Source organism: Draconibacterium sp. (assembly GCF_041583095.1).
Lineage (GTDB): Bacteria > Bacteroidota > Bacteroidia > Bacteroidales > Prolixibacteraceae > Draconibacterium.
This window is the reverse complement of record NZ_JBFHGM010000007.1, coordinates 1-45,325: the sequence shown is the minus strand read 5'-3', so window position 1 is coordinate 45,325 and position 45,325 is coordinate 1. Positions and strand designations below refer to the sequence as shown.

At 39.9% G+C, this 45,325-nt stretch carries 38 protein-coding genes; 27 read left to right on the top strand and 11 right to left on the bottom strand.

Going from position 1 to position 45,325, the window contains the following annotated elements; all coding sequences use genetic code 11:
* From ABZB17_RS01305 to ABZB17_RS01265, 9 genes are all read left to right on the top strand, one after another.
* Nucleotides 1–1,161, top strand: a 1,161-nt coding sequence (locus ABZB17_RS01305) for a glycoside hydrolase family 92 protein (RefSeq protein WP_372647567.1), incomplete at its 5' end; no start/stop codon positions are given.
* A gap of 455 nt (nt 1,162–1,616) precedes the next feature.
* Nucleotides 1,617–2,912: a Gfo/Idh/MocA family protein gene (locus tag ABZB17_RS01300; RefSeq protein ID WP_372647565.1), complete on the top strand. Its 1,296-nt coding sequence runs from the start codon at nt 1,617–1,619 to the stop codon at nt 2,910–2,912.
* Between the two features lie 286 nt (nt 2,913–3,198).
* Nucleotides 3,199–4,005 carry a ThuA domain-containing protein gene (locus tag ABZB17_RS01295; protein ID WP_372647564.1) on the top strand — a complete coding sequence of 269 codons (807 nt, stop codon included), beginning with the start codon at nt 3,199–3,201 and terminating at the stop codon, nt 4,003–4,005.
* Nucleotides 4,006–4,034: 29 nt separating this feature from the next.
* On the top strand, nt 4,035–5,408 hold the full coding sequence (locus tag ABZB17_RS01290; RefSeq protein WP_372647562.1) for a Gfo/Idh/MocA family oxidoreductase: 1,374 nt from the start codon (nt 4,035–4,037) through the stop codon (nt 5,406–5,408).
* Nucleotides 5,409–5,556: 148 nt separating this feature from the next.
* Nucleotides 5,557–6,594, top strand: coding sequence for a flagellar motor protein MotB (locus ABZB17_RS01285; RefSeq protein WP_372647560.1), 1,038 nt, complete (start codon nt 5,557–5,559; stop codon nt 6,592–6,594).
* A 91-nt stretch (nt 6,595–6,685) separates the two neighbouring features.
* A complete protein-coding gene (locus ABZB17_RS01280) occupies nt 6,686–7,366 on the top strand; it encodes a response regulator transcription factor (RefSeq protein ID WP_372647558.1) in 681 nt (226 codons plus the stop codon).
* Nucleotides 7,366–8,736, top strand: coding sequence for a sensor histidine kinase (locus ABZB17_RS01275; protein ID WP_372647556.1), 1,371 nt, complete (start codon nt 7,366–7,368; stop codon nt 8,734–8,736). Before ABZB17_RS01280 ends, ABZB17_RS01275 begins: the two co-directional genes overlap by 1 nt.
* Before the next feature lie 108 nt (nt 8,737–8,844).
* Entirely contained in the window at nt 8,845–9,711 is an 867-nt protein-coding gene (locus ABZB17_RS01270; protein ID WP_372647555.1) for a hypothetical protein, read from the top strand.
* Between the two features lie 209 nt (nt 9,712–9,920).
* Nucleotides 9,921–11,516, top strand: a complete 1,596-nt coding sequence (locus ABZB17_RS01265) for a murein L,D-transpeptidase (RefSeq protein WP_372647553.1) — start codon at nt 9,921–9,923, stop codon at nt 11,514–11,516.
* Here ABZB17_RS01265 and ABZB17_RS01260 read toward each other — a convergent pair.
* Nucleotides 11,489–12,154, bottom strand: coding sequence for a murein L,D-transpeptidase catalytic domain family protein (locus ABZB17_RS01260; RefSeq protein ID WP_372647551.1), 666 nt, complete (start codon nt 12,152–12,154; stop codon nt 11,489–11,491). The two genes, ABZB17_RS01265 and ABZB17_RS01260, sit on opposite strands and share 28 nt — an antisense overlap.
* Before the next feature lie 173 nt (nt 12,155–12,327).
* Here ABZB17_RS01260 and ABZB17_RS01255 point away from each other — a divergent pair, with 173 nt between their 5' ends.
* Nucleotides 12,328–12,906 (top strand): hypothetical protein, encoded by a 579-nt coding sequence (locus ABZB17_RS01255; protein ID WP_372647549.1) that lies wholly within the window; start codon nt 12,328–12,330, stop codon nt 12,904–12,906.
* Between the two features lie 158 nt (nt 12,907–13,064).
* Here ABZB17_RS01255 and nhaA read toward each other — a convergent pair whose 3' ends face one another.
* Nucleotides 13,065–14,372 carry a Na+/H+ antiporter NhaA gene (nhaA, locus tag ABZB17_RS01250; RefSeq protein ID WP_372647548.1) on the bottom strand — a complete coding sequence of 436 codons (1,308 nt, stop codon included), beginning with the start codon at nt 14,370–14,372 and terminating at the stop codon, nt 13,065–13,067.
* A gap of 226 nt (nt 14,373–14,598) precedes the next feature.
* Here nhaA and ABZB17_RS01245 point away from each other — a divergent pair, with 226 nt between their 5' ends.
* The 9 genes from ABZB17_RS01245 (at nt 14,599) to dat (ending at nt 23,173) form a co-directional block, all read left to right on the top strand.
* Nucleotides 14,599–15,159 carry a zinc ribbon domain-containing protein gene (locus ABZB17_RS01245; protein ID WP_372647546.1) on the top strand — a complete coding sequence of 187 codons (561 nt, stop codon included), beginning with the start codon at nt 14,599–14,601 and terminating at the stop codon, nt 15,157–15,159.
* Between the two features lie 335 nt (nt 15,160–15,494).
* Entirely contained in the window at nt 15,495–16,814 is a 1,320-nt protein-coding gene (locus ABZB17_RS01240; RefSeq protein WP_372647544.1) for a hypothetical protein, read from the top strand.
* 213 nt (nt 16,815–17,027) lie between these two features.
* Nucleotides 17,028–18,329, top strand: a complete 1,302-nt coding sequence (locus ABZB17_RS01235) for an O-acetylhomoserine aminocarboxypropyltransferase/cysteine synthase family protein (RefSeq protein WP_372647542.1) — start codon at nt 17,028–17,030, stop codon at nt 18,327–18,329.
* Nucleotides 18,330–18,483: 154 nt separating this feature from the next.
* Nucleotides 18,484–19,401, top strand: a complete 918-nt coding sequence (metA, locus tag ABZB17_RS01230; RefSeq protein WP_372647540.1) for a homoserine O-succinyltransferase — start codon at nt 18,484–18,486, stop codon at nt 19,399–19,401.
* A gap of 76 nt (nt 19,402–19,477) precedes the next feature.
* The gene (gene elbB / locus ABZB17_RS01225) at nt 19,478–20,125 is read left to right on the top strand and encodes an isoprenoid biosynthesis glyoxalase ElbB (protein WP_372647538.1); all 648 of its coding nucleotides are present in this window, start codon (nt 19,478–19,480) and stop codon (nt 20,123–20,125) included.
* Between the two features lie 31 nt (nt 20,126–20,156).
* Complete coding sequence (locus ABZB17_RS01220) at nt 20,157–20,846, top strand: TatD family hydrolase (protein ID WP_372647536.1); 690 nt, start codon at nt 20,157–20,159, stop codon at nt 20,844–20,846.
* A 47-nt stretch (nt 20,847–20,893) separates the two neighbouring features.
* Entirely contained in the window at nt 20,894–21,607 is a 714-nt protein-coding gene (locus ABZB17_RS01215; RefSeq protein ID WP_372647535.1) for a ThiF family adenylyltransferase, read from the top strand.
* Between the two features lie 285 nt (nt 21,608–21,892).
* Entirely contained in the window at nt 21,893–22,213 is a 321-nt protein-coding gene (locus ABZB17_RS01210) for an RNA-binding protein (protein ID WP_038562309.1), read from the top strand.
* Between the two features lie 126 nt (nt 22,214–22,339).
* Nucleotides 22,340–23,173, top strand: a complete 834-nt coding sequence (gene dat, locus ABZB17_RS01205) for a D-amino-acid transaminase (protein WP_372647533.1) — start codon at nt 22,340–22,342, stop codon at nt 23,171–23,173.
* A 578-nt stretch (nt 23,174–23,751) separates the two neighbouring features.
* On the opposite strand, the gene ABZB17_RS01200 is transcribed toward dat, so the two are convergent.
* Complete coding sequence (locus ABZB17_RS01200) at nt 23,752–24,747, bottom strand: aldo/keto reductase (RefSeq protein ID WP_372647531.1); 996 nt, start codon at nt 24,745–24,747, stop codon at nt 23,752–23,754.
* A gap of 49 nt (nt 24,748–24,796) precedes the next feature.
* On the bottom strand, nt 24,797–26,899 hold the full coding sequence (gene recG / locus ABZB17_RS01195) for an ATP-dependent DNA helicase RecG (RefSeq protein ID WP_372647529.1): 2,103 nt from the start codon (nt 26,897–26,899) through the stop codon (nt 24,797–24,799).
* A gap of 364 nt (nt 26,900–27,263) precedes the next feature.
* Here recG and ABZB17_RS01190 point away from each other — a divergent pair, with 364 nt between their 5' ends.
* The 3 genes from ABZB17_RS01190 to ABZB17_RS01180 all read left to right on the top strand — a co-directional run bounded on the left by ABZB17_RS01190 (nt 27,264) and on the right by ABZB17_RS01180 (nt 29,193).
* Nucleotides 27,264–27,965 (top strand): ABC transporter ATP-binding protein, encoded by a 702-nt coding sequence (locus ABZB17_RS01190; RefSeq protein WP_303922797.1) that lies wholly within the window; start codon nt 27,264–27,266, stop codon nt 27,963–27,965.
* Nucleotides 27,966–28,318: 353 nt separating this feature from the next.
* Entirely contained in the window at nt 28,319–28,876 is a 558-nt protein-coding gene (locus ABZB17_RS01185; protein WP_163325058.1) for a cob(I)yrinic acid a,c-diamide adenosyltransferase, read from the top strand.
* Nucleotides 28,877–28,971: 95 nt separating this feature from the next.
* On the top strand, nt 28,972–29,193 hold the full coding sequence (locus ABZB17_RS01180) for a DUF2795 domain-containing protein (RefSeq protein WP_038562297.1): 222 nt from the start codon (nt 28,972–28,974) through the stop codon (nt 29,191–29,193).
* 59 nt (nt 29,194–29,252) lie between these two features.
* Here the strand turns inward: ABZB17_RS01180 and ABZB17_RS01175 are convergent, their stop codons facing one another.
* Both ABZB17_RS01175 and ABZB17_RS01170 read right to left on the bottom strand, forming a co-directional pair.
* A complete protein-coding gene (locus tag ABZB17_RS01175) occupies nt 29,253–29,672 on the bottom strand; it encodes a DsrE family protein (RefSeq protein WP_372647526.1) in 420 nt (139 codons plus the stop codon).
* An 11-nt stretch (nt 29,673–29,683) separates the two neighbouring features.
* Nucleotides 29,684–30,196 carry a YkgJ family cysteine cluster protein gene (locus tag ABZB17_RS01170; RefSeq protein WP_372647524.1) on the bottom strand — a complete coding sequence of 171 codons (513 nt, stop codon included), beginning with the start codon at nt 30,194–30,196 and terminating at the stop codon, nt 29,684–29,686.
* Between the two features lie 268 nt (nt 30,197–30,464).
* On the opposite strand from ABZB17_RS01170, the gene ABZB17_RS01165 reads away from it, so the two are divergent.
* Both ABZB17_RS01165 and ABZB17_RS01160 read left to right on the top strand, forming a co-directional pair.
* Nucleotides 30,465–33,077: a glycoside hydrolase family 3 C-terminal domain-containing protein gene (locus ABZB17_RS01165; RefSeq protein ID WP_372647522.1), complete on the top strand. Its 2,613-nt coding sequence runs from the start codon at nt 30,465–30,467 to the stop codon at nt 33,075–33,077.
* Between the two features lie 253 nt (nt 33,078–33,330).
* Entirely contained in the window at nt 33,331–34,509 is a 1,179-nt protein-coding gene (locus ABZB17_RS01160) for a S8 family serine peptidase (RefSeq protein WP_372647520.1), read from the top strand.
* 88 nt (nt 34,510–34,597) lie between these two features.
* Here ABZB17_RS01160 and ABZB17_RS01155 read toward each other — a convergent pair whose 3' ends face one another.
* Together ABZB17_RS01155 and ABZB17_RS01150 are read right to left on the bottom strand one after the other, a co-directional pair.
* Entirely contained in the window at nt 34,598–37,219 is a 2,622-nt protein-coding gene (locus ABZB17_RS01155) for a DUF5916 domain-containing protein (RefSeq protein WP_372647518.1), read from the bottom strand.
* A 59-nt stretch (nt 37,220–37,278) separates the two neighbouring features.
* Nucleotides 37,279–37,962, bottom strand: a complete 684-nt coding sequence (locus ABZB17_RS01150) for a hypothetical protein (RefSeq protein WP_372647516.1) — start codon at nt 37,960–37,962, stop codon at nt 37,279–37,281.
* A gap of 141 nt (nt 37,963–38,103) precedes the next feature.
* Between ABZB17_RS01150 and ABZB17_RS01145 the strand changes: the two genes are divergently transcribed.
* Nucleotides 38,104–38,937 (top strand): hypothetical protein, encoded by an 834-nt coding sequence (locus ABZB17_RS01145; RefSeq protein ID WP_372647514.1) that lies wholly within the window; start codon nt 38,104–38,106, stop codon nt 38,935–38,937.
* Between the two features lie 197 nt (nt 38,938–39,134).
* On the top strand, nt 39,135–40,010 hold the full coding sequence (locus tag ABZB17_RS01140; RefSeq protein ID WP_372647512.1) for a tetratricopeptide repeat protein: 876 nt from the start codon (nt 39,135–39,137) through the stop codon (nt 40,008–40,010).
* 55 nt (nt 40,011–40,065) lie between these two features.
* Here the strand turns inward: ABZB17_RS01140 and ABZB17_RS01135 are convergent, their stop codons facing one another.
* The 3 genes from ABZB17_RS01135 to ABZB17_RS01125 form a co-directional block, all read right to left on the bottom strand.
* On the bottom strand, nt 40,066–42,270 hold the full coding sequence (locus ABZB17_RS01135) for a S9 family peptidase (protein WP_372647510.1): 2,205 nt from the start codon (nt 42,268–42,270) through the stop codon (nt 40,066–40,068).
* A gap of 231 nt (nt 42,271–42,501) precedes the next feature.
* Nucleotides 42,502–43,452 (bottom strand): aldolase catalytic domain-containing protein, encoded by a 951-nt coding sequence (locus ABZB17_RS01130; protein WP_372647508.1) that lies wholly within the window; start codon nt 43,450–43,452, stop codon nt 42,502–42,504.
* On the bottom strand, nt 43,445–43,759 hold the full coding sequence (locus ABZB17_RS01125; RefSeq protein ID WP_045033031.1) for a chorismate mutase: 315 nt from the start codon (nt 43,757–43,759) through the stop codon (nt 43,445–43,447). The genes ABZB17_RS01130 and ABZB17_RS01125 overlap by 8 nt, the downstream gene beginning before the upstream one ends.
* 429 nt (nt 43,760–44,188) lie before the next feature.
* Here ABZB17_RS01125 and ABZB17_RS01120 point away from each other — a divergent pair, with 429 nt between their 5' ends.
* Nucleotides 44,189–45,295, top strand: coding sequence for an aminoacyl--tRNA ligase-related protein (locus ABZB17_RS01120; protein WP_372647506.1), 1,107 nt, complete (start codon nt 44,189–44,191; stop codon nt 45,293–45,295).
* The last annotated feature ends 30 nt before the right edge of the window (nt 45,296–45,325 follow it).

The following is a 45,325-nucleotide window of genomic DNA, read 5'->3' as shown; positions in this document are numbered from 1 at the left end:
CAAAATGGCGGATTAATTCCGCGTGGTCCTTCAGGTGGGAACTATACTTTTGTAATGATTGGCGATCCGTCAACCTCGTTTTTTGTAACAGCCTATAATAAAGGAATCCGAAATTACGATGCTGAAAAAGCCTACGAAGGAGTACGAAAAAATGCCTTTGTGGGAGGTTCGCGCGATCATGCAGGTTACGAGCATAACTCACCCGCTTTTGGCGGCGGTATGCAATACTATGTTGAGCAGGGCTGGGTGCCCGAAGGGATCAAAGCGAAAGGCGGCCATAAGGACGGGGCATCGATGACCCTGGAATATGCCTACCAGGATTGGTGTTTGGCACAAATGGCAAAAGCCCTTGGAAAAGATAGCGATTATGAGTTGTTTATGAAACGATCGGAAAATTACAAGCACCTCTGGAATCCGGAAACACGAATGATGCATCCGCGCGAAATGGACGGTAGTTGGATCGAAGATTTTCAGGCGGTGGTTGAAGGTTTTAATGCACGGGGTTTTTGCGAAAGTAACTCGGCTATCTACACGCATTTTGTTCCACACGATATGGCCGGATTAATCGAACTTTTTGGTGGCAACGAAAAGTACACCGATTTTTTGGATTGGTGCTTTAACGAAGGTGAAAAGCTTGATTTTGTTGGAATTAACAAAAATCATGCGGCTAACTGGATTGACTATGGGAACCAACCCGGTACCGGAATGGCTCATTTATTTAACTACTCGGGAGCGCCATGGCTTACTCAAAAGTGGGTGCGAAAAGTAAAAGAGGCCTATGGCGATATTACGCCTTACGATGGCTATAAAGGCGACGAAGACCAGGGACAAATGGGGGCTTTGGGTGTATTAATGGCAATCGGATTATTTCAGGTTGATGGAGGGGCTGCGGTAAAACCTTATTATGAAATTACAAGTCCGCTGTTTAGCGAAATTAGTATTCGGCTAAATCCCGATTATTATCCGGGTGAAAAGTTTGTGATTAAAACCAATCAGCCGGAACATACTTATATTCAGGCGGCCAAATTAAATGGTAAGCCTTGGGAAAAGTGTTGGTTTTATCACTCCGATTTCGAAAAAGGCGGGACGCTGGAACTGGAAATGGGAACGGAGCCGAATAAAAAATGGGGGATGAAAGATCCCTTGCCCATAAAGAAATAAAAGAGCAACGAATAATAGACAAAACCACATGATTTAAAAAAATACGCCAGAGCGAATGAGAGATTCTATAAACTTTCACAAAATATGTCCCCATTAACAGATTGCTTGCTACATTTTTTAGTTTTTAAAAAAAATAGAAATAGATACAAAATTAATAAAATTGAATATTTTGGATATCATTGTTTTTGGAGATCTTTAAACATCATCTAGATTAATGAACTGTAGAATTTCTATATGATCTTTTGAAATAAAAAGTTAGAAGTAAATATATAAATGATCAAGTTGATTGAAAATTCTTCAAATCAGAGACAATATGTGATACTGATTCTAAAGGAATGAATTGACTGAAATACGAAGATCGTGCAAAATATGGATTACTAAACTGTTTTTCTCCAACTGTTTTTTCAACAGTGACAAATTTGAATCAAATACAACTAAACAATACAATTAAAAATATGACAAATTTTTCCAGAAGAAGATTTATTCAAACCAGCTCAATTGGTGCTGCCGGTTTAACAGTTATGCCTTGGTCTAAATTATTAGCAGCAGGTGCAAACGACACTATCCGTATTGGTTTTATTGGACTGGGGCAGCAAGCTATGAACCTGTTAAATGGTTTTAGCCAAATTAAAGGAGTTGAAATAGTAGCAGGTGCCGATTGTTATGGTGTTAAGCGCGAGCGTTTCGAGCTTAAGGTAAATGAGTTTTACAGAGCCCGGAAACAAAAAGTAGATGTAAAAACCTACAAAGATTACCGCGAAATTATCGATCGTAAAGACATTGACGCGGTTGTTATTGCAACACCCGATCATTGGCATGCAATTATAGCCATCGATGCTTGCGAGGCCGGGAAAGACATCTACCAGGAAAAACCAATTACTTTCACGATTAAGGAAGGTATAATGGTTGCAGCCGCAGTTCGCAAACACAATGTAATTTTTGCAACGGGTAGTCAGCAACGTTCCGACAGCAATTACCAGCACGCCGTTAATATGGTTCACCGCGAAGCATTTGGTAAACTTACCAAAGTAAATGCTTTTGTAGGGCCAGGACCTGATCCGTACAACTTGCCAAAAGAGGAAGTTCCTGCAGATCTTGACTGGAAGCAATGGTTGGGCCCAATGCCTTACGTCCATTACAACAATGCCTTAAATCCACCAATTACTTTAAATCCTGAAACTAAAGAAACGTTCTGGGCACGCTGGCGTTACTTCAAAGAAACCGGTGGTGGTTTTACCTGCGACTGGGGGGCACACAATTTCGATATTGGTCAGTGGGGATTGAAAAAAGACCACAGCGGACCTATTGAAGTTATTCCTCCGGGTTATAAAGGCACTAAATTTTTAACCTACGTTTATGATAATGGGGTTACAATGACCAACGAAGCCTACGACGATAAAAATTCGCGTGGTGTAAAATTCTGGGGCGATGATGGTTGGATTGAAGTTAGTCGTCAGGGAATCTGGGCTTCCGATCCTGCACTGTTGCCTGAAATAGAAGCTATAGAAGCTGGATTGTATGAAAAAAGTTCAGGACACCTCGAGAACTTTATTAATGCTGTTCGTATGCGTATCGATCCGATTGTGCCGGTAGAAATCGGTCAACGTACAGCAACTTGCAGTATTTTGGGTAATGTGGCCTACGAACTGAAGCGTCCTGTAGCCTGGTCGCCTGAAAAACAATATTTTATTAACGATTCGGAGGCAGAGAAATTCTATCACCGCGAATATGAGAATGGATACAAACTGTAACAGGTTTTCAAAATGAAGTTTTGACTTTGATAATCGTTAACGAATTTCATGAAAAATCCTGGTGAATTAACAATTCATCGGGATTTTATACCAGATTGACCATAAAATGCCGCATTCAAACTAATTCTTTTTTCAATTCATCTTTCATTGAAGAACTATAACGTAGCGAAGGCTATGCTAAGAATTTTATCCTGATAAAAAGAAAAATGTATCCAATACGGTAATTTATGATCCAATTGGTGTTTTTTATTTTTATAGCAATCAAAACAACTAAAATTAATAAATCATGTCGGTTTCAAGAAGAAAATTTGTAAAAGCAACAGTGGTGGCCGGAGCCGGAGCCATTGTGGTACCCGGTATATCGATGGCAGCAAATAAAGAAAAGCTGGTGCCAAGCCTGAAAGGGAAAAAAGTGCTTTATGTTTATGGAGGATGGAAAGGCCATGAGCCGAAAGAATCAGTAGATATTTTTGTTCCGTGGATGCGTTCTGAAGGCGCAGAAGTTACTGTTTCTGATACCCTTGATTCATACCTCGATGACGATTTGATGAATTCACTTGACCTGATTGTTCAGATTTGGACTATGGGAGAGATCTCTAAAGAACAGGAAAAAGCACTGCTAGCGGCAGTTAAACGTGGAGTTGGACTTGCCGGTTGGCACGGAGGAATTGGTGATTCGTTTCGTAATAACGTAGCCTACCAGTTTATGGTTGGCGGGCAATGGGTTGCTCACCCCGGTGGAGTAATCGATTATTCGGTTAAAATTACCAATAAATCAGATCCTGTAACAAAGGGCTTGAAAGATTTTGATATGCACTCAGAACAATATTATATGCATGTTGATCCTAACGTTAAAGTATTGGCTACAACTGAATTTTCAGCGGAACATGCCTCATGGATTGGCGGGTGCATTATGCCTGTTGTATGGAAAAAATACTATGGAAAAGGCCGTGTGCTTTATTCATCGCTGGGCCATGTGATGGCAGATTTTGAAGTGCCCGAAGCACTTGAAATCATGAAACGAGGAATACGATGGGCCAGCGAAAGTAAATATCATCCCAAAGAAAGTTGGGTAAGTCCTGCCTACTCGTAGTTGAATAAGTACTGATAAAAATGTAAAAAATGAGAAATATTGATAGAAGAAAATTTCTTCGATCTGCCTCTGCTATAGGTGTTGGTGCGGCATTAATTCCAAATTTATTGAGCTGTTCGCCTTCGCAAAAAGTTAATATCGCCATCATCGGAGTTGGTGGGCGAGGTCGTGAAAACTGGAGTAAAAGCAAGAATGAAAATATTGTTGCGATGTGCGATGTAAACGACGAAAGTGCAGCTGAAGGTTATAATACTTTCCCAAAAGCCAAACGATATAGAGATTACCGGATAATGTTCGACGAAATGGCTAATGAAATTGATGCGGTTATGGTATCAACGCCCGATCATAGTCATTTCCCGGCTGCAATGGCTGCCATGCAATTGGGAAAACATGTTTTTGTTGAAAAACCACTGGCTCATAATGTCTGGCAGCTACGAACACTAAAAAAAGCCGCTGAGTATTACAATGTAATTACCCAGATGGGTAATCAAGGCCATACAACTGATGGTATCAGGAAAGTGAAAGAATGGTACGATGCAGGAGTAACAGGAGAGGTAAAAGAAATAATAGCCTGGTTTAACGGACCTGAATTTGGAGAACGAAAATATTTCACCAAACCGGGGCAGTTCCCTCCTGCAGAACAACCTGTACCGGAAAGTCTGGACTGGGACTTGTGGCTGGGGCCCGCTGCTGATCGACCCTACAACAAAGTTTATGTTCCCCGCTCGTGGAGAGGCTTTTATGATTTTGGGAATGGTGAATTAGGCGATTGGGCCTGCCATACACTGGATGCTCCGTTCTGGACATTAGACTTGGGAATGCCCAATGTTGTTGAGCCTGAATTTCATTCAGGTTCTCCTAAGGGGTTTGTACCTGATAAATCGATAATTCGTTTTGAGTTTCCGGAAAGAGGAAATAAACCACCGGCAGTTTTAAAATGGTACGAAGGTGGATTAAAACCGGAAAACAGACCTGAATGGGGAATCAATGAATTGCCACCTTCGGGAATGATTATGGTTGGCGAAAAGCAAAATATAATTACTGGTGGCAGGCCAGATAATGCAATGCTAATAATGTCTGATGAAGAATGGGAAGATTGGGTTGCCAACAAAATGCCCGAACCTTCAATTCCGAGAATTGAGGGAGGACCTGTTAAAGAATTTTTGGATGCCATTAAAGGTGATGGCCCAATGCCCGGTTCGAACTTCAACTATGCAACCGACCTGACAGAAATGGCTCTGATAGGTGTACTTGCACAGCGATTTAATACACGTATTGAATACGATGCAATAAATATGAAAGTAACTAACCATCCTGAGTTGGATGAATATATTAAAGAACCAGTTCGTAAAGGATGGGAATACGGTCATCAGGGCATAAAAAAGGTAATGTTGTGGTTATAGTAGATCCCGATGTATAGTGTTTTAATAATTTTTTGAGAATCATTTTTTAATGCCATTTTAATTTCCTTTTCATTTCCACTTAATTCACTTGCTATACTTTCGATTTGTGAAAATTAAAAATTGAATTAATAAAAAAACAATGACAACAATGACAAAATCAATTAAAACCAATTATTCGGATATAAAAACCAAATCAGGTACAATAAAAGCCGAATCTCGCTCGTCAAGAAAAAATGAAATTCAAAAAGTATGGCAATTAGAAATCGATGAAAATACATCTGATAGTTTAAACAGCATGAAATATGGATTCATTTTTTTTATTGGCGCATTACTTTTTACTTCATGTGTAAGCAAAAAAGTATTGGTTGAAGAGCAAGTTCGTTCCAGCAAATTCGCGAAAAGTTTAAAAATCTGTGAAGACGAAAACCTATCTCTTTTAAATGCAAATAGAGAATTATCGGGTAAGACTATGCTTCTTGAAAACCAGGTAGCGAACGAACAAAGTAAAACCAATATTCTGGATCAGCAGATGAACTATTACCAAAGTACCAATACAAATTTACTCGACCGGTTGACCGATCTTTCAGTTGTTAGTAAAACCGGTGCAGAAAGTATTCGTAAATCACTGGATGCTATTAACGACCAGAACAAGTACATTAAAGATTTAACATCGGCAATGCGCGCAAAGGATTCTCTAAACCTTGCATTGGTAATGAAACTGAAACGTTCGTTAGTGGATGTTAATGATGAAGATGTTACTGTTGAAGTAAAGAAAGGTGTTGTTTATATCTCACTTTCAGATAAAATGTTGTTCAAATCAGGACGTTACGAGATCAACAAAGATGCTGAAGTTGTTCTTTCAAAAATTGCCCGGGTTTTAAACGATCATAAACAACTGGAAATATTGGTTGAAGGACACACTGATAATGTACCTATATCAACAGAAGTACTTGCTGATAACTGGGATCTAAGTGTAAAAAGAGCAACAAGTGTAGTGCGCCTGTTACAAACAAAATATGGAATTGCACCTGAACGAATGACAGCCGGTGGACGTTCGGAGTATATACCAAAAACAGCCAATTCAACAGTTGAAGGGAAAGCGCTAAACCGTCGTACCGAAATAATAATACTTCCGAAACTTGATGAATTTTTCGAGCTTCTGGAACCAACAACTGCTAATAATTAATCAATTGGGGTTAGAGCCCCGGGAATAACTCCCGGGGTTTTTGTTTTGAAAGCTTTTAGCTATCTTGTTAAAAAATAAACCTTATTACTTAATGAAAATACTGGTTGTTGAAGATGAAGCAAAAGTGGCTGAATTTCTGAAGAAGGGTCTTGAAGAACAAGGCAATTTTGTAGAAGTCGCCTACGACGGATTTATGGGAGAAAAACTGGCGTTAAGAAATGAATACGACATCATGATCCTGGATGTAATATTGCCATCGATTAATGGGTATGAATTGTGCCGCAGAATAAGGGAGAAAAATACATCGGTTCCAATTTTAATGCTAACTGCTTTAGGAACCACAGAAGATAAAATAACCGGATTTGATTCGGGTGCCGATGATTACCTGGTAAAACCATTTGAATTTGAAGAACTACTTGCTCGTATCAGGGCTTTGGTAAAAAGATCAACCGGTGTAGTTCATACTTCAGCTGTTATTAAGGTAGCTGACCTGGAGTTGAACATCGATAAAAAAACAGCTAAACGTGGGGATAAAACGATTGAACTGACCGCAAAAGAATTTGCCCTGCTTGAGTTTTTAATGAAGAATAAAGGCCGGGTATTGTCCAGGGCTGACATTGCTGAAAAAGTATGGGATATAACATTTGATACAGGAACTAATGTAGTTGATGTTTACATTAACATACTTCGAAAAAAGCTTGATAAGGACTTTGAAAAAAAACTGATACATACACGAATTGGAATGGGTTATACTGTAGACGACAATAATTAATGGAAATCAGAAAAAAATTAACGTACCAATTCATTGGTATTGTTGCCATTATACTTCTGTTTTCAATGGTAGCAATTTATATTTCGTTTTCAAAAACACGTCAGGAAGAATTTTTCGACCGGCTAAGTAGTAAAGCTAAACTGGTAGCTCAAATGCTAATTGATATCGATGAAATTGATTCCGAACTTTTAAAACGTATTGAACTAAATAACCCATTAAGTTTACCCAATGAAAAAATTATTATTTATGATTATCAGGATGAAGTAATTTATACAACCGACGACGAAAACATTCTATCCATAACAAATGAAATAATTGACGATGTTCGATTAGAAGAAGAGACTCAATTTAAGCAAGGGATGTATGAAATCTTTGGTCAGTTCTACACCGGGCAGTACGATCGAATTGTTGTATTTGCCGCAGCCACTGATATTTTTGGAATGAATAAAATAAAGCGGTTAAGAATAATTCTTGTAATCGTTTTTGTATTGAGCCTCATCATCGTATATTTTTCAGGAAGGCTGTTCGCCGTTCGTGCACTGGCACCAATCTCGCAAATGGTAAACCAGGTAAACAAAATTGAATTAGCGAACCTGGGAACGCGAATTGATGAAGGAAACGGGCAGGACGAAATTGCCCATCTCGCAAAAACTTTTAATAAAATGCTTGAGCGACTGGAGGCAGCATTCAAAATTCAGAAGAACTTTATTGCCAATGCTTCGCATGAATTGAGAACTCCGCTTACTGTGATAACTGGTCAATTGGAAGTGATATTAATGAAGGCCCGTACCAATGAAGAATATAAAAATGCTCTGTTGCTGGTATTAAACGATGTTAAGGATTTGAATGCATTATCAAACAAACTGTTAATGCTTGCCCAAACCAGTACTGACAGGCCTCAAATGAATTTTGTAAAAATCAGAATTGATGATGCTCTTTGGAAGGCGCAACAGGAAATTAACAGCAGAAACAAAAACTACTCTATTAATATCAATTTTGGAGAAGGCATTGATGACGAAAATAAACTTTCGGTTAGTGGAAATGATATCCTGATTAAAACCGTTTTTATAAATTTAATTGATAATGCCTGCAAGTATTCTTTGAATCATCATGTTGATGTTACTCTTGATTCAAAAGATGATCAACTAGTAATTCATTTTACTGACAAAGGAATTGGGATTATTGAAGAAGAACTAAAAATGATCTTTAATCCATTTTACCGATCCAAAAATACGATTTCATATTCCGGTCATGGAATAGGATTATCGCTGGTTGAAAATATTGTCAAACTGCATAAAGGTACAATCCAAGTGGTTTCAGCGCTGGACAAAGGAACTAAATTTACCATAAAACTACCCATATGTACCTAGTTATCTGTTATTTAAATATTTTAATGCGCTTTTAATCTTGTTTTCATTTCAGGTTAATTTGGCTACTGCAAATTTGTATCATTGATTAACGATTTAAAAATGAATAAAATGAAAACAAAATTAATGAACCAAAAAATTATTGCAGCTGGAGTTTTAGTTATTGCAATTGTTGTAACATCTTTTCTAGTATATGCAAATAAAAATCTGAACAAGAAATTAGCTGAAGAAAAATTGAAATCGGAAATGCTCCTTTCTGAAAAATTGAGTAAGGATAAACAGATATCAAAATATCAGGACGATATTCATTTGTTAAATACAGATGCAAAAAAGCTGAATAAACGAATTGCAGATACCAATGCACAAATACAAACAAAAAACAGTGAAATCGCAAAATTCAGGGCAGAATCGAAATCAGCAAAAGAACTGCAAAAGAAAATGGACGAATTGGAAGCACAACACCAAAAACTTGTAAATGAGCTTGCAACTCTTAATAATACATTGACTTTTACCACAGCCGAGAATTCAAAACTAAGCAAACAGCTCGACCAGGTTAATGCAAATTATACAGCTTTGTTTAGCGACAATTTGATACTAAAGGCAATGATTTCTGATAATTATCGTACAGAAGCTCTTCGTGGCAAAAATGAAAAATTAACGGTAAACGCGAACCGTACAAATAAATTAATGGTAAGCTTTGATTTACCGGCCAACAGTTCTGATAACATTTATTTCATGGTTACAACACCTAAAGGTGAAGAGCTATCAAGTAAAGATGATTTAGCTGCCGCAATTAACATTACAAATATTGGTGACGGTTTATTAGCCAGCAACTCTGAAACAATAATGGGTAGTGGCGGTACAAAAAGAGTTGAAATGTCATACAAACCAAAACAAAAATTGGCAAAAGGTATTTACCAGTTCACAATTTATAACAACGAACGCCAACTTGGAACAACACAATTGAGACTTAAATAGCGGTTTTTTCTGAGAAATTGTTTACACTGTTTTGAGCTGTCTGAATTATCAGGCAGCTTTTTTTATAAATTAAATCCAGATATCTTTCACCTGAGTTATCAAAATCATAAATGCTAATATTTTGCAATTTCTGATAGGAAAATCTAGCGTTAAATTGTTTATCTTTAAAATGAATGACACATAAAGAAATAACCACAAATTCATTAATTATGAAACTCAAAATCATAAATCTCCTGGGGCTTATTATCTTAATAAATTGCTTCATGGTTCATGCCCAGGAAAACGATATTATTCGAAGAAAAATAGAAAACCGAAATACAATACCATTATCAGCATTTGGTGTTCCCGTTTATTGCAAACAGTCTGTTCCCGTATTTTATCAAAACGCTTTTTTTGAAACAGTTTGGAATCCGGAACTGGCAAAGAAACTGGTAAGCACCATTTCAAACGCCACTTTAGAGGGATTAAATCCGGAAGACTATCATTACAGTAAACTTGTTGAAGTGTTGAAACGAAACAACCTAACCGAATATGAAAAGGCTGAATTTGACATTCTTTTAACCGATGCTTTTATGCTTTATGTTTCGCATCTGGTTTCGGGTAAAGTAAATCCTGTTACTGTTGATGCAGAGTGGTATGTACGGAAAAACGACATTGAGTTTAACAAAATATTTAATAAAGGCTCGGTATCAAATATTGACGCGACAATAAGAAGTGTGTTGCCAAAACATGAAACATATAATAGCTTAAAATTTGCATTGCAAAAATATTTGGCACTTGATTCTGACGAATGGCTAACATTAACTGCTGAAAAAACGATTAAGTTAGGTGATGAACATCCTGCAATACCGATGATTAGGGAAAGGTTATATCTTTTAGGAGACTTAAAAGATGCATCATTCGAAACACAAAATTTATATGACGAAAAACTACATAATGCCGTAAGAATATTTCAGGCACGCCATGGTATTGCAGTTGATGGAGATATTGGGCCGAAAACGATGCGAACATTAAATGTTTCAATCGACCAACGCATTGATCAGATTAGGACCAATATGGAACGCTGGCGATGGTTGCCGCAGGAATTTGGAAATTTTTACATCATTGTAAATATTGCCAATTTTGATTTAGGGATTTATAAAAACAAAAAACTGGAAAAACAATATAAAGTCATAGTTGGGAAACCCTATCGACAAACACCGGTTTTCCATGCAGGAATGCAATATTTAGTATTAAATCCAACCTGGACTGTGCCTCCGGGAATTTTAAACAACGATATTATACCAAGTGTAAAAAAAGACCCGAACTACCTGACAACTAAAAAAATTGATGTTATTGACAAACAGGGAAACATATTGAATACGTCAAATATTGATTGGAATAATTCGGTTGTAAAGGGTTATACTTACCGCCAATCTCCCGGACCTGACAACTCATTAGGCAGTGTAAAATTTATGTTTCCTAACGGTTTCCATGTGTACCTGCACGATACGCCGGCAAAAGAACTGTTTGAAAAAGGTGAACGTGCTTTTAGTTCCGGTTGTATCAGGGTGCAGGAACCACTAAAACTGGCCGAATACCTGCTGAATGATAGTGTTAATTATAACCTGGCTAAAATTGAAGATATTGTACAAACCAGAAAAACACAAACGATTAAATTAACCGAGCAACCCAATGTATATTTATTGTACTGGACCGCATGGACAGATAATGAAGGTCGGGTTCAATTTAGGGAAGACATTTACGAACGGGATAAAAACCTGATTCAAGCGTTAGCTCAATCTCCAATTGAGGTAATATACTGAGAATTATTCAAGTAATATTTATCAGGGAAATAAATAAACAAACAACTGCCGTTTTTTATCCTGTCTATAATCGTCTTATGTTTTGAAACAGGCACTGCCGGGCATCCGAAACTCCTGCCAAGTCGACCATATTCGTCAATAAATTCCTGCGATACATAAGGAGCTCCATGAATAACAATTGCTCTTTCTTTCGCTTTGTCGTTTATCGCTGTTTCAACGCCATTTAAATATAAACTCAGGCCATGTTTCCCGTAATATGTTTTTCCTGTAATATAAAAACCAAGGCTCGATTGGTAGGAACCAATAGTATTTGAAAAAAATTTGGCATTCAATTGTCCTGAGTTTTTACCGTGGGCAACCAATGAATTTTCCACAACCTTTTTTTGTTTCAGATCGATAATCCACAGTCTTCTTTTGGTAGATGGTAAACTTAGATCAATAATCGTAATAATATCAGTATTGCCAATTCTGTTTTCACTCTTCAGTTTTTCAAAACCAATCATCGCTTTCCCAAAAATATCAACAGAAGGTTTATTATTTTTTGGCGATAATTCTGCATAAATCGCAGAATACTCAATTGCCAAAGATATATTGTGTATTGTGCTTATTATCAGAAAGAAAATTAAAACTTTCTTCATCTCTTTTTTGTGCAATTATAGTCATTATATTAATTCGTTGTACATACTTTGAAACAACAATTTATTGTAACAAATAATTATATTGTGCCGAATAAGAAAAGAAGAGATTCAATTATATTAATGCAAAAAAGAACATCCGATTTTTCAAGAGTTAACGACTAAAAATTTGAAATATGAAAGCACAAAGAATTATTAAAACAATTATTATACTTGCTTTTGTTTTTAATATTACTCAAGCAAATGCACAGCAAAAAACTGCATACAGAATGCCTGCCAGTGAAAAAGCTGTCCCCAAAGTTGTTTTGGAAGGATTTAAAAGCCAACACCCGTTAGTTCAGGTTAAAGGCTGGTATGTTACTCACCTTGTTTACTGGGAAAACGATTATAGCTCAGATTGGTATACCGGATGGTATCCGCAGCGAACACTGGTTGTTTATACCTACGAAAAACCCAATTATTATGAAGTTGAGTTTGAAGTATACCCGGGAGAATTAAGTAGGGCTATATATAACAAATATGGTTATTGGTACGAAACCCGCACGCAGCTAAGAGGCATGCCAATGCCCGTTTACGATGCTTTGCAGACATCGAAATATAGTAACTGGAAAATTTCGGTTTTAAAGGAAAAAATTGAATCGCCAGCATGGCCGTTACCAATTTACCGTTTTAACGTGACAAAAGGAATGCGATCGCATATTTTAAGAATGGATGAAAAGGGAAGTATTGTTCAGGCAAAATATTTGAGCGAATAAATTGGACAAAATCTATTGATTTGGTTTTGTATCGATTTTACTGACAATTAATAAGTTCCTTGTTGATGAGTTTCGAATTCCACTAGAGGTCTAATTAATGTTAAAAGCATTGAAATTATTGGTTTCGGTGCTTTTTTTATTGGTTCAAAGAATCTAATTCACCGGCTATTTCCTGGTAATGTACTTTTCTTTAAAGAATACCGAATAACCAAATACCCGCTAACACCTGCAACCAGAGAGCCGATAAGTATTCCCAATTTCGCTGAGTCTTGCAAATGAACAGACTCGTAGGAGAGGTTGGAGATAAAAATCGACATCGTAAAACCAAAACCACCAAGGCAGGATAATCCAAAAATCTGCCGGAAGTCGACATTTTTGGGGAGTACAGCTATTTTAAGTTTTATGGCCAGCCACGAAAATAAGCTTATGCCTATTATTTTACCAAAAACCAAACTCACGGCAATGCTTACGGAAAGCGGAGTAAAAGCACCTTCGTCGCCAATAAAGTTTATACCCGAGTTGGCAAATGCAAATAGCGGAATAATTAGAAAAGAAACCATTGTGCCAAGCTTGTTCTGCAAATGTTGCAATGGGGATTGAATTTCGGAGGTTATATTATCGAGAATGTTAATGGCGGTTTTATGATGTTTAAATTCAACTACTTTTTGCCCGATTAGCTGCGATAATTCGTTAAGGGCATTTTTACCCTTTCCAATAACTTCGATAAGCCTTTTCCTGCGATGCGAAGGAATGGTAAACGCAAAAAGCACACCGGCAATAGTGGGGTGTATGCCCGACTCTAAAAACAGCAGCCAGATTACCAGCCCGACAGGAATATAGATATACCTGGAATAGAAATTTTTTACCGATAAAAGCGACAACCCAATTAACAGAACAAAAGCAATAGCAACCAGGTGCCAGTATATTAGCGAACTGTAGAAAACTGCAATAACCAATACTGCACCCAAATCGTCGATAATGGCAAAGGCCGCCAGGAATATGGTAAGGCCAAAAGGAACTTTTTTCCCCAGAATGCCCAGTATTCCTAACGAAAAAGCAATATCGGTAGCCATGGTTATTCCCCAACCATGTGTACCTTCTTTCCCCGAGTTCATCAAAAAAAAGATGGCAATGGGGAAGATCATTCCGCCAATAGCCGCAAAAATGGGCAGTATGGCTTTTCGCGCCGAACTGAGTTCTCCAATCAGAAATTCGCGTTTTATTTCCAGCCCGATAACAAAGAAGAAAATGGTCATTAAGCCGTCGTTAATCCAGTGCAGTACCGATTTTGATAAGTGGAACCGGGAGAAACCGATTAAAAATTCCAGCTCTAAGAATTGTTCATAGTAAGTGTGCAGGTTGGTGTTGGAGACTACAAGCGCCGCAATGGCAGCCACAACCATACAAATGCTGCTCAGTGATTTAATTTTTATAAACCGGCGTAAGGGATCGAATTTAATCTCCATAATTCCTCCAGTTTTCTGTTCCTGTTTCGCCCTTAATAAATTCAGAAACACCAATTCTTCTTGTATTTACGCGTATGTGCTTTAAAGAGTTTCTAATATATCGGGAGTGGAGAAATTAACGTTCTAAATCATTTTTATGGTCCTTAAACATAAAACCATTTATCGAAAATATTACTACTTTGGTATCCGAAGAAATCAAATTCAAACCGAGCAAAAAAACACCAAAATGGAACTAGTTAAGTGTACGCATTGTAACGAAGACAATAAAACCAATGCCAAATACTGTCGCTATTGTGGTTACGAACTGCCAAAAGTTGAGCCCAAAGAAACCATAGAACAACCGATGGCAAAACAAACACAAGGTTCAACCAAACAGAAGCTGATCGTTACGCTTGTAAGTGTAGTATCCTTTGTAGTTGCCTTTTTTGTGGTGCAACAACTGGTGCAGCGTGTTTTTTCTTTCGATAAGGTGTTAATGAAAACCGCCAGCGAATTAAATGAAGCCTGCCCTTTAATGGTAGATGCCGAAACCCGCCTCGATAATACTGTGGCAATGGCCAACAATACTTTTCAGTACAACTATTCGCTAATAACATTGGTAAAAGACTCGATCGATATCAGCAGTTTTGAAGCCTACCTGATTCCGCAAATAACCAACAATATAAAAACCAACCCCGATATGGAATTATTTCGTGTGAACCAGGTAACCATGAACTATAAGTATGTGGATAAAAACGGGGTGTTCATAACCAAAATTTCTGTCGGGCCTGAGCAATATAACGAGTAGGCGGTAAACCCAAAAGAGGAGATCCGATTCGTAGAATCTGCAATAAATACGGATCGGATCCTTTGTTTCCCAATGTAAACTTTATCTAAAATCAATACAGATAAGCTTGCATTTATCAAAAATCAATTTATATTTGCGTCAAACAAATTCGGCAAGAATGAACATTGACCAAAGAAATACTACTTCTTCTTTCGCAGTAATCCGTTGCGGAGCAATGTTTATGTCGACTATGTTTATGTCTATGCGATAGCCTTCATTCGATGGTTATTCGTTGTTTGAAGGCATCCCGTACAAGCGTTTATTAAGCAAACAAAAATTTCAAAAAAAATATTTTTATGTCGGATAATGTTATTCGATTTGGTGGAAGCCATATTGGCAACCAAATAGCATTACAAAATTTAAAAGCCTGGTTAGCGGGCAGCAAAAGTCGCAATTATGTGGTGGTTTCGGCTATTCCGCAATTGCTCGATCTTGTTCAGTTTAATCTGCAACAGGTATTTCTGCAAGAATTGGACGAGGAGGAAATCCTGAACGAGATATACGGATTTTATATCGGTAAAGTTGATGAGCAACCCTCTGAAGTGTATTCAAAATTAGCCAAACAGTTGGTTGGATTACTAAAGGGGATCGGGCTTATCGGCGATTATTCGCGGGCTTTAAAAGACCAGGTACTGAGTTTTTCTGAAAAACTGTCGGTCGAGATTCTGTCGTCGCTCTGGAACGAGGCAAGTATAATTCACCCCGAAGATATTGATTTACTGGTGTCATCCGATTTTGGAAATGCAACTTTTCTTTCGGTAGATACAGATAAACTCAATAAACTGGAGGAAGGTGTTTACCTGATTCCCGGTACTTACGGCATCGACGAGAACAATAAACTGGCTCGAACCGGTAAAACAGCAGCCGATTATACAGCAGCTTTTTTGACCAAAGAATTGGGTGTTGATACGCTAAAACTTTGGGGCCTCGATAACGATTTTCAGCGGGCCAAACCTGCAATTATCAAAAATCCCGAGATCATTCAACGCCTAACGTATTCCGAGGCCAGTGAGCTGGCTTATTTCGAGCACTACTCGTTTCACCCGCGAACCGTGGAACCGCTGGAACATGCACATATCCCAATTCAGGTACTGAGCGCTGATACAGCAGATGGCGAAGTTCAAACCGTTATCAACACCGAAACCTACATCGAGGAGCAGATTGTAAAAAGTGTAGCCTGCACCGACGATATTTCGCTGCTAAAGTTGGATGGGCCTGGCGTTGGTTTAAAACCGGGTATTCTGGCAAAAGTTACAAACCAATTGAACGATGCCGGGTTGAACATTAAGTCGGTAATTACCTCGCAAACGTCCATCAATTTTATCTTAAGCAAAGAAAATGGTGCAAAAGCATTAAAACTCGCGCACAAATTGGGCTTTTCGGCTGTTACTGATATCAAAGTGGTGAACGACGTGGCACTGATTGGTATTGTCGGACACGGAATGCAACAGGCTTATGGCGTGTCGGCAAAGATATTTGCTGCGGTGGCTAACAACAAAATTAATGTAATACTAAGCGGCTCCGGCGCATCCGACCTTGTAAGCTATTTGGTGGTACAGGAATCCGATAAAGAAAAAAGTGTAAGAGAAATTTATAACGCTTTTTTCTTGCGATAAATGAATTTGTAACAATTAGTATAGAATGATTTTACCCTTTTGGCTGTCGCCATTTTCCCTTAAAAAGGGAAGAAAGGAAATGCAAAGTAACTGCAAAACTTCATTTGCACAGGCTTTCATTTAAACGTTCTCCCCTTGCAAGGGGAGATGCTTACAAGCAGAGGGGTAAAGAAAAATTCATAACAAGTTTCTAACTCAAAAAATTATAACAACATGACTACACAAAAATTAAATTTCGAAACACTGCAGCTACATGCAGGACAACAACCCGATGCAACTACTAACTCACGCGCAGTGCCAATTTATCAAACATCGTCGTACGTGTTTAACGATGCCGATCATGCGGCTAATTTGTTTGCCTTAAAAGAGTTTGGCAACATTTACACTCGTATCATGAATCCAACTTCGGATGTGTTTGAGCAGCGTATTGCAGCGCTCGAAGGGGGAGCGGCAGCACTTTCTGTGGCTTCGGGGCACGCAGCACAGTTTATCGCATTAAATAATATTCTGGATATTGGCGATAACATCGTTTCATCGCCTTATTTGTACGGTGGAACTTACAACCAGTTTAAAGTAACTTTTAAACGACTGGTAATTGAAGCTCGTTTAACGGAAGATCTGGAAGCTGCATCGTTCGAAAAACTGATTGACGAAAATACGAAGGCCATTTACCTCGAAACAATCGGTAATCCGGGATTTGTTATTCCAGATTTTGATGCAATTGCAGCTGTGGCCAAAAAACACGATATCCCGTTTATTGTTGACAACACTTTTGCCGGCGGTGGTTATTTGTTCCGTCCGATCGAGCATGGTGCTGACATTGTTGTGGAATCGGCTACCAAATGGATTGGTGGTCACGGAACCAGCATTGGCGGTGTAATTGTTGACGCCGGAACCTACAACTGGGGCAATGGGAAATTCCCTGGTTTCACCGAGCCTTCTGAAGGTTATCACGGTTTGAAATACTGGGATGTGTTTAATTTCGACGGGCCATTCGGAAACATTGCATTTATAATTAAAGCACGTGTTGAAGGCTTGCGCGATTTTGGATCAGCAATCAGTCCGTTTAACTCGTTCATGCTCTTGCAGGGGCTGGAAACACTGTCGTTAAGAATGGATCGTCATGTGGAAAATACGCTGGCTTTGGCCAAGTGGTTGGAAGCACATCCGAAAGTGGAGAGCGTAAATTACCCGGGACTGGAAAGCAACCCGTCGTATGCCAATGCTCAAAAGTACCTGCCAAAAGGTGCCGGTGGTGTATTATCTTTTAATGTAAAAGGCGATAAAAACACAGCAAATAATGTGGTAAACAACCTTGGTTTGGTAAGCCATCTGGCCAATGTTGGCGACGCAAAAACTTTGATCATTCAGCCGGCGGCAACAACGCACCAGCAATTATCGGAAGAAGCACAGGCAGCGGCCGGTGTAACGCCTACGCAGTTACGTGTTAGCGTTGGCCTGGAACACATCGACGATATTATCGCTGACTTTGAGCAGGCATTGGCTAAAGTATAAGAAAATCATTCATGAATATTCACCTGCTGACTTCGGGTTAGCAGGTGAATAAATATTTTCCAAGATTCATAATGTTGGTTATTTTTGCGCGAACTGAAAAAAACGGAGACGAGATTCGTAAATTGATTCGCTCCAACGAAAAAACGACTATAAAATGCCATTAAATATAAACGATAAATTACCGGCAATTGAAATCCTTCGCGAGGAGAATATTTTTGTAATGGATTCATCGCGGGCATCGCACCAGGATATCCGACCACTAAAAATTGTGATCCTAAACCTGATGCCGCTTAAGATTTCTACGGAAACCGATCTGCTTCGTCTGTTATCCAATTCACCATTACAGATCGAGATCGACTTTCTGAAAATTAAAGGGCATACGCCCAAGAATACGCCATCGCAACACATGAGTGAGTTTTACGATACTTTTGATGAACTGAAAAACAAAAAGTACGATGGTATGATTATTACCGGAGCGCCGGTTGAACAGCTCGATTTTGAGGAGGTAACCTATTGGGATGAAATGAAGGAAATCCTTGACTGGGCTGAGCATCACGTAACTTCGTCGTTGTTTATTTGCTGGGCAGCACAGGCGGCTTTGTATCACTATTACAAGGTGCCCAAATATCCGCTCGACAAAAAAATGTTTGGCGTTTTCGAGCATCATCTGTCAGACAATACATTGCCAATATTCAGAGGTTTTGATGATGTCTTTTTTATTCCACATTCACGCCATACCGAAATTCGTAGAGAGGACATCGAGAAAGTGGATGAGCTGCAGGTCATTTCACATTCGGAGGAAGCAGGTGTGTCAATTGTAAAAGCCAAAAACGGCCGACAGCTGTTTATTACCGGGCATTCTGAATATTCACGAAACACTCTGAACGGGGAGTATAAGCGCGATATGGCCAAAAATTTACCCATCGAAATTCCACGAAATTACTATCCGGATAATGATCCGTCTAAAACTCCGGTGATGCGCTGGAAATCAACGGCAAACCTGTTGTTCTCCAACTGGCTGAATTATTACGTTTACCAGGAAACACCTTACGATCTGGAGCAGATTAGTTAAGAACTGATCACTGTTGGGCTTTCTGATTCACTTTTTATCTTGTAACTTTGAAATACAAAATTTAAAAGGAGATAAAATGAAAAATATAGCAGTAGTATTAGCCGGAAATGGTGTTTATGACGGTGCCGAAATTCACGAAGCCACATTAACATTATTGGCCATCGCCCAACAGGGTGCGGCCTATCAGTGTTTTGCTCCCGACGTGGATCAGGCGCATGTGGTAAATCATATTTCGGGAAAGGAAATGCCCGAAACCCGTAATGTGTTGGTAGAAGCTGCCCGCATCGCTCGCGGTAATATAAAAGCATTGTCGGAGTATAAAGCTGACGATTACGATGCAATTATTTTTCCGGGAGGTTTTGGTGCTGCTAAAAACCTTTGCACATTTGCTTTCGATGGCCCCGATTGTAAGGTAAATCCTGATGTTGAAAAAGCCATAAAAGCTACTGTTGAAGCAGAAAAACCTGTGGGAGCACTGTGTATTTCGCCCGCAATAATTGCAAAAGTTTTAGGCGACGTAAAACTTACTATTGGTCAGGACAAAGGAACTGCCGATGCGCTTGAATCGTTGGGTGCCACACACGTTACCACCACACACGGCGAAATTGTGGTTGACGAAAAATACAAAGTAATTACAACGCCTTGTTATATGCTCGATGCTACGATCACACAAATTGCGGATGGCGCTTCAAATGTGGTTGCTAAAATGCTGGAGATGGCATAATTGAGATGAGTTTAGCTAACAAAACTGGTTTATGAGTTCAATTCCCTATATCGATATTCACACACATCCGTTTCATAACGAAATTGAAACGATAACGGTACAAAATATATTTCCGGGCGACGGATTTGCGGCTTTCAACGGACGCAATTTCTATTCGGTTGGGCTTCATCCCTGGCATCTTGGCAGCAAACAGGAAAATAATGAAGCGCTGCAAATGGTAGAGGAAGCACTTGAATTCGACCATGTAATTTTTGTGGGAGAAGCGGGCCTCGACAAAATTAACGGCGGCGATTTTATCGAGCAACTTCGGGTTTTTGAAGCACAGGCCGTTATTGCCGAAGAGTATCAATATCCGTTAATCATTCATTGTGTGAAAGCGTTGAACGAGGTAATTGCACTCCGCGAAAAAATGAATCCCGTTATGCCCTGGATTATGCATGGATACAATGGTAGTGTTGAAATTACAAAACAACTGGTAGATAAAGGTTTTTTGTTTTCGTTTGGAAAAAATCTTTTCAGGGAAGATTCAAAAGCCGTAAAATCATTTAAATATCTTCCGCTAAATAAAATATTCTTCGAGACCGATGAGCTGGATTTAAACGTTGATACTATTTATGAGCAGGCAGCAGCTTTAAAGGAAATGCCGGTTGAGGTGATTAAAAAGGCGGTGTGGATCAACTTTAACCAGATAGAAAAATCGTTGATGCCCGGAAGAATTTAAACACAATTTTGTTTCTTTGCGCCACGAAAATTTAGTTTTAGAGAGTAATGCACTGGTTAGAACGAACTGAGTTATTGTTAGGAGAAGAAAAACTGGCCAAACTTAAAAATGCAAATGTACTGGTAGTTGGCTTAGGTGGAGTTGGCGCTTATGCGGCAGAACAATTATGTCGCGCAGGAATTGGAAAAATGACCATTGTTGATGGCGACGTGGTGGAAGAAAGTAACCGCAACCGTCAATTACCCGCGCTTATAAGTACAAAAGGGCAGCCAAAAGCCGAAATTCTGGCAAAACGTTTTATGGATATAAACCCTGATCTGGAATTAAGGGTTGTAAATGATTTTATTCGCGACGAACAGACCATCGAACTCTTAAACAGTGCTCCTTTTGATTATGTTGTTGATGCTATCGACACACTGTCGCCAAAGGTATTTCTGGTTTATCATGCACTACAGCTAAAACTTCGTGTAATCAGTTCGATGGGTGCCGGTGGAAAAATGGATCCGTCGAAAATAGAAATCACCGACATTAAAAAATCACACAATTGCAAACTGGCAAAAATGATGCGAAAACGGCTTGGTCGTCTGGGCGTTAAAAAGGGCGTAAAAGTGGTCTTTTCTTCCGAGGATATCGATGAAAAGGCCGTACGTATCGAGGAAGGCCGGAATAAAAAATCAACAGTAGGAACCATTTCGTACATGCCACCACTGTTTGGAGGCTTTATTGCCAGCGCAGTAATTCGCGATTTGCTTGGGGAATAAATGTATGTTTAAGAAATATGTTAATTTTAGTTTGTTAGTTCGAATAAAGAATTACCTTTGGGCTGTTAATTTTTAGAAAAGTCTGGCAATTAGCATTTTGGTCTTTTTTTATTGATATTAATAAACCGGACAGTTTATCTCTCTTGTGTTTTTCCCGACGTTATTTCAATCGTTAATAAAGCTTATTTTATACTGTATTCAAGTAACACCAGGACGTGATGCATTTTGATTGGTTCTTCTGGTGATCAGTAAGATGGATATATTAACTTTAAATTATAGTATAAAATGAACATTTACATTGGAAATTTGCCCTTCAACATGGGCGAAGAAGATTTGAGAGAAATTTTTGAAGAGTATGGTGAAGTTGCTTCATCTAAAATTATCATGGATAAATTTACCGGTAGAAGCAAAGGTTTCGGTTTCGTTGAAATGGAAGACGATTCTGAAGCTAACAAAGCTATCGAAGAATTGAACAACGCTGAGGTTGCTGGTCGTAACATCAAAGTTAACGAATCAAAACCTCGCGAAAACAACAACCGTGGCGGTGGCGGCGGTGGTTACAACCGTGGTGGCGGTGGTGGTTACGGACGTCGTGACCGTTACTAGAATCAGAAAAGAATTTTTTGATCATATAGGAAAGGGGTTCATTAAGATGAATCCCTTTTTGTTTTTTATAAGACCGGAATTCAAAGTTTTTCTATTTTTGAGTTTCAATTCAACCCGATTATTATTATGAGCAATATCGTTTATCTGAACGGAACATACCTGGCAGCCGATGAAGCAAAAATCTCACCAAACGACCGGGGATTCCTGTTCGCCGATGGTGTATACGAAGTAGCCAAATACTACAATGGTAAGGCTTTTCGTTTCCACGACCATTTAGACCGCCTGAACCGCAGTTTAAAAGAAATTGGTATTGATTATGACACTGAGCAGCTGGAGACTGTTTTTATGGAGCTGATTCAGAAAAACAATATGCTCGACAAACATGCCGGAATTTACCTGCAAATATCGCGGGGCACAGCCAAACGTTCGCATCATTTCCCTGATGAGATTGCACCAACCGTTTATGCCTATGCTTTTGATCTGCCTTCGGCTACAGAAAAACTCGAGAACGGAATTAAAGTAATTACCCGCGAAGATATTCGCTGGCAACGTTGTGATATTAAATCAGTTTCGTTGTTACCCAATACCATGCTTTATAACGAAGCACATCAAAGCAGGGCAGGAGAGTGTATTCTTATCCGCGACGGATTTGTCACAGAAGCAACACACTCAAGCGTACTTTGTGTAAAAAATGGCGTTGTAGTAACACGGCCTTTATCAAACCTGATTTTACCCGGCATTACCCGAAAAATAATTATGGAACTGTGCTCAGCGAATAATATTCCGGTTGAGGAGCGCCTGTACTCCAAAGAAGAACTTTACGAAATGGACGAAGTTTTTATCGCAGGTACAGGAAGCGAAATTTGTCCGGTGGTGCAAATCGAAGATCAGTTGCTTGGTAACGGAAAACCAGGAGAAATAACACGATTGTTGCAAAAGCTGTTTTTTGAGTTGGTTTAATTAGTTTGTTCTTGCAAATTTATACATTCAAAATGGGGATTACCTGTAGGTTGTGCTTTTGCCTGCCGGCGGCCTTCATTTTTGCCTTAATGCAAAAACGAAGCAAAAAGATCAAGGCTGCTTTTGATCTTCACCCTACATTTTCATAAAACCTAAGTTCTGGCGGGTGATCTCCTCGCTCCCTCGGAGCTTCCCGCTCTCACTAAGGTTTCATTTCCACTCCGGGTAAATACCAAAAGAGGCCGGTCCACTTAAGTATTGTTAGCAGATACGAAAGCAATATCGAAGCTTCGACCTCGGCCGGTGAACCGGAAAACAAGTGGTGACGGCGTTAAAAAATTACTGATGTTTGAGGAGGTACGACGAGTTTCAGGAATTTTAGCTGGCATCGCGTAGTTTTTCCGAGTGAAGTGGGCGCAGCCTTGAGTTTTTTGTTTACTTATTGTCTCAAGACAAAAAGTAAAATCCGCCTGATAAGGCTATAGGAACTAAATTCTTGTGTATAATTTTTATCATCTCAACCATGTCACAATTAGAAACGAACAGATTTCAATATTGGCGATTTGGAAAGCCAAATCTTAGACTTCCAAAACAAGTTGATCAAGTTCATTTTGTATGAATGTAAACTCTTCATCCGAAATGTTTAACTCTGCAGCTTTCAGATTTTCCAAAACCTGTTTTTCATTTCGGGCACCGGCAAGTACACATGTGATTCCGGGTTGATTTATGGTCCAGTTTAAAACCAACTGTGCAAGTGTTGCTTGTTTGGCATCAGCAATTGGTTTTATTTTATCCAGAAATGTGTTGATTCGTGACAAGTTCGGCTCCTTAAAAAACGGAGTGCTCGGACGATGATCACCTTCTGCAAATTTATAACCGGCCGTAATTTTTCCGGTTAAAACACCTCTTTGCAGCGGGCTGTAAGCAATAATGGCTTTATCATTGGCAATGCAGTACGGAACCACTTCGTCTTCTATACCGCGGTTAACCATGCTGTACGGAACCTGGTTCGATGAAAGTGTAAAATACTTTTCAGCTTTCTCCATTTCGTTCATGGAGTAATTACTAACGCCACCGGCGCGGATTTTCCCCTGATCTTTTAATATTTCCAGTGCCTCCATGGTTTCTTCAACAGGAGTAGAACTGTCGGGCCAGTGCTGTTGGTAAAGATCTATATAGTCGGTGCCAAGCCGGCGTAAACTGTTCTCACATTCTTTTATTACACTTTCTTTGCTGCCCAAACGATACAAGTTTACCTCGTTCCCCTGGTTATCAAAAGTCTTTTCGTAATGTATATGACCCGATTTCCGGTCCCACACCAAACCAAACTTGGTTAGCAGTTCAACCTTGCTGCGTTTGCCTTTTATGGCTTTTCCTACAAATTCTTCGCTTTGCCCGAAACCGTAAACCGGTGCAGTATCTATGGTGGTCATGCCATTTGCAACGGCAGCTTCAATGGCTTTAACCGACTCATTTTCTTCGGCTCCGCCCCAAAACCATCCGCCAATGGCCCAGGCGCCAAAAGTAATTGGTGTAATTTTTACGTCTGATGCGGGTAACTGCACTTTATTCATGATGTTCAACTTTTCGGGTGAAAATGTTTCGGGAAGTTAGGGATAAAAATTAACTTATCGAACTCCAGTCGAAGCTTGTATCCTTTGATGATAACAGATTTTTAAGAAGCAGTTGATTTTGCTCTTTCTGTAAAAACGGATCATCATCGAGAATGTCGTTAGCAATGTTTCGGGCCTTTTGAAGAATCTCGCCGTCTTTTCCGAGGTTAGCAATTTTCAGGTCGAAACCCATACCGCTTTGCTGTGTGCCTTCCAAATCGCCGGGGCCACGAAGTTTCATATCTACTTCTGCAATTTCAAAACCATCGTTGGTGCGTACCATTGTTTCCAAACGTTTGCGGCTTTCCGTGCTGATTTTATACGACGACATCAGAATACAATACGATTGTTCGGCACCACGCCCAACGCGACCGCGCAACTGGTGCAACTGCGACAAACCAAAACGTTCGGCACTTTCAATTACCATAACCGCAGCATTTGGCACATCAACACCCACCTCAATTACGGTTGTGGCAACCATAATTTGCGTTTCGCCACGTTTAAAAGCTTGCATAGCATTTTCCTTAATGTTGGGTTTCATCTTTCCATGAACCATGCTGATCTTGTAATCAGGAAAGGTCTCCGAAATATGACGATAACCTTCCTCCAGGTTTTTCAGGTCCATTTTTTCCGACTCCGAAATGAGCGGAAAAACGATATAAACCTGTGTGCCTTTATCGATTTGTTGCTTCAAAAAACGGTTCAGCTGCACTCTTCTGTTTTCGAAAAAGTGCATGGTCTGTATTGGTTTTCGTCCCGGTGGCAATTCATCGATAATCGACACTTCCAGATCGCCATAAACAGTCATGGCCAAAGTACGCGGAATGGGTGTGGCGGTCATTACCAAAATATGTGGCGGAATCAGGTCGTTCTTCTTCCAAAGTTTTGCCCGTTGTGCTACACCAAATCGATGTTGCTCGTCGACGATAACAAGTCCAAGTCGTTTAAAACTAACCGTATCTTCAATCAATGCATGCGTACCAATAATTAGCTGCATCTCTCCCGATTGCAGTGCAGCGTGTAATTCGCGGCGTTGCTTAGCCTTTGTCGATCCGGTTAATAGCCCAACATTTATCCCCATCCCGTCCAGCATTCGGGAAATCGATTGGTAGTGTTGTTGGGCGAGAATCTCGGTTGGGGCCATTAAACAACTCTGGAATTCGTTGTCCATAGCCAGTAACATCGTCATTAATGCCACCAGCGTTTTTCCACTTCCCACGTCGCCCTGCAGCAAACGGTTCATCTGGGACGTTCCGTTAACATCGCGCCGGATTTCCTTGATCACCTTTTTTTGTGCATTGGTAAGATCAAAAGGCAGGTATTTTTCGTAAAACGTATTGAAATTAAAGCCAACCTTTTCAAAATGAAATCCTTTGAATTTTTGATTTCTGTTATGTTTTAACGCCAGTATTTTCAGCTGAATAAAAAACAGCTCCTCAAATTTTAATCGAAAGGTGGCGTTTTTAAGTTCAATTGGTTTTTCCGGTTTGTGAATGGCAGAGAGTGCCTGCTCAAGCGGCATTAATTTTAGCTCGCGGGTGAGGTATTCGGGCAGCGTTTCTTTGATTTTTCCCTTTGCCAGCCCAAGCAAAGTGAGTTGAAATTTGTTAATGGTTTTCGAGGTGAGAAACTGCTTTTTCATTTTCTCGGTGGTGTTGTAGTGCCCCTGAAAAAGCCCGATTGGTTTGAGCTGCATTTCCTGCTCGGTTTCCATTTCGGGGTGGACCACACTAATGCGGCCACTAAACAACGCCGGTTTGCCAAAAACAATATAGGTTTTGTTAATCAGGAGTTGCTCCTTTTGCCATTTTATACCCCTGAACCACACCAGTTCCATGGTGCCGGTGTTATCCGAAAAACGGGCAACAAGCCGCTGTTTGCTTCCGGTGCCAACGGTTTCCATCGAGCGCAAAACGCCTTTCACCTGAATGTATGCCATCTCGGTGTTTATGTCGGAAATATTGTAAAATTTGGTGCGGTCGATGTATTTGTATGGATAATAATAGATCAAATCTCTGAAGGTTTTTATTTTCAGCTCTTTGAATAAAATTTCCGCACGTTTTGGCCCCACGCCGGGTAAAAATTTTATTTCCTGATTGAGAAATTCTGGCATGCAGCAAATATACATATTCACACAAATTGCGGCAACAGCGAATAATACCGAAATATTCAAAAGAAATTAACTGTTGGGTACAGTTTTTGTAATAAAGCGAAAAGTTTTACCATTTGTATTTCAGAGTGAGCCTTAAGCGAAATGGTGAAATTATCCCGATATTTCGGGAGTTAATGCCGATTGAAAGGAGGAATTATCTGAAAATAAGCTTAATTTAATTTCACATCGGTATTACTTATGATAATAAATCTTAAAAAATGCTATTTCCAGTCTGAGAACAGCTGGAAAATCATATTTTTAACAACGATTCGTTCGTTACATGTAATGCGACAAAAAAAATACTACAAATACATAAAATAAAGCTATGCCGGAAAAAATTATTCATCTCGAGAACATTGTAAAAACATATAAGGTTGGAACGCAGGAAGTTCGTGCCCTTCGTTCGGTTTCTATTGATATTTATAAAGGCGAATATGTTGCCATTATGGGCGCCTCGGGTTCGGGGAAATCAACTTTAATGAACATTATTGGCTGTTTGGACACTCCAACCAGTGGAAAATACGTGTTGAACGGAAATGATGTGAGCAGCCTGTCGGATGATAGTTTGGCCGAAATTAGAAACTCGGAGATCGGTTTTGTATTCCAGGTATTTAACCTTTTGCCACGTAATTCAGCTCTTGAAAACGTAATGTTGCCACTGGTTTATGCCGGAAAGCGCAAGGCCGAACGCAAACAAATGGCCGAAGCCACCCTTGTTGACGTAGGATTAGAAGACCGTATGGAACACAAGCCCAACGAATTGTCGGGAGGACAACGCCAACGTGTGGCCATTGCCCGTGCGCTGGTAAATAAGCCTGCTTTACTTTTGGCCGATGAGCCAACCGGTAACCTCGATTCAAAAATTTCGGAAGAAATTATGAAACTTTTTGCTGAAATTCACAGAAAAGGGAACACCCTGGTTATGGTAACCCACGAAGAAGATATTGCCGAACACGCACATCGTATTATAAGATTAAAGGACGGAGAAGTGGAGTCGGATATAATTAATGAGAATCCGATTTATTAACCTAATTTCGATTCTAAAATAGCTCACAGCTTTAGCTATTTTTAGTCAGAAACTTTCACCAATTTTAGAAGTACTATCGGGATAATACAAGAAAATTGGAGGAAGTTTATGGCAAAAAGAGCAAAGCCTATAAGGAAAGTCCTTCTCACGCCATCTTTACAATTAAAATTGTTTGAAATAACCCGTTATTCCTGCATAATTTTAATTCTAAATCTGACGCAATTATGACTTTCTGTGAAAATATTTTAGAAACGAATTTAGGTTATTAACTTTGTAAAATCGTTTACGATATTATATCCCGAATGGTAAACATCTCGGGATTTTTTATGTTCTTCAATTACAAAAGAATTTACATGTCAGGAGATTTTAAAATATATACAAAAACCGGCGACGACGGTACAACTGGACTTGTTGGTGGCAGCCGTGTTAAAAAATACGATCTGCGTTTAGAGAGTTACGGAACGGTTGATGAATTAAATGCCTGTATCGGTGTTATCCGATCATTCGATATTGATCCGGCAGTGAAAGATTTACTGCTGAAAATTCAACATAAACTTTTCAACATTGGTTCGCGCCTGGCTTCGGATGAAAAAGGGCAGGAGTATACAGCGCAACTCATTGTTAAAAATGAAGATATTGAGGTGTTGGAGAAAGCAATTGATTCATACCACGAAACGCTGCCCGAACTGCGGAATTTTATCCTTCCGGGAGGGGAACTGTCAGCAGCTCAGTGCCATATGGCTCGTACCATTTGCCGGAGGGCAGAGCGTCGAATTGTTGAATTCTCAGAACAAACTCCTGTTCAGCCCGAATTGATCAAGTATATTAACCGGCTTTCTGATTATCTGTTTGTTCTGGCCCGAAAACTCGCTCATGACAAAGGGATCGACGAAACAACCTGGCAGTATTGATATTTTTTTTTCAGGAAAGTTTTTTCATATCTATTTTTTGTTATATTCGCGCCAAAGTAAAAAATCGAGTTTAACCACATAAAAACTGTAGACACATGTATTGGACTCTGGAATTAGCATCGAAGTTAGAAGATGCACCTTGGCCGGCAACAAAAGACGAGTTAATTGATTATGCAATACGTTCGGGTGCTCCGCTTGAAGTAATTGAAAACTTGCAGGAGATTGAGGATGAAGGTGAGATGTACGAAAGTATTGAGGATATTTGGCCGGATTATCCAAGTAAGGATGATTTCTTTTTTAACGAAGATGAATACTAGCAATAAAATGATAGTATATAAAGCATCCGTCTGATGGCGGATGCTTTTTTTATTTCTTTTTAGAGGCTTAAAGTTTTCCAGCCTTCTTTTAAGTAGTCGGATAACGGAACGCCCATTCCTTTAACATCAACACCCATTTCGGCTAATTTTTCGTCAACATCGTACATTTTGGCGCAGTATAAACACGCTTCGATTTTTACACCTGCTTCCTGCATCTTTTTAATGTAATCCTGTATCATTTCATTTTCGGCAGCCAGTTTTGCCGATGGTCCCCAAATAATCAGAACCACTTCGTCGAACCAACCTTGCTTTTTGGCATTGTAGGTGTACATAAAAGCCATTTTTTCGGCCACGTCCGGATCGCCGCTGGTCCACAGCACTGCCAGTTTGTTTTTATTTTCCTCCATTGGTTTGTTGTTTGTTGCCATTGCTACACTGCAAAGCAGGATTAAAAATACGAGTACTAAATTACGTTTCATAGTCTAAGATTTTAAATGTCTTTTGCCAATTCTTTTATTGGAATTAAATCAAGTTCCGAGTAGTTGGATAATTGATTCTTAGCAATAAACTCTTTATTCAACAAATAGAGTTTGCTGTTAAATTTATCTTGCGGAAAGGTGTTCTCTTCAGAAAATTCTTCCATATCAAATTCAGTAAAGTTCAGTTCGCAGGCCGATAATTCCCATCCATTATCCTCATTCATATATAACAAGGGTAGCCCATGTGTTCTGCAGATGATTGGCCGCTCGGCATAGATTTCGCATTTGTGGTTATTCAGAAAAATACAACTTGATTCATCTTTATTGGAGTTAAAATTAGGTTTATCACCGCGTTCTTTTAGCGCTTCAACAATGCTGTAAAATTCTACCGGAAAGATGCTGTAATCCATACAACACAGGTCGCAGCCAGCTTTACATTTCATATGTTTTTTGTGTTGCGTTTCCAGTTTTTCCGATAATTCGTCAATGTTATTTCGTAATGTTTTGTATGCAGTAAAATCCATATTTTTCTATTGTTTTTGAAATAGCAAAGGTAAGCAATCAAATGAAAGTGAAAGAAATGGAAAATTTACCCGTCATTAAAACAGAAGTGTCTTTTTTTGGAAAGCAAATCCCTCAATTAGTCGTATATTTGTAATCTTTTGCAGAATAGAACAGAATAGTAATTAGTAAAATAAAAAGAGCACGCAATAAAATTTAAACCACAAGGAATAAAATAGTGCTTGTGTGTTATGTCTGTTGCCAACTAAAAAATAGAACAATTATAAACAGATGAAAAAATCAATTTTAAACCTAATTCTAATTTTTTGTGCTTTTGCAGTATTTGCACAAAATGAAAATCTCGAATTTTTAGATCCGGCGCTTCCGATGGAGGAGCGTGTTGATTTGCTGGTGTCGCAAATGACCCTGCAGGAAAAAGTTGATCAACTGGAGTATACATCAAAAGCAGTTAACCGTTTGCAAGTGCCGGAGTACAACTGGTGGAACGAGTGTTTACACGGAGTGGCCAGGGCAGGTTACGCAACGGTTTTTCCGCAATCGATTAGTATTGCTGCCTCGTGGGATGCCGATTTGGTAAGCCGTGTTGCAGTTGCTATTTCTGATGAAGCGCGTGCAAAACATCATGAGTTTGTTCGTCGCGACAAAAGAGGCATTTACCAGGGACTCACGTTTTGGTCGCCAAACATCAACATCTTCCGCGATCCGCGTTGGGGACGTGGACACGAAACTTACGGTGAAGATCCGTACCTCACCGGAATTTTAGGAACCCGGTTTGTTAAAGGACTTCAGGGCGATGATCCGAAATACCTGAAAGTAGTGGCTACCGCAAAACATTATGCAGTACACTCAGGGCCGGAACCATTGCGTCACGAATTTAATGCGCTGGTAAGCGAACGCGATCTACGCGAAACTTATTTGCCGGCATTTCGCATGTTGGTGAAAGACGGAGGAGCTTATTCAGTAATGGGGGCTTACAACCAGTTCCGCGGAGTTCCGTGTTGTGCCAGCGATGAACTAATTGGTATTTTACGCAACGACTGGGGATTTGATGGTTACATCGTGTCTGACTGTTGGGCTATTTCCGATTTTTTTACTTTTCAGGATTTCTCAAAAGATGCCGCTGAAGCAGCGGCTGTGGCTGTTAAAGCCGGTACCGATTTAAACTGTGGAAATTCATACCGTCATCTTATCGAGGCAGTTAAGCGCGGTTTGATCACGGAGGATGAAATTGATATTGCCGTAAAGCGCTTGTTTACTGCCCGTTTTAAGCTGGGAATGTTTGATCCGAATGAAGACGTGCCTTACGCACAAATTCCATTTTCGGTGAATACATCGAAAGAGAATAATGAGCTGGCACTGGAAGCAGCACGAAAAAGTATTGTTTTACTGAAAAACCAGGATAAAACATTACCGCTTTCAAAAGACATCAAAACTCTTGCTGTTATTGGCCCAAATGCTGATAACTGGGAGTCGCTGGTTGGAAACTACAACGGTATTGCCAAAAATCCGGTAACCGTGTTAAAAGGATTACAAAATAAATTGCCGAACACCAAAATACTTTATGCCGAAGGAAGTCATTTGGCCAAAGGAGTTAGTAACCTGCATGCGATTCCTGCAGAGTTTTTGCAAACCGAGGATGGAACACAAGGTGTAAAAGGGGCGTATTTTAATAATGCAGAACTGGAAGGCGAACCAATGTTTACCCGAATTGATGGAAATATAAATTTTTACTGGGAAGCCGATGCACCAACACCTGAAATGAATGATGATAATTTTAGTGTGCGCTGGACTGGCTACATTGTTCCTCCGGTGAGTGGAGAGTACCGGATTGGATGTTGGGGAATGCCAAAACTAGATATTTGGCTTGAAGGAGAAAAGTTACTGAGTCATAAATCCGAGCACCATGCCTTTCATCACGAAAAGGCTGTAAAAATGGAGGCTGGCAAAAAGTATAAATTTGTTTATGAGTACGCCAACTTTCATGGCGAAGGAGATGCAAAACTGTTGTGGGCTATGCCGAACCAAAACCTGAAACAGGAAGCCGTAGAAGCAGCTCAAAAAGCCGATGCTGTTGTTTTGGTACTTGGCCTTTCGCAACGTCTCGAAGGCGAAGAAATGGAATTGGAAGTAGATGGTTTTGAAGGTGGCGATCGTACACATTTAAAACTTCCGGCAACACAACGCGAATTGATGAAAGCCATTGAAGCAACCGGTAAACCTGTAATTCTTGTTTTACTAAACGGAAGTGCACTGGCGGTTAACTGGGCCGACGAAAACCTGGAAGCAATCATTACTGCAGGTTATCCGGGGCAGGAGGGCGGAAACGCTGTTGCCGATGTGTTGATGGGTGATTATAATCCGGCAGGACGTTTGCCGGTTACCTATTACAAATCAGTTGATCAGTTGCCGCCGTTTGAAGAATACGATATGGAGAACCGCACTTACAAGTACTTCAATGGTGAACCATTATATCCTTTTGGCTACGGATTGAGTTATACTTCTTTTACTTATTCAGATGTAAAACTGGCAAAGCAGGCCAAAATTGGCGATACCATTGAAATTAGTGCCAAAGTAACCAATATCGGAGATGCAGTAGGCGAAGAGGTTGTTCAGCTCTACCTAAAAGACATGGTCGCATCGACACCACGACCGAAATATCAGTTGGAGGGTTTTCAGCGAATTGCGTTAAAACCGGGTGAAACTAAAACGGTGAAGTTTGTACTTGAGCCTCGTCAGTTTTCCATTATTGGCGCTGATGATAAGCGGGTAATCGAACCCGGAGATTTTACACTATTTGTTGGTGGTAGTCAGCCCGAAGGAAAAGGGAAAAATTGTATTTCAAAAACAATTGAATTGAAAGGAAAGAACACTTTTATTGAATAGGGTAAAAATTATGCAACATCGAAAAAGGTCTGCTAACATCTGATTAGCAGACCTTTTTTTTGCTCTTCTATTAAAAAACGATTTTTAATAGAAAAATATGATCTGTATTAAAAGTGTTGATTTTGCTGGCGATTTGTTAAAATAATGAACATATAGTTGAATTGTCGAAGAGGGTATTATAGGAAATAATGAAATTATGTTATAATTTACAATAAAACCAATCGCTGTTTAATTGTTAAAACCTTTATTAATCATGAAAAAGTATTTAGTTTTAATTGTAATGGCACTGGCCATTGTAATTGTTTCTTGTGAAAAAACAGAAGAGTTTTCTGTTACAAACCCCGATCAGGTGGAGTTTATAACTCATTCTGAAGTGGTGATCCCCGGGCAATATATTGTATTGCTCGAATCCTCTAACTTAAAATCTGCTTATAAAAGTAAAGCTGAAGCAGATCGTGCAGTAGCAACTAAAGCGATAAAAATAAGCAACGCTGCCAACATTAATTTGGGTGAGCCCAAAATGGTGTACAGCCAAGCTATTGAAGGTGTAGTTGTAAACATTACTGAAAAGGAAGCCAAGGCCTTAAAATCTACTGATGGTGTTGCCGGTGTTTACGCCGATAAAATGGTAACATTAAAAAAACCTGGAACCGATCCGGGAGATGCTCCTTCCCAGGTTGTTCCTTATGGAATTACACGGGTTGGTGGTACCACATATAACGGAACCAATAAAGCCTGGATTATTGATACGGGTATTGATCTTGACCATCCCGATCTTAATGTTGATCAAACTCTTGGCGTTACATTTATCACCAGAACTACAACCCCGGAAGATGATAATGGACACGGATCACATTGTGCAGGTATAGTTGCAGCAATCGACAACGAAATTGGAGTTGTTGGTGTAGCAGCAGGCGCAACCGTTGTTCCTGTTAAAGTTCTGGATCGAAAAGGTTCCGGAGCCTATTCCGTAATTATTGCCGGAGTTGATTATGTTGCTGCAAATGCCGATCCCGGTGATGCAGCAAATATGAGTTTAGGCGGTGGTGTTTATGAGCCTATCGACCTGGCTGTTGCCAATCTTGGAGCGCAAGGTATATACGTGGCACTTGCTGCCGGAAATGAATCAGATGATGCCGAAAACCACTCGCCGGCAAGAACTGAAGGAGTTAATATCTATACCGTTTCGGCAATGGATAGCAATGACTACTGGGCTTATTTCTCAAATTATGGCGAACATGTTGATTACTGCGCTCCCGGAGTAAGCATTCTTTCTTGTTACAAGAGTGGTGGTTTTGCAACCATGAGCGGAACATCAATGGCTGCTCCACATGTTTGTGGATTGTTGCTGGCAACCGACGGACATCTGTCAACAGATGGATACGTATCCGGTGATCCTGATGGAGATGCAGAACCAATTGCGCATATGTAGTTAAAATAATCAAATATAAACCCCGATTGGTAAAATAAAAGGCGCAGTTATTAGCTGCGCCTTTTTAAATTACCCTTCGCATAGTAAGCTATCTTCCAATTCGGTACGAAAATTTTACCAGGAAGACATTATGTGGTTTCTCATCAAAGAGATCAGATAAGTCGTTACCAAAATTAAAGTTCCCCCTGTTGTCATAACAGCCACGGTTTTGCGACCATACCAGGTAGATCATTGAACCGGGACGATATTCCCAGCGAACTACCAGGTTTGATAAGAACTCTTTTACATTAAAATCGGGATTGTCAAAACTATAATCGGTTTGGCCATTTAAGGTTTCATCAATGTGGTATACACTGTTCTCGGTGTCGTAAGTAATCTGCTCACCCGAGTACAATGCAAACCGGTCGTTTATATCATCTGCTTTACTATCAGTTATGTATTTAAACGCATCGTAATCGCCGGTTGCAATAAAAGGCTGTCCCCAAAATTGCACGGTCAAATCAGGCGTTACATTATAATTTATCCGAATCGATGTACTGAACGTTTTTTGCTGAATGGTTCCCATTATGTAACGTTTGTCGTTCATGTGGTCTTGCTGCGTAATATATTGAAGCTGATTGTCGCTTACGCCGAATTCCGGACTAATTTCAATTTGCATGGCCTTAACGGGGCGGTATCCAAATTCTACCTCAAAGCTTTTTCTCGAGTAGTAACCTTTTTCGTTACTCCAGTTCATTCCTCCATCGGCTCCGTATGTGAATTTCTTCTGTGGGTTGGAAAATAAACCGGCATAAAAACTGTGATTTCCGGGAGTTTTCATCGCCGGGCCGCCACGTAGTGCCGAATGTGAAAGCTGTTCGCCGTTAAAATTTATACTTGAAAAGGCCCGCCAAAAGTTTTTAAACTGGGCATGCCCGTTAATATTACCACCAGCTCCCAATAAATTGCCGCCAAAATCAGAACCAGTCCACTGGTTAAAGTTAAGGCCCATACTCCTGAAAATGGAGAAGGGCTCGAACCATCGATATCCTACCCAAAAGGCTTGCATAATCTCGTCAACCTCGGGTGTGTAACCAATATCATTAATTTCCAAACCCGGCGATTTCCAGCTAAATATTCCTGCAAATTTCAGTCTTCCTCCGCTTTTACCGATATTGAATTTTCCGCCGGTGCCCGAAAGTGAAGTTCGTGTTGAATCAAGTGTAACATAGTCGGCATCAGGGCGCTGATAGGTTCGCGAATAGGAAGTTTGCGTGTTCTGGATCGCTTCTTCGCTACCTTCAACACGGCTAAAATATACTCCACCATCTACAAACCAATCTTTGTTGTGCCATTTGTGTACAAAATCAACACCGCCGGTGTAAGCGTTTTTGTGCAAAAACTCCAGATGCTCATCATTTATATTTCTGTTGACGGCGGTTAGCATTCCACCTATATAAGTATTGCCCTCGTCAAAATCCTTCTGAACTCTGCCTACGAAATAATTGGTTAAGGGCTCAACCACCTCGGTTTTGTTGCCCGAAATGCCTTTTATTTCAGCTTCTTCTTCTGCAGTTACACTTTCAATTACCCCGATGGACCAGCCGCTTTTTGTTTTTCCGGTTATTTTTGCTGCACCCAGTATACGAGTAAAATCAGGTGTGTCGGCATATTCATCATTTGCCAGATCGGGAGAATGATTGGGGCGTCGTCCGATTCGGCGCGAGTAAAACAGGTTATTGGCCGATTGATCGCCATCGCCAAAAGCAAGTTTGTATGACAGGATGTTGTTACCCTCGATAAAAAATGGTCGCTTCTCTCTGAAGAAGGTTTCGTAAGTACTTAGGTTTACCTGCGACGGGTCGGCTTCAACCTGCCCAAAATCGGGGTTAATCGTTAAATCCATAGTCAGGTAGTTGGTGAGACCGATTTTGGCATCTAAACCGGCATCAAAACCATTTGATTTTCCCGATTTCAGAAATGGATTTTCAGGCTCCTTTTCAAAACGTTCAGTACGGGCAACCATATATGGAGTAACATTCAATGAGTTTTGTGGTTTTATATTTTCAATTCCCCGTAAAATACCAAACTGCGAGGTAAAACCAGCCGTTTCGCGTTTCATGGGTTGCCACGACGAAAGTTCGTCTTCCCTGAAAATATAGCGAAATACATTCAGTCCCCAAATCTGTTCGTCGTTTTCATCAAACCGCAATTGGGTGAGGGGAATCCTCATTTCTGCGTTCCATCCGCTTTTAGTTAATGATGTTTTTGCATACCAAATCGGGTCCCAGGTATCGTCTTCGTTATCGCCATCATTGGTACTTACCATATCCGAACGTACTCCTGCTGCCGATACTATAAATGCAAATGAGGTTCGTTTGTCAAAATACGAGTCGATATAAACGCCGGCAAGATCGCCATTTGTCTCATCTCGTCGGGTCATCCGCATGGAAATACTGTCCGGATCATCGAACGATCGTATAGCCACATAAAGGTTGTTGGCATTGTATAAAATGGCATATTCTGTTTGCCGGGTTGGCGCTTCACCTTCGTTGGGCTCGTGCTGAATAAAGTTGTTTTCCCAGTTGGCATTTTGCCATTCCTGTTCATCAAAAACACCGTTAATATTTATTTCAAGGTTTTCGGCGGTTGTAGCTTTGTAAGTTCGTTTCTCCTGTGCAGATATGGTTTGTATAAATACAAAGAATAAGAGGACAGTCGCAATTTTCATTGAATGGTTTTTTCAATAAGACTGTCAAATTTTAAATGTGTTACACTATAAATTACTTTTTAAGATTTTTCGATGTGATTTTTAGTCATATTTATTCTGCTGGCTCCCATATAAAAGAACCATGCAGCAATAGCCATTAAAACATGACTGGCCGAAATGTGGTTAAACCACTGATGTATGGAAATATTATTCATAAAAAATAAAGCAGCAACAGCTGCAAAAGCAACACCGATAAGAATGAATTTGCTGGCTTTATTACGAGTTTTTATGAATAGAAATCCTTCTAGCGAAAGCACAACAAACATTAACCCGTAACCTGAATGAAATTCTACATAAAAAAAATTGAGCGTAACAATTGTTAATGTTAAAAAGGTTAGAAATTCAATAATATTCAGGAACCCTAAAATCTTTACTATCTTCTTTGAAAGTTCTATTCGCGTGTGCTCAATCGCTGCCCGCTCTACAAACATTATTGAAAACATACTTGTTATCCATCCTGGTAATTTCCAGTAAAAGTTAAAATTATACAGAAATGCATGACCAATTAGTCCTCCTAAAGCCGTTGCTATTCCCATTATCAGGAAGTAAAGTTTGAAATAGGTAAATACCTTTTCGTTTTTGTTTTTATTGTGAATTTTATAGGCAAAAATGAAACACAGAACCGAAACAAGGAGATCGGTGAGGGTAACAACCGGCTCGTCAATCTTTACTCCAAAAAGGTATATCGTGTTTATTTCTTCCATCCAGATTATTGAGGTGTTTAAACAGCATATTATGTTTTAACTATAATGGACTGCTGCTTTTTTTGTTCAAAAAGCACTATTGATTTTTATTTATTGAGTAGCTTTATCAAAAATCAAAATAACCAACGAGAAATCCAAATTATGAAACAGTCTTGTATTTTTATTTTGTTACTCCTTTCAACTTATTGTTTTTCATGCGCTAATGAAACGGAAAAAGAAAAACGGTTTAATGCAGAAAAAGACTTGCTGGTAATGCAGTTCGACTGCAAAACCGATGTAGACGATATTCACTCGGCTGCTGCTTTTAAAACCTTGCTTTCCAGCCCTGAGTTTAAAAAAGTCAACTACTTTGCAGTTGCCGGAACATATGGGATTCAGGAGGGATTATATGTGCCTCCAAACGAGCTTTTTCAGCAGGCATTTAAAGATAAGTGGGCTGATGCACATGCGAACCGGACAAAAGCGATTGAGCAAATGAAAAAGGTATCACTTCAATGTCTGCAAAAAGGAGGAAATGTTTGGATTGCAGAGGCCGGACAATCTGATTTTTCGGCAGCGCTTATAAAAGCCATTCAAAAACATACGCCTGAAATTAAGACTACCGAACGAATTCATATTGTGCAACACAGTAATTGGAATGAAGAGGTTACATCACCAGAAAGCCTGGCTTATGCGAAAGCGAACAGTCATTACCATAAAATTCCTGATGGCAATGCAGTAGGTAACGGAACTCCGGGTTTTAGAACTCCTGGCTACAGCGATTGGAAAACTAAATTAAAAGATGCTGAGCTACTGAAGTTGTGGCAACTGGCCGTTGAAATTGGTTTGAGGTACAACGGTAAAGACGGGCGATACAACAATGAAGCAGTTGCTGCTGGTGGGCTTGATTTTTCTGACTTGTCGGAAGTTTGCTGGATTTTGGGATTGCAGGATATAAAAGATACCGATGAGTTTATCAATACTTTTGGACGGTAGAATCTAATCCGGTACTGAACGATGAAGCCTTTTTGAATATCAGTAAAGATATTGACTAAAAAGAGGACAATTAAGCAGATATTCTCGTTGGTCAGACAAATTTTGATTAAATCAGGTTAACGATTTTTAGCTATACCAACAGATAAAAGGTGTTTCACGATAATTTATTTAGTTTTGGCCCTCGAAAATAAAAAACTATGGCTAAAAAGAAATTATTATGGGGCGCTGTTATGGCTGTTTTTCTGGCATCGTGCGGAGCACCAAAAGTATTGATCACCCCAAAAACTGAAGCAACAAATTTTGAAGCAACAGGAAATTATTCGCAGGCACTGACTGCCTGGGCGAGTTATTTCGAAACAACAGCAATTGAGGAGGTAGCTGGGGCAGATTTCGCTCAGGCGGCAAAAACGGCATTTAAAGCCGGCAACGCTGCACAGGCAATCGGTTGGTTCGATCAGGCGCGTTATAAAAATTATGCTGATGCCGGAATGTACCAAACACTGGCCGCTATATACAAGCAACAGGATAATTTATCGAAAGAATTATCGGCACTGGAGTACATCACCGAAAATTTCGGGAGCGATAATAGCGAAGTTAATACACGTTTACTGGCTATTTATACCGAAATTGATGCAAACGACAAAGCTTTGGCAGTGTGGGAAACATTGGATGGTGTTTCAAGAAATAAAGAGAAGAATCTTGATTATTACTTTGAGGTGAATAAAGCATTGGAAAACAAAGCTGTTTGCGATAGTTTGGCTGAAGTATTGCTGGATAAAAATCCCGACCATATGGATGCATTGGAATGGAACGCAAAAAAATATTACTGGGCCGGTCAAAACCGCTACGAACGCGAAATGGCGAAATACAACGCGAACAAAACCCGCAAAAACTATAACACGCTTTTAAAAGAACTGGATTTGGTAACTGCCGATTTTAAAAAAGCTTTACCTTATTTAGATAAACTTTGGAAGCTGAATCCCGGAAAAGAATATGCCGGTTACCTGGCCAATATATACGCCCGGTTTGGAGACGAAGACAAGACCGAATATTATAAAAACTATATGAAGTAAAAAAAAATGGCTGCTAATCAATTAGCAGCCATTTCTTTTTTATAGCATTCTTTTTTTATTTCTCCATCAAATTAGCCTTCAGAAAATTCACCATTTTGGTGTACAAATGCATACTTGTATTTCCGCCCCGTATTCCATGGTTGCGGTTGGTGTACATCGCCATTTCGAACTGCACGCCCGCCTGTACCATTTTTTCGGTCATTTCATAAGTATTTTGTGCATGCACGTTATCGTCGGCTGTTCCGTGAACAATCAATAAATTCCCTTTTATATCTCCTGCATGAGAAAGTGGTGAGTTATCGTCGTAACCTTCCGGGTTTTCTTCAGGCGTGCGCATAAAACGTTCGGTGTAAACAGTGTCGTAAAAACGCCAGCTGGTTACCGGTGCAACCGCAATACCGGCTTTAAAAAGATCGCCACCTTTTTCAAGCGTTAACAGGGTCATAAACCCACCGTAACTCCACCCGAAAATAGAAATGTTCTCAGCATCAACATAAGGCAGGGTGGTGAGGTATTTTGCGGCTTCCACCTGGTCGTCTGATTCGTATTTCCCCAATTGCATATAGGTCACTTTCCTGAAATCTTCGCCACGGGCACCAGTTCCGCGTCCATCAACGCAAACCACCAGAAAACCTTCCTGTGCCAGGTATTCATTCCAGCTAATGCCACCCCACGAGTCTCTAACGCTTTGAGAATTCGGGCCGCTGTACTGTGTCATAAAAACCGGATATCTTTTCGAGGCATCAAAATCGTTGGGTTTTAGCATCCAGCCATTCAGTTCAATTCCTTCAGATGTGGTAAACGTGAAAAACTCCTTTTGCGGAATTTGCAAACTCTTAACAGTATTTTTTAATACCGTATTGTCTTGCAGAAATCGGATTTGTTCGCCCTTTTTATTGTCGTGCAAGGTAATGTAATTCGGCACTTTTGCACTGCTGTAATAGTTAATGTAGTATTTAAAGTTGGTGCTGAAAACCGCGCTGTTTGTTCCTTCAAGCGTCGATAGTTTTCCTTTCTCCTCTTTATCCTGGCTAACGTAATAAACCTCGCGCCGCAAAGGCGATTCGGCAGCAGCCTGGTAGTAATAAAGTTCTTTTTCGGCATCGTAACCATAAAAGTCGGTTACATCAAATTCGCCTTCGGTGAGCTGGGCAATTTCAAAACCTTGTTTGTCGTAGAGGTACAAGTGCGACCAGCCATCGCGTTCGCTTTGAACCACAAAACTTCCATCTTCCAAATAGGTGAATGCATCCAGAAAATTCTCGGCAATGTAGCGCTTGTTTTTCTCTGTAAGGAAGTTACGCGAGTCGCCAGTGTACGGATTGGCATATAAAAGGTCTATTTGGTTTTGGTGGCGGTTTAAACGCATAATAACCAGCTCGTTATCATCGGGAGTCCATTTTAAGCGCGGTATATAAATATCGGTTTTTTCGCCAATGTCAACTTTAATGGCAATTTTGGTTTTCACTTCGTACGAATAAACTTCTACCTTCGAGTTGGCTTCACCGGCTTTGGGGTATTTAAAAGTGTATTCTCCGGGATACAATTTATTGTCGCTTATCGTCGGTGCGGCTCCGGCGTACATAGGCATTGAAAATTCAGGCACTTCCGTTTCATCAAAACGAATGTAAGCAAGAAATTTGCTGTCGGGCGACCACCAAAAAGCCTTGTTGAAGCCAAATTCTTCTTCGTAAACCCAGTCGGGAGCACCGTTTATAATCTCGTTAAATTTTCCATCAGTAGTTGCCTGGTGAGTGCTTCCAAAACGTAAGTTTTTAATGAAAATATTGTTGTCGCGTACATAGGCCACGTAATTACCATCGGGCGAAAAAGTTGCCAGTTGCTGGGCACCTTTGTCTGAAAGTTGTGTAAGTTCTTCGGTAACCGAATTCCACACATAAAACTCTGCCGTGTACGAGTGGCGATAAATCGATTTACGCTCGGTTGTCAGCAATATTTTTGTTTCGTCATCACTAAATTCGTAGGCCGAAAACGAAGAAATAGGGGCATCCTTAACTTTGGTAATATCAAAAAGAACTTCAACTTCTTCACCGGTTTGGTAGCTGTATTTTACAATCTGGGTTTGTTGCTCCAATGTGGTGTAATGGATTCCGTCGTTCATCGAACGCAAGCCGTAAACCGACTGTGCCCGAAAAGTTCCTTTTACTAAAATATCTTCTAACGTAATTTTTTGCGGCTGTTGTGCCTGTACCGTAAAAACGGTTAAAAATGTGACCAATAAAATAAACAGTTTCTTCATGTCATTTCTTTTGTATGGTGAACAAAAATAGAAAAATGTTCATCGAATGATGAATGACATTTAAAGAATATCAGAATTTAAACGATAGGAAATTTTCTTACGGTGGCGCCCCGCAATAAAAAAACATGCAGAATGTTGCAATAATTGAGACCTGGAGTATAAAAAAAGGATGCGATCCTCGTAGCTGTCAGTTACGGATGCATCCTTTTTCGCTTTAATCCAAATCTATTTCTATTCTAAAAGCTCGTAGTCGTGCATTTCTTTCATAAAAGCAACAAAGTCATCTTTCTTTTCCGTATCCATCCATTGCATAGCGCTTCGTGGATGTTCGTTTAAGGCTCCGGTAATTAAATATGGGATGTGGTAACCCCAGTCGATTTTTTCCTGCCAAGGTTTTACCTGCGTTTGAATGGCTTCCAGCAACGGAAGAAGCCGGTATTTAGGGTTTTTCAGAAATGCGATAAGAATTTCAATGGGGCAGTTTCCGGCACCACGGCCCATTCCCAGCAAAGTGGCATCAAGCATGGTAACGCCGTTAATCAACGATGTTACGGTGTTCGACATTGCCAGTTGCATGTTGTTGTGCGCATGAATTCCCAATTCTTTTCCGGGCAGGGCAGCAGCATATTTTTTTACCAGCTTCTCAATGCTTTCGCAATACAAGCTACCAAAGCTGTCTACCACATAAATAATAGGTACCCGCGATTTTGCAAGGGTGATCAGGGCTTCATCCAAATCCGATTCGTTAACTTTCGAAACGGCCATCAGGTTAATGGTAACTTCGTAACCTTTGTCCATACAATGTTCGGCCAGCCAAATGGCTTTATCAACCTGGTGACAGTAGCAGGCAACACGCATCATATCAATCAGACTTTCGTTTGCCGGCGGAATATCTTCCGGTGCAATACGGCCAATATCGGCCATTGCCGAAAGTTTTAGCTTGGTATCGTTATCGCCAACAACACGACGCAGATCTTTATCGTCGCAAAATTTCCATGGACCAACTTCATCTCTCGAAAAAGCCGATTCGCTGCTTTTGTAGCCAATTTCCATGTAATCAACACCGGCTTCAACACAACCTTTGTACACGCCACGTACAAAATCGTCGCTAAATTGCCATTTGTTCATCAGCCCGCCATCGCGAACTGTACAGTCCATTACTTTTATGTCTGCTTTATACATTACTGTTATTTTTGTTTTTTAATAAGTTCATTTCGTGCTTAATGTTGCTCTCTACCAAAAGCGTGTATATCTGCTCAAAAACGTCGGCATTTAATCCTTTCGATTCTGCCCAATCTCTGCGCTGCTGAATTACCGCATCTTTTCTTTCCTGCGCTATAATTGCATCTTTATCGTTTTTAAATCGAACAACGGCTTCCACATATTTATGTCGCTCGGCAAAGAGTAAAATGATATGTTCATCAATTTTGTCAATCTCATTTCTAAGTTCTTCCAGAGAATGACAATCTTTCGGATCTTTAAACCCCATACTTCAAAAAATTAATATCTATTGATTTTTATTGCTGTCTCCCACAAAGAAATCAATAAAATGCCAAGAAATGCATTAAAATATAATTGCAAATGCGCATTTAGTATTAATTTAAATACAATCTGAATAGAAAAGCTTTAAATTGAAAGTTGCTTCCGATTGTGAAATGCACTCGGAATTACTTAGCAACTTTTAGTGAATCTGGCATTTAACAGCCCAGTGTTGAAAAAACGTTACAATTGCCTAATATGCAGGCACCCGATGCTTTCTAGTATCAATGTATTGATTATCTTTGCCGCTCGATAGTAATTTAGCTTTGCAGCAGAAGATTTTAAAACCGAAAACTTCTGACTGTATTTGAATTACAACATTTAGAATAACAGATAGATTTCAATAGCAATATTGAAGCAAAAAAATAGTAACAGTAAAATGATAAAAATTACACTTCCTGACAACAGTGTGCGCGAGTTTGCGGAGCCTGTTAGTGGTTTAGAGATTGCCAAATCGATCTCGAACCGTCTGGCAAAGGATGTGCTGTCGATTTCGGTTGACGGCGAAGTTTGGGATTTATCGCGGAAAATTGACCACGATGCCAATATTAAACTGCACACGTGGGACGACAGAGAAGGAAAAGAGACATTCTGGCACTCATCAGCTCACTTAATGGCTGAAGCTATTGAAGCTTATTATCCGGGTACCAAATTTGGTATTGGCCCAACTGTTGATACCGGATTTTATTACGATATCGATCTTCCTGAAGGAAAAGTGCTTTCGGAAAAAGACCTGCAAAAAATCGAGCAAAAAATGCTTGAACTGGCACGTCAGAAAAACGATATAGTTCGTTCTGATATTTCGAAAGAAGATGCATTGGCCAAGTTCACTGAAAAGAACGATGAGCTAAAGCAGGAGTTGATTAGCGAATTGGAAGACGGAACGATTACCTTGTACAAACAGGGAAATTTTACTGATTTATGCCGTGGGCCACACTTGCCAAACACCAGCTATATTAAAGCCATTAAATTAACGGCAATTGCAGGTGCTTACTGGCGTGGCGACGAAAAAAATAAAATGCTTACCCGTGTTTACGGTGTTACTTTCCCAAAAGCAAAAATGCTTGAGGAATACCTGCAAATGCTTGAGGAAGCCAAAAAACGCGACCACCGGAAAATCGGTAAGGAAATGCAGTTGTTCACCTTTTCTGAAGCTGTTGGACAAGGTTTGCCGTTGTGGCTGCCAAAAGGAGCACAGTTGCGCGAACAGCTGGAGAATTTCCTGAAAAAGGTACAAAAGAAATACGGTTACGAGCAGGTGATGACACCACATATCGGCGATGTGAAGTTGTATAAAACTTCAGGTCACTTTCAAAAGTACGGACAAGACTCTTTTCAGCCAATAAGTACACCGGCAGAAGGAGAGGAGTATCTGTTGAAGCCGATGAACTGTCCGCACCACTGCGAAATTTACAAAGCATGGCCACGTTCGTACAAAGACCTTCCGGTGCGTATGGCCGAGTTTGGTACGGTTTATCGTTATTAACAAAGTGGCGAGTTGCACGGTTTAACTCGT

What these genes read in the sequence shown, in the direction of transcription:
- ABZB17_RS01210 (WP_038562309.1), top strand. Translation starts at nt 21,893, where the DNA reads ATGAACATTTACATTGGAAATTTGCCCTTCAACATGGGCGAAGAAGAT.
- ABZB17_RS01235 (WP_372647542.1), top strand. Translation starts at nt 17,028, where the DNA reads ATGACTACACAAAAATTAAATTTCGAAACACTGCAGCTACATGCAGGA.
- ABZB17_RS01270 (WP_372647555.1), top strand. Translation starts at nt 8,845, where the DNA reads ATGAAAACAAAATTAATGAACCAAAAAATTATTGCAGCTGGAGTTTTA.
- ABZB17_RS01245 (WP_372647546.1), top strand. Translation starts at nt 14,599, where the DNA reads ATGGAACTAGTTAAGTGTACGCATTGTAACGAAGACAATAAAACCAAT.
- nhaA (WP_372647548.1), bottom strand. Translation starts at nt 14,372, where the DNA reads ATGGAGATTAAATTCGATCCCTTACGCCGGTTTATAAAAATTAAATCA.
- ABZB17_RS01240 (WP_372647544.1), top strand. Translation starts at nt 15,495, where the DNA reads ATGTCGGATAATGTTATTCGATTTGGTGGAAGCCATATTGGCAACCAA.
- ABZB17_RS01220 (WP_372647536.1), top strand. Translation starts at nt 20,157, where the DNA reads ATGAGTTCAATTCCCTATATCGATATTCACACACATCCGTTTCATAAC.
- ABZB17_RS01175 (WP_372647526.1), bottom strand. Translation starts at nt 29,672, where the DNA reads ATGAAACGTAATTTAGTACTCGTATTTTTAATCCTGCTTTGCAGTGTA.
- ABZB17_RS01265 (WP_372647553.1), top strand. Translation starts at nt 9,921, where the DNA reads ATGAAACTCAAAATCATAAATCTCCTGGGGCTTATTATCTTAATAAAT.
- ABZB17_RS01190 (WP_303922797.1), top strand. Translation starts at nt 27,264, where the DNA reads ATGCCGGAAAAAATTATTCATCTCGAGAACATTGTAAAAACATATAAG.
- ABZB17_RS01120 (WP_372647506.1), top strand. Translation starts at nt 44,189, where the DNA reads ATGATAAAAATTACACTTCCTGACAACAGTGTGCGCGAGTTTGCGGAG.
- metA (WP_372647540.1), top strand. Translation starts at nt 18,484, where the DNA reads ATGCCATTAAATATAAACGATAAATTACCGGCAATTGAAATCCTTCGC.
- ABZB17_RS01180 (WP_038562297.1), top strand. Translation starts at nt 28,972, where the DNA reads ATGTATTGGACTCTGGAATTAGCATCGAAGTTAGAAGATGCACCTTGG.
- ABZB17_RS01260 (WP_372647551.1), bottom strand. Translation starts at nt 12,154, where the DNA reads ATGAAGAAAGTTTTAATTTTCTTTCTGATAATAAGCACAATACACAAT.
- ABZB17_RS01135 (WP_372647510.1), bottom strand. Translation starts at nt 42,270, where the DNA reads ATGAAGAAACTGTTTATTTTATTGGTCACATTTTTAACCGTTTTTACG.
- ABZB17_RS01160 (WP_372647520.1), top strand. Translation starts at nt 33,331, where the DNA reads ATGAAAAAGTATTTAGTTTTAATTGTAATGGCACTGGCCATTGTAATT.
- ABZB17_RS01295 (WP_372647564.1), top strand. Translation starts at nt 3,199, where the DNA reads ATGTCGGTTTCAAGAAGAAAATTTGTAAAAGCAACAGTGGTGGCCGGA.
- ABZB17_RS01300 (WP_372647565.1), top strand. Translation starts at nt 1,617, where the DNA reads ATGACAAATTTTTCCAGAAGAAGATTTATTCAAACCAGCTCAATTGGT.
- ABZB17_RS01200 (WP_372647531.1), bottom strand. Translation starts at nt 24,747, where the DNA reads ATGAATAAAGTGCAGTTACCCGCATCAGACGTAAAAATTACACCAATT.
- ABZB17_RS01125 (WP_045033031.1), bottom strand. Translation starts at nt 43,759, where the DNA reads ATGGGGTTTAAAGATCCGAAAGATTGTCATTCTCTGGAAGAACTTAGA.
- recG (WP_372647529.1), bottom strand. Translation starts at nt 26,899, where the DNA reads ATGCCAGAATTTCTCAATCAGGAAATAAAATTTTTACCCGGCGTGGGG.
- elbB (WP_372647538.1), top strand. Translation starts at nt 19,478, where the DNA reads ATGAAAAATATAGCAGTAGTATTAGCCGGAAATGGTGTTTATGACGGT.
- ABZB17_RS01155 (WP_372647518.1), bottom strand. Translation starts at nt 37,219, where the DNA reads ATGAAAATTGCGACTGTCCTCTTATTCTTTGTATTTATACAAACCATA.
- ABZB17_RS01165 (WP_372647522.1), top strand. Translation starts at nt 30,465, where the DNA reads ATGAAAAAATCAATTTTAAACCTAATTCTAATTTTTTGTGCTTTTGCA.
- ABZB17_RS01170 (WP_372647524.1), bottom strand. Translation starts at nt 30,196, where the DNA reads ATGGATTTTACTGCATACAAAACATTACGAAATAACATTGACGAATTA.
- ABZB17_RS01150 (WP_372647516.1), bottom strand. Translation starts at nt 37,962, where the DNA reads ATGGAAGAAATAAACACGATATACCTTTTTGGAGTAAAGATTGACGAG.
- ABZB17_RS01275 (WP_372647556.1), top strand. Translation starts at nt 7,366, where the DNA reads ATGGAAATCAGAAAAAAATTAACGTACCAATTCATTGGTATTGTTGCC.
- ABZB17_RS01145 (WP_372647514.1), top strand. Translation starts at nt 38,104, where the DNA reads ATGAAACAGTCTTGTATTTTTATTTTGTTACTCCTTTCAACTTATTGT.
- ABZB17_RS01185 (WP_163325058.1), top strand. Translation starts at nt 28,319, where the DNA reads ATGTCAGGAGATTTTAAAATATATACAAAAACCGGCGACGACGGTACA.
- ABZB17_RS01215 (WP_372647535.1), top strand. Translation starts at nt 20,894, where the DNA reads ATGCACTGGTTAGAACGAACTGAGTTATTGTTAGGAGAAGAAAAACTG.
- ABZB17_RS01280 (WP_372647558.1), top strand. Translation starts at nt 6,686, where the DNA reads ATGAAAATACTGGTTGTTGAAGATGAAGCAAAAGTGGCTGAATTTCTG.
- ABZB17_RS01255 (WP_372647549.1), top strand. Translation starts at nt 12,328, where the DNA reads ATGAAAGCACAAAGAATTATTAAAACAATTATTATACTTGCTTTTGTT.
- ABZB17_RS01130 (WP_372647508.1), bottom strand. Translation starts at nt 43,452, where the DNA reads ATGTATAAAGCAGACATAAAAGTAATGGACTGTACAGTTCGCGATGGC.
- ABZB17_RS01290 (WP_372647562.1), top strand. Translation starts at nt 4,035, where the DNA reads ATGAGAAATATTGATAGAAGAAAATTTCTTCGATCTGCCTCTGCTATA.
- ABZB17_RS01285 (WP_372647560.1), top strand. Translation starts at nt 5,557, where the DNA reads ATGACAAAATCAATTAAAACCAATTATTCGGATATAAAAACCAAATCA.
- ABZB17_RS01140 (WP_372647512.1), top strand. Translation starts at nt 39,135, where the DNA reads ATGGCTAAAAAGAAATTATTATGGGGCGCTGTTATGGCTGTTTTTCTG.
- dat (WP_372647533.1), top strand. Translation starts at nt 22,340, where the DNA reads ATGAGCAATATCGTTTATCTGAACGGAACATACCTGGCAGCCGATGAA.